Source organism: Bifidobacterium sp. WK012_4_13 (genome assembly GCF_041080835.1).
Lineage (GTDB): Bacteria > Actinomycetota > Actinomycetes > Actinomycetales > Bifidobacteriaceae > Bombiscardovia > Bombiscardovia fermentum.
On sequence record NZ_CP129683.1, the window covers coordinates 1,038,086 to 1,095,756 of the forward strand.

47 protein-coding genes and 3 tRNA genes (2 of these 50 running past the window's edge) are annotated in these 57,671 nt (G+C 57.0%); 9 read left to right on the forward strand and 41 right to left on the reverse strand.

Annotated features, from left to right (window positions below):
• The 4 genes from QN062_RS04220 to QN062_RS04235 all read right to left on the reverse strand — a co-directional run.
• Window positions 1–3,221 carry the start of a fatty acid synthase subunit beta domain-containing protein gene (locus tag QN062_RS04220; protein WP_369342346.1) on the reverse strand. It extends 6,148 nt beyond the left edge of the window, so 3,221 of the gene's 9,369 nt are visible here — the first part of the coding sequence; its start codon is at window positions 3,219–3,221; the stop codon falls past the left edge of the window.
• Window positions 3,222–3,328: 107 nt separating this feature from the next.
• On the reverse strand, window positions 3,329–5,023 hold the full coding sequence (locus QN062_RS04225) for an acyl-CoA carboxylase subunit beta (RefSeq protein WP_394854738.1): 1,695 nt from the start codon (window positions 5,021–5,023) through the stop codon (window positions 3,329–3,331).
• A gap of 65 nt (window positions 5,024–5,088) precedes the next feature.
• A complete protein-coding gene (locus QN062_RS04230) occupies window positions 5,089–7,020 on the reverse strand; it encodes a biotin carboxylase N-terminal domain-containing protein (RefSeq protein WP_369342347.1) in 1,932 nt (643 codons plus the stop codon).
• A 120-nt stretch (window positions 7,021–7,140) separates the two neighbouring features.
• On the reverse strand, window positions 7,141–8,175 hold the full coding sequence (locus QN062_RS04235) for a biotin--[acetyl-CoA-carboxylase] ligase (protein ID WP_369342348.1): 1,035 nt from the start codon (window positions 8,173–8,175) through the stop codon (window positions 7,141–7,143).
• Window positions 8,176–8,417: 242 nt separating this feature from the next.
• On the opposite strand from QN062_RS04235, the gene QN062_RS04240 reads away from it, so the two are divergent.
• The 5 genes from QN062_RS04240 to QN062_RS04260 are packed head-to-tail and all read left to right on the forward strand — an operon-like array spanning window position 8,418 to window position 14,088.
• The gene (locus QN062_RS04240; RefSeq protein ID WP_369342349.1) at window positions 8,418–8,996 is read left to right on the forward strand and encodes a biotin transporter BioY; all 579 of its coding nucleotides are present in this window, start codon (window positions 8,418–8,420) and stop codon (window positions 8,994–8,996) included.
• 47 nt (window positions 8,997–9,043) lie between these two features.
• Window positions 9,044–9,907, forward strand: a complete 864-nt coding sequence (locus QN062_RS04245) for an energy-coupling factor ABC transporter ATP-binding protein (RefSeq protein ID WP_369342350.1) — start codon at window positions 9,044–9,046, stop codon at window positions 9,905–9,907.
• A complete protein-coding gene (locus QN062_RS04250) occupies window positions 9,904–10,509 on the forward strand; it encodes an energy-coupling factor transporter transmembrane protein EcfT (protein ID WP_369342351.1) in 606 nt (201 codons plus the stop codon). Before QN062_RS04245 ends, QN062_RS04250 begins: the two co-directional genes overlap by 4 nt.
• 56 nt (window positions 10,510–10,565) lie before the next feature.
• Entirely contained in the window at window positions 10,566–12,584 is a 2,019-nt protein-coding gene (locus QN062_RS04255; protein WP_369342352.1) for a DUF6020 family protein, read from the forward strand.
• A gap of 10 nt (window positions 12,585–12,594) precedes the next feature.
• Window positions 12,595–14,088, forward strand: coding sequence for a PucR family transcriptional regulator (locus QN062_RS04260; protein WP_369342353.1), 1,494 nt, complete (start codon window positions 12,595–12,597; stop codon window positions 14,086–14,088).
• A gap of 241 nt (window positions 14,089–14,329) precedes the next feature.
• Here QN062_RS04260 and rplA read toward each other — a convergent pair whose 3' ends face one another.
• The 12 genes from rplA to dapE form a co-directional block, all read right to left on the reverse strand.
• Window positions 14,330–15,022 (reverse strand): 50S ribosomal protein L1, encoded by a 693-nt coding sequence (gene rplA, locus QN062_RS04265; RefSeq protein WP_369342354.1) that lies wholly within the window; start codon window positions 15,020–15,022, stop codon window positions 14,330–14,332.
• A 63-nt stretch (window positions 15,023–15,085) separates the two neighbouring features.
• Window positions 15,086–15,517 (reverse strand): 50S ribosomal protein L11, encoded by a 432-nt coding sequence (rplK, locus tag QN062_RS04270; RefSeq protein ID WP_369342355.1) that lies wholly within the window; start codon window positions 15,515–15,517, stop codon window positions 15,086–15,088.
• 432 nt (window positions 15,518–15,949) lie between these two features.
• Entirely contained in the window at window positions 15,950–16,969 is a 1,020-nt protein-coding gene (gene nusG, locus QN062_RS04275; protein ID WP_369342356.1) for a transcription termination/antitermination protein NusG, read from the reverse strand.
• A gap of 27 nt (window positions 16,970–16,996) precedes the next feature.
• Complete coding sequence (gene secE, locus QN062_RS04280; RefSeq protein ID WP_369342357.1) at window positions 16,997–17,227, reverse strand: preprotein translocase subunit SecE; 231 nt, start codon at window positions 17,225–17,227, stop codon at window positions 16,997–16,999.
• A gap of 36 nt (window positions 17,228–17,263) precedes the next feature.
• Window positions 17,264–17,336, reverse strand: a tRNA-Trp gene (locus QN062_RS04285).
• 169 nt (window positions 17,337–17,505) lie between these two features.
• Window positions 17,506–18,720 (reverse strand): pyridoxal phosphate-dependent aminotransferase, encoded by a 1,215-nt coding sequence (locus QN062_RS04290; RefSeq protein ID WP_369342358.1) that lies wholly within the window; start codon window positions 18,718–18,720, stop codon window positions 17,506–17,508.
• Between the two features lie 72 nt (window positions 18,721–18,792).
• Window positions 18,793–19,926 (reverse strand): glutamate 5-kinase, encoded by a 1,134-nt coding sequence (gene proB / locus QN062_RS04295; RefSeq protein ID WP_369342359.1) that lies wholly within the window; start codon window positions 19,924–19,926, stop codon window positions 18,793–18,795.
• 254 nt (window positions 19,927–20,180) lie between these two features.
• Window positions 20,181–21,863 carry a GTPase ObgE gene (gene obgE, locus QN062_RS04300; RefSeq protein WP_369342360.1) on the reverse strand — a complete coding sequence of 561 codons (1,683 nt, stop codon included), beginning with the start codon at window positions 21,861–21,863 and terminating at the stop codon, window positions 20,181–20,183.
• Between the two features lie 112 nt (window positions 21,864–21,975).
• Window positions 21,976–22,227, reverse strand: coding sequence for a 50S ribosomal protein L27 (gene rpmA, locus QN062_RS04305; RefSeq protein WP_369342361.1), 252 nt, complete (start codon window positions 22,225–22,227; stop codon window positions 21,976–21,978).
• 37 nt (window positions 22,228–22,264) lie between these two features.
• A complete protein-coding gene (rplU, locus tag QN062_RS04310; RefSeq protein WP_369342362.1) occupies window positions 22,265–22,573 on the reverse strand; it encodes a 50S ribosomal protein L21 in 309 nt (102 codons plus the stop codon).
• 159 nt (window positions 22,574–22,732) lie between these two features.
• Window positions 22,733–25,798 carry an Rne/Rng family ribonuclease gene (locus QN062_RS04315; RefSeq protein ID WP_369342363.1) on the reverse strand — a complete coding sequence of 1,022 codons (3,066 nt, stop codon included), beginning with the start codon at window positions 25,796–25,798 and terminating at the stop codon, window positions 22,733–22,735.
• Between the two features lie 335 nt (window positions 25,799–26,133).
• Window positions 26,134–27,330, reverse strand: a complete 1,197-nt coding sequence (gene dapE, locus QN062_RS04320) for a succinyl-diaminopimelate desuccinylase (protein ID WP_369342541.1) — start codon at window positions 27,328–27,330, stop codon at window positions 26,134–26,136.
• Between the two features lie 165 nt (window positions 27,331–27,495).
• Between dapE and QN062_RS04325 the strand changes: the two genes are divergently transcribed.
• Window positions 27,496–28,440 carry an AEC family transporter gene (locus QN062_RS04325; protein WP_369342364.1) on the forward strand — a complete coding sequence of 315 codons (945 nt, stop codon included), beginning with the start codon at window positions 27,496–27,498 and terminating at the stop codon, window positions 28,438–28,440.
• A 139-nt stretch (window positions 28,441–28,579) separates the two neighbouring features.
• Here QN062_RS04325 and QN062_RS04330 read toward each other — a convergent pair whose 3' ends face one another.
• From QN062_RS04330 to QN062_RS04360, 7 genes are all read right to left on the reverse strand, one after another.
• On the reverse strand, window positions 28,580–29,911 hold the full coding sequence (locus QN062_RS04330) for a Maf family nucleotide pyrophosphatase (protein WP_369342365.1): 1,332 nt from the start codon (window positions 29,909–29,911) through the stop codon (window positions 28,580–28,582).
• A 177-nt stretch (window positions 29,912–30,088) separates the two neighbouring features.
• Window positions 30,089–31,168, reverse strand: a complete 1,080-nt coding sequence (gene thrB, locus QN062_RS04335; RefSeq protein WP_369342366.1) for a homoserine kinase — start codon at window positions 31,166–31,168, stop codon at window positions 30,089–30,091.
• Window positions 31,169–31,263: 95 nt separating this feature from the next.
• On the reverse strand, window positions 31,264–32,559 hold the full coding sequence (locus tag QN062_RS04340) for a homoserine dehydrogenase (protein ID WP_394854739.1): 1,296 nt from the start codon (window positions 32,557–32,559) through the stop codon (window positions 31,264–31,266).
• A gap of 98 nt (window positions 32,560–32,657) precedes the next feature.
• Window positions 32,658–34,196 carry a diaminopimelate decarboxylase gene (locus QN062_RS04345; RefSeq protein ID WP_369342368.1) on the reverse strand — a complete coding sequence of 513 codons (1,539 nt, stop codon included), beginning with the start codon at window positions 34,194–34,196 and terminating at the stop codon, window positions 32,658–32,660.
• Between the two features lie 3 nt (window positions 34,197–34,199).
• Window positions 34,200–35,978 carry an arginine--tRNA ligase gene (argS, locus tag QN062_RS04350; RefSeq protein WP_369342369.1) on the reverse strand — a complete coding sequence of 593 codons (1,779 nt, stop codon included), beginning with the start codon at window positions 35,976–35,978 and terminating at the stop codon, window positions 34,200–34,202.
• 56 nt (window positions 35,979–36,034) lie between these two features.
• The gene (locus QN062_RS04355) at window positions 36,035–36,424 is read right to left on the reverse strand and encodes a Rid family detoxifying hydrolase (protein ID WP_369342370.1); all 390 of its coding nucleotides are present in this window, start codon (window positions 36,422–36,424) and stop codon (window positions 36,035–36,037) included.
• 87 nt (window positions 36,425–36,511) lie between these two features.
• A tRNA-Arg gene (locus QN062_RS04360) sits at window positions 36,512–36,584 on the reverse strand.
• Window positions 36,585–36,751: 167 nt separating this feature from the next.
• Here QN062_RS04360 and QN062_RS04365 point away from each other — a divergent pair.
• On the forward strand, window positions 36,752–37,372 hold the full coding sequence (locus tag QN062_RS04365; RefSeq protein WP_369342371.1) for a hypothetical protein: 621 nt from the start codon (window positions 36,752–36,754) through the stop codon (window positions 37,370–37,372).
• 192 nt (window positions 37,373–37,564) lie between these two features.
• Here the strand turns inward: QN062_RS04365 and QN062_RS04370 are convergent, their stop codons facing one another.
• The 3 genes from QN062_RS04370 to QN062_RS04380 all read right to left on the reverse strand — a co-directional run bounded on the left by QN062_RS04370 (window position 37,565) and on the right by QN062_RS04380 (window position 41,118).
• Window positions 37,565–38,536 (reverse strand): co-chaperone YbbN, encoded by a 972-nt coding sequence (locus QN062_RS04370; protein ID WP_369342372.1) that lies wholly within the window; start codon window positions 38,534–38,536, stop codon window positions 37,565–37,567.
• 157 nt (window positions 38,537–38,693) lie between these two features.
• Complete coding sequence (locus tag QN062_RS04375; RefSeq protein ID WP_369342542.1) at window positions 38,694–39,698, reverse strand: hypothetical protein; 1,005 nt, start codon at window positions 39,696–39,698, stop codon at window positions 38,694–38,696.
• 7 nt (window positions 39,699–39,705) lie between these two features.
• Window positions 39,706–41,118, reverse strand: coding sequence for a hypothetical protein (locus QN062_RS04380; RefSeq protein WP_369342373.1), 1,413 nt, complete (start codon window positions 41,116–41,118; stop codon window positions 39,706–39,708).
• Between the two features lie 99 nt (window positions 41,119–41,217).
• Here QN062_RS04380 and QN062_RS04385 point away from each other — a divergent pair, with 99 nt between their 5' ends.
• Window positions 41,218–42,210 (forward strand): FKBP-type peptidyl-prolyl cis-trans isomerase, encoded by a 993-nt coding sequence (locus QN062_RS04385; RefSeq protein ID WP_369342374.1) that lies wholly within the window; start codon window positions 41,218–41,220, stop codon window positions 42,208–42,210.
• A 127-nt stretch (window positions 42,211–42,337) separates the two neighbouring features.
• On the opposite strand, the gene QN062_RS04390 is transcribed toward QN062_RS04385, so the two are convergent.
• The 13 genes from QN062_RS04390 to metA form a co-directional block, all read right to left on the reverse strand.
• Complete coding sequence (locus QN062_RS04390) at window positions 42,338–42,574, reverse strand: glutaredoxin domain-containing protein (protein ID WP_369342375.1); 237 nt, start codon at window positions 42,572–42,574, stop codon at window positions 42,338–42,340.
• A gap of 246 nt (window positions 42,575–42,820) precedes the next feature.
• Entirely contained in the window at window positions 42,821–43,660 is an 840-nt protein-coding gene (gene nucS, locus QN062_RS04395; protein ID WP_369342376.1) for an endonuclease NucS, read from the reverse strand.
• A gap of 164 nt (window positions 43,661–43,824) precedes the next feature.
• Window positions 43,825–45,201 (reverse strand): FAD-dependent oxidoreductase, encoded by a 1,377-nt coding sequence (locus tag QN062_RS04400; RefSeq protein WP_369342377.1) that lies wholly within the window; start codon window positions 45,199–45,201, stop codon window positions 43,825–43,827.
• A gap of 119 nt (window positions 45,202–45,320) precedes the next feature.
• Window positions 45,321–45,863, reverse strand: a complete 543-nt coding sequence (locus QN062_RS04405; RefSeq protein ID WP_369342378.1) for a Fur family transcriptional regulator — start codon at window positions 45,861–45,863, stop codon at window positions 45,321–45,323.
• A gap of 485 nt (window positions 45,864–46,348) precedes the next feature.
• Window positions 46,349–46,660, reverse strand: coding sequence for a F0F1 ATP synthase subunit epsilon (locus QN062_RS04410; protein WP_369342379.1), 312 nt, complete (start codon window positions 46,658–46,660; stop codon window positions 46,349–46,351).
• A gap of 2 nt (window positions 46,661–46,662) precedes the next feature.
• On the reverse strand, window positions 46,663–48,150 hold the full coding sequence (gene atpD, locus QN062_RS04415) for a F0F1 ATP synthase subunit beta (protein WP_394854683.1): 1,488 nt from the start codon (window positions 48,148–48,150) through the stop codon (window positions 46,663–46,665).
• Window positions 48,151–48,158: 8 nt separating this feature from the next.
• Window positions 48,159–49,118: a F0F1 ATP synthase subunit gamma gene (locus tag QN062_RS04420; RefSeq protein WP_369342380.1), complete on the reverse strand. Its 960-nt coding sequence runs from the start codon at window positions 49,116–49,118 to the stop codon at window positions 48,159–48,161.
• A gap of 3 nt (window positions 49,119–49,121) precedes the next feature.
• Window positions 49,122–50,750, reverse strand: a complete 1,629-nt coding sequence (gene atpA, locus QN062_RS04425) for a F0F1 ATP synthase subunit alpha (protein WP_369342381.1) — start codon at window positions 50,748–50,750, stop codon at window positions 49,122–49,124.
• Window positions 50,751–50,809: 59 nt separating this feature from the next.
• A complete protein-coding gene (locus QN062_RS04430) occupies window positions 50,810–51,637 on the reverse strand; it encodes a F0F1 ATP synthase subunit delta (RefSeq protein WP_369342382.1) in 828 nt (275 codons plus the stop codon).
• Window positions 51,638–51,673: 36 nt separating this feature from the next.
• Window positions 51,674–52,210 carry a F0F1 ATP synthase subunit B gene (locus QN062_RS04435; RefSeq protein ID WP_394854684.1) on the reverse strand — a complete coding sequence of 179 codons (537 nt, stop codon included), beginning with the start codon at window positions 52,208–52,210 and terminating at the stop codon, window positions 51,674–51,676.
• A gap of 61 nt (window positions 52,211–52,271) precedes the next feature.
• Entirely contained in the window at window positions 52,272–52,502 is a 231-nt protein-coding gene (atpE, locus tag QN062_RS04440) for an ATP synthase F0 subunit C (RefSeq protein ID WP_369342383.1), read from the reverse strand.
• Window positions 52,503–52,567: 65 nt separating this feature from the next.
• The gene (gene atpB, locus QN062_RS04445) at window positions 52,568–53,374 is read right to left on the reverse strand and encodes a F0F1 ATP synthase subunit A (RefSeq protein ID WP_369342384.1); all 807 of its coding nucleotides are present in this window, start codon (window positions 53,372–53,374) and stop codon (window positions 52,568–52,570) included.
• Between the two features lie 789 nt (window positions 53,375–54,163).
• Window positions 54,164–55,171 (reverse strand): homoserine O-succinyltransferase, encoded by a 1,008-nt coding sequence (metA, locus tag QN062_RS04450; protein ID WP_369342385.1) that lies wholly within the window; start codon window positions 55,169–55,171, stop codon window positions 54,164–54,166.
• A 182-nt stretch (window positions 55,172–55,353) separates the two neighbouring features.
• On the opposite strand from metA, the gene QN062_RS04455 reads away from it, so the two are divergent.
• Window positions 55,354–55,427, forward strand: a tRNA-Met gene (locus tag QN062_RS04455).
• A 579-nt stretch (window positions 55,428–56,006) separates the two neighbouring features.
• On the opposite strand, the gene QN062_RS04460 is transcribed toward QN062_RS04455, so the two are convergent.
• Both QN062_RS04460 and QN062_RS04465 read right to left on the reverse strand, forming a co-directional pair.
• Window positions 56,007–56,573, reverse strand: coding sequence for a DUF624 domain-containing protein (locus tag QN062_RS04460; protein ID WP_369342386.1), 567 nt, complete (start codon window positions 56,571–56,573; stop codon window positions 56,007–56,009).
• A gap of 93 nt (window positions 56,574–56,666) precedes the next feature.
• Window positions 56,667–57,671, reverse strand: partial view of a glycogen debranching N-terminal domain-containing protein gene (locus tag QN062_RS04465; protein ID WP_369342387.1) — the 3' portion only. The gene runs 906 nt beyond the window's last position; only the last 1,005 of its 1,911 coding nucleotides appear in the window; its start codon lies off the right edge, out of view; it ends in the stop codon at window positions 56,667–56,669.

Consider the following 57,671-nt stretch of genomic DNA (forward strand, 5'->3'; position numbering starts at 1 on the left):
GTGGCGGATTCGTGGTCGAAGCCGAGGTTTTCGGCGAAGGTATAGCTCGTGTGAGCGATGCCGAATGGATATGCCGACTTATCGCTCTGCTGCTCGATTTCGGGCATGGCGGTGAGCCTGTCACCGGTGATGCTGGTGTTGCCGATGCCAGCGGTCGCCGCAAGCATCTGATAGACGTGCTTCGGCAGACGGTCACGATCGACCACTGGGAATAGCCCTGACTGGGCGCCATCGACGACCAATGGAATCACGATGTGGCGAACCGCGTGCTTGCTGACTCCGCGGTCAGGATCGTTGTCCCAGAAGGTATCGAGATGAATGTCAAGGTCGAAGAGCTGACGGGTCGAATCAGCGGTCGCCTTGGTGTCTTCGACCGGCACGATCTCGTAATATGGATCGCCGATCTCTGTGCCGAATGCAGGGTTGTCCATCAGATGACCGACCCAGGAGATATGCGGGCTGCGACGGATGAACTCTTCGGGAGTTGCGGAACCTGCAAGTTCGGAGAAGGCCTTGACGGTCTTTTCGCCAGAGATCTGCTTCACTCGTTCAATCGAAGCGTCTTCGAAACGCTCAAGAATGTGCGCGACCGGCTCATCCTTGGTGGTGATGCCACCGACGGAGATCGGCCCAGGAATGATGCGGACCGAATCAGCGCTATAGCGCGAATCTTCGGATTGCCAGAGCTGATCCTGACCCCACCAGCGCAGCAGATCATTGTCTATGACCGGCACGAAGGGCATGGGCTTGGGATATTCACGGACGAGAATCGGGAACCATGCCACATCGGTCGGCGTTACGCGAATGTCGGCAACCTGCGGATATTCCTTCTTCAACCGCTCGATTGCCGCATGAGGGTCGGCAATGCTTGCGCGATCCGGGAAGAGCGAGACGAATTCGCCGCTCTCCTGCTCGCAGACGCGAGCCTCGATGCGCCTGAGCAAATGGAGGAAGCGATCGGCATAGGTGCCGTCCGCCCAAGGATAGGCGAGTTCGACAAAGCGCTGCGCCCACTGTTCATAGGTCATCGAATCGAGGTCACCGAAGTATGGCTTGGCTGTTTCATCCAAGGCCTCGATGATTTCTTCGCGCCGTGATTCCAGCTCTTCTGGATGCTTCATCACGCGAACGAGCAGACGGCCGCATCGTGCCGAGGAATTCTCAAGCTCATAGATGTCCGCATGCAGATGGCTCAGGCCTGAAGTGACGCCGCCCACAGCCTTGCCGCTGGGAACCCACTTCTCGCCGATTGGTGCGAATGGGTCTGCATCAGGCGTATTGTCAGTGATTCCTGGCGTATCCACCAGCATCTGCTTGACCTGTGGGCTGGTGTGTGCCTCTTTGGCAGTCATGGCAGCGGTGCCGACGAGTACGCCATCGACTGGCATGTCGCGCAGACCATAGGCACGTGCCCATTCACCGGAAATGTAATCGGCGGCGCGCTCAGGCGTGCCGATGCCGCCACCGGTGACGATGACGAGGTTGTCGCATGAACGAACCTCGGCATAGGTGTTGATGAGCAGATCATCGAGCGATTCCCATGAATGATGGCCTCCTGCGGCGCCCCCCTCGACCTGAATCAGAATCTTGGTGGGAGCCACGGCCTGGGCTATGCGAACGACCTGATGAATCTGGTCTACGGTGCCTGGCTTGAAACATACGAATGGGAAGCCGTCTGTCTGCAGCGACGCGATCAGATCCTTGGCTTCGTCAAGCTCAGGGATACCTGCGGAAATGACGACACCATCGAATGGCGTACCCGATGCACGCTTCTTGGGAACGATTTTCTGGGTGCCGAAGTGAAGATTCCACAGGTAGCGATCCATGAACATGGCGTTGAACTGAACCGTGCGGCCCTCCTGCAGCTCCTTCTCAAGCTTGGCAACGTGGCCATCGAATACTTCCGATGTGACCTGACCGCCACCGGCGAGCTCCGTCCAGTAGCCTGCATTCGCCGCGGCAGCGACGATTTCCGGCTCGACGGTCGTTGGCGTCATGCCTGCGAGCAACACCGGCGGCTTGCCGGTGAGCTCGCTGAACTTGGTGCGAATCTTGTCGCCCGCAGGAGTGCTGATGATGCTTGGCGCAAAGCGCTTCCAGTCCTGCGTTCGATCCGGCGACGTTTCCAAGGTCGAGAGCTTGGCGCGTCCTGCCGCCGTTGCGGCCTCGACGATTCCAGCTCCGCTGCCCTGCAGCAATGGCGTGGTGAGCTTGCCGAGCGTGGTTCCTGGGCCAAAGTCTACAATCCACAGCTTGCTTGGGTCGGTGTCCTTCAGCAAGGTCTCGATCTTCTCGACCCAGTCGACAGGATTGACGAGGACTTCCCGTGCGAGCGTGCGCGTGCGCGATGCGTCCAGACCGCATTCCTTCGCCCAATCGGCCGTCATGGCAACGGCGTCCTCCATCAATGGGGAATGGAATGGAAGCGTGACTTCAAGATATTCAAGTATGGGGTTGAAGACGGCACCGCCGCGAATCTTGTCTTCGCGAAGCTTCGCCTGATGACGATGCTCCTTGCCGACTTCGACCGCAAAGGCTTCGAGATCGCCAGGGTAGCCCGACAGCACCTGGTGTGTCGGAGCGTTCGACACTGCAATGACGATAGGGCCCCGTGGCTCGGCTACGCGGCCAATCAAGGTCTCAACCTGCTTGCGGGTCGCTCCCTTGATTGAGAGCATCGGCGTCGATTCACCGTGAGAAATCAGCGAGATCTGACGGGTCCTGCGCGTTCCCGCAGCGCCTATGAGCATGGCGATGGCCAGAATCTCGTCGATTCCCGCAGTCGCTGCCTTGATGGATCCCGCAGCGACGATTTGCTGCACCATATGGGCGGCAATCACACCCTGCGAATGGCCGAGAACCGCGGTTGCCTTGGCGGTGGCAATGTCATAGCCAAGGTTCGCCGAATCGAGCATGGTTCCCAGCTGAGTCAATGCGATGCCAGGAACGCTTGCTGAAGCTGCTGCCGCATCTCCAAGCTTCGCCATATTCGGCTTGAAATCGAAGATGTCGAGTGGACGACCGTTGGTTGCCATGAGTTCCGAATAGACGGGGAACAGCAGACGCTCTGCCGCCTTCACATGGTCTTTCAGAACAGCCTCGAGCGTCGGGTCGGTGGTCAATTCCGCCAACGCAGTCGTCCATGGCGTGGATTGGCCGCCGAATATCACAGCGTGCGGTTCGCTGCTCAGACGATTGAGGAAGAATGTACTGCTTGTCATAGTGTTCCTTTGCCTTCTTGCGCAGCGCACATATGCGAAACTAACCGTGTGCTGCCCATTGCGTTGTTCTTGTACGTTTGATTGTCTGGATTCGTTCAGTTCAAGGCCTACAACGGCTGATTCCCGTGATGCTTGTCGTTATGCGAAACGCGGCGCTTCGATGCCAGCATCGCCAGCGACTCCTCGATGACCTCTCTGGTCTGCTCGGGGTCGATCATCGCGTCTATCTCACCCATTTCGAGCGACAGGTTCGCGTTCACGGTGCTTGCCTCGTATTCGTCAGCCAACTTGCTTCGCAAGGCTTCCACATCCTGGCCAGCTTCCTTGGCCTTCTGCAGATCCTTGCGATGAATGATGTTCACGGCTCCGGTTGCTCCCAACACCGCAATCTGCGAGGTCGGCCATGCGAAGTTCATGTCGGCTCCGATGGATTTCGATCCCATGACGATGTACGCGCCGCCGAATGCCTTGCGAAGGATGACCGTGACCATCGGAACCTGAGCGTTCGCATAGGCATAGATGACCTTGGCACCTCTGCGGATGATGCCGGCATGCTCCTGATCGCTGCCGGGCTTATATCCAGGCACGTCAACGAGGGTGACTATCGGCAGATTGAAGGAATCGCACAGTCTCACGAAACGCGCAACCTTCTCCGATGCATCGACATCGAGAATGCCTGCCCGCACATTTGGCTGATTCGCCACGATGCCCACCGGCTTGCCAGAGATGCAGGCGAATCCGACGATTGCCGACTGCGCGAAAAGCTCCTGGACCTGAACGAACTCGCCATAGTCAACGATGGCGCGAACGACTTCGAGCACATCATATGGCTGACGGTCATTTGCAGGAACGATGGTCTTCAACCGTTTCGCCGCCTCGCGCTCGGTATGGCCGGATGCGTAGGCATAGGTCGGAGCCTTCTCGTCGCTGTTCGATGGCAGGTAGGCGAGCACGGTGCGCGTGTAATCGATGGCATCGGCCTCGTCTTCGCCCAGATAATGGGCAACGCCGGACTTGGCATTGTGCACATAGCCGCCGCCAAGCTCATCCATGCTGATTGTCTCGCCGGTCGCAGCCTTGACCACATCCGGCCCGGTGACGAACATGTTCGAGTTTTCCTTCGTCATGATGATCAGGTCGGTCAAGGCCGGGCAATACACAGCACCACCGGCGCATGGACCGAGAATGACGGAAATCTGTGGAATGAAGCCACTCGCCTGGCAGGTCTTGCGGAAGATATGTCCATATTGCGTCAGTGCCGCAACGCCCTCCTGAATGCGTGCGCCACCGGAATCGATGAGCGCGACGACCGGAACCTTCATCTGCATGGCCATGTCCATCAGGTGGCAGATCTTGAGTCCCTCAGCCTGCCCAAGAGTGCCTCCGCGGACCGAAAAGTCCTGCGCGTACACCCCTACCGTACGTCCATGCACCTTGCCAAAACCGGTCACTACGGCCGAGCCGGCCTTGCCCTTGTTGATGTCGCCTCCGGAGAAGCGGCCCATCTCTTCGAAGGTGTCGGCATCGAAGAGCAGATCGAGACGTTCGCGCGCCGTGTGCTTGCCCTTGCCATGCTGACGCTTGCGCGCGCTGGTTTCGGCTTCCCGTGCGAGCTGTGCCGCCTTGATGATGGCATCGCGAACGGGCTGCCTGATCTGGGACTGCGAGTCGCCGTTCGAAATCTGCTCGACGGCCGCCTGCGCGGTTTCGCGCTTGACGGCTTCGGCTTCGGCTGCAGCCGCTGCCTTGTCAGCCTTCTTCGCAGTCGTATCGCTCACTCTATCGCTCGAAACATCGCTCATTTCAGCGATTTTGCTCTTCGGCGTCCTGCGTAGGATGCGCTCTTCGATTGCGCTCACGATATCGGTCATGCCGCACCTCCCTGCTTGGCCACATCTTCATCGTCCGCCGCATGCAGCTTCGCTGCTGCAGCAGATCCGCCATGATCGCCATCCCCATCGCTGTCATTGCCGGACTTGCCCATATCAAGCTTGACAAGAGTCTCGCCTGGATCAACTCCATCGGCGACGCTGACCATAATCTTGGATACCACACCCTTTGCAGGAGCGTAGACATAGTTCTCCATCTTCATGGATTCGAGCACGACCATGAGATCGCCCTTGTCGACTTTCTGCCCCTCCGCCACGTTGATGCGGGTCACCACTGCCTGCATGGTGGCGACGATCACACCCGCCCCTTGCTGATTCTGGCGGGTGGCCTGCTTGGCCACATCGTGCAGACCCTGGCCACGCAATGGCTGAGTCGGTCTGCGAGCGCCCCGTGAGCTGGCCGCCCCGGCGCCCATGCCAGCAAACATATCCTCAGGAAGTGCGAGCTTGACACGCTTGTCGTCAATCTCGATGGTAAAGGTTTCGACGCTGGTCCGGTCTCTGCCTTCTGCCTCGTTCCCCTTCTGCGAGTCGCTCATCGATGCCGGCTGCCCGGTTGTCGTGGTCTTTGGCTCGACGTTGAGATAGTTGCGTTCAAGCCATTTGGTCGTCACATCGAAGCTGTGGTCCTCAGCCGTGAATTCAGGATTGGTGAATATCTTCTGGAACAGCGTGGCGGGCGTGGGAACGCCTTCGATGCTCATTTCACGCAATGCTCGTCGCACGCGTGCAACGGCGCTCAGACGATCCTGGGCCGAAATGATGACCTTGCCCATCATCGAATCGTCCTTCGGCGAAACCGTATCGCCGACCTCGACGCCTGAGTCGATGCGAATTCCAGGACCCGTCGGCCATGTGATCGCTTCGAGCGTTCCAGCGCTTGGCGTCAGGTTGGTGGCGGGATCCTCGCTGGTGATGCGCAGCTCGAAACTGTGGCCTCGCGGCTCAGGTGCGGTGGTAAGGGCGCCGCCGTCGGCGATGTCGAGCTGCTCACGAACCAGATCGAGGCCGCACACCTGTTCGCTTACGGTGTGTTCGACCTGAAGTCGAGGATTCACCTCCATGAAATAGACCTTGCCCTTGCTCACGAGAAACTCGCACGTCCCCAGACCTACATAGCCTGCGGTTGCAAAGAGCCGATGCGAGAAGCCTTCGAGCTGGGCGATCACATCATCGCTGAGGAAGGGCGCGGGAGCCTCCTCTACGAGCTTCTGATTTCGGCGTTGAACCGAGCAGTCACGGGTCGAATAGACAGTGAAGTTGCCATGGGAGTCACGGCCGGACTGAGTCTCGACATGACGGGCCTTGTCGACGAACTTCTCGATGAAGTAATCGCCAAGGTCGCCGCCTTGGAGGGCATCATGGTTCATATAGAATGCGCGGAGTTCATCATCGTTGTTGATGGGCGTTATGCCGCGGCCACCACCGCCATCGGCCTTCTTCATCATGACCGGATACCCATTATGGTTCGCAAAGTCCAGCAGCACCCTCATGTCGCTCACCGGCTCTGCGATGCCTGGGACGACCGGAACCTTGGCGCGCTCCGCAACCTTGCATGCCGTTATCTTGTCTCCGAGTTCCTCAAGCACGTGCGGTGAAGGACCGACCCATGTGATTCCGGCATCGATGACCTTGCGTGCGAATGTCGGGAATTCCGAAAGGAACCCATACCCCGGATGCAAGGCATCGGCGCCTGCACGCCTGGCTACATCAACTATGAGATCCTCGTTCAGATAGGTCTGCAGATTGGTGTCGCCGGGCAGCAGATACGCCTCGTCCGCCATCTGCGTATACGGCGCATTCCTGTCCTGCTCCGCATAGACTGCAACCGTCTCTATCCCCATCTCCTGCGCGGTTCGCACAACCCGAAGGGCAATCTCACCGCGATTCGCGATCAACAGCTTCTTCATGGCATCCTTTCTTCGCTGCTCAAGCAACTTTCACAACTTCACACATCAATAACTCGTCATAATCAATGACTCGTAAGAACCAAATGACTCGCATCGCTCAACGCGCGACGGCGGATCGCATCATTCCACCGCATCGCCGATCTCAGGAAGCACCCCGACATCGGCTACCGTCACCTTCTGCCTGCATCCGTCATGGCGAAGGATCGTAAGCGAGGCATCGTCATTGATCGAAAGCGCCCTGCCGATCAGACTCCGATCATCGGCGAGATGTGCACGAACCTGCTTGCCGAGTGTCCAGCTCAATCGCTCGACCCTGTCGCGCAAGTCAGGAATGACAACGTCGGGATGCTTCATGAATGCGCTCAATTCCCGGCGAAGATGCTGCGTCGTGACGCATACCAGCTCGTCACGAAGCTCCGCATACGGAGGCAGCGGACCGAATTGCAGCTGCAATGACGTAGACATGTCGATTGGCAGATTCTCCTGTGGAACGAAGAGATTCATGCCGATGCCGATTATCAGCACGGCCGAGCTCTCGTCGGTTGGAACCATCTCGCAGAGAATCCCAGCCAGCTTGCGACCCTGGCAGAAGACATCGTTCGGCCATTTGAGCTCTAGCTGCACGTCGGGATTCAAGGCCCGAACATCATGCCTTGTCATCACCTCGCCGATTGCATCTATCAGTGCGATTCCACAGATCGTGGTGAACCATCCTGAATGGCGCGAATCCAGAACGTCGATTCGGACGGGCACGGCCCATGAACTCAGCAAGGACTCGCCGGGGCTGTTGAACCAGGTACGGCCCTGACGACCTCGACATTTCGTCTGCACATCGGATACGGCGATGCTGATCGGCAGTCTCTCCGATCTCTCCGACGAGCTCTCGCTCCCATGATCCGAGGACGCTGGTGTCTGGATGCCCACGACACGGCGATCCGTGTCTGTACCTTCACCTTCACCTTCACCTTCGCCGATGTCTTCGGGTGACTCGAACAGGTGTGCAACGCAGTTCACGGCATCTGAGAATCCGCTTGCCGCAACCGCACGCGCGATCAGGGAATTGGTCGAATCAACGGTATCGAGCATCTTCACGGTTGATGCCACTTCTTCCGTCTCAGGGACCGATGACGACCAGATGCAGTCTTGATAGGGCATGCTTTCCAACGTATCAATAGATTTCAGCTTCCAACAGCCTCGGGCCTACAAATCGAGAGATGGGATTTTGTATGATTCCACAAAAACATCGGACGAGCGGAAATCTAGGATGATGATCACTCAGGTACGGTTTTTGCATTCCAACATCTGACAGGCTGCGCCAGGCCAGAAATAACCGATGTCCGTTGGACCAGGGCTTCAACGGGCTTCCCGTAGCTTCGGGAGCGAGAGAACGAGGAATTTTGAGTAGATCGACAACAGACCATATCCACGGCTTCGATAACCGCAGCCTCGCAAGAATGGCGGTGTTCGCCGCCTTGATCTCCGCGTTCAGCTTCATCAGGGTCGCGGTGGGGCCAGTGCCCATCACGATGGAGAATCTTGCAGTGATGCTTGCCGGCGTGGTGCTTGGACCCTGGCTTGCAGCATGTTCGGTCCTTCTGCTGCTCGCATTGACTGCGCTGGGACTGCCCCTGCTCGGTGGCAATGGCGGTCTGGCAGTGTTCGTTGGACCGACGGCAGGGTATCTGCTTGGCTTCGTGGTCGGCGCATTCCTTATTGGTTTAATATCAAATAGTGGGAATCGTCTCAATATATGGAAAACTGCATGTGCCTGCCTCATCGGCGGCATGCTCGTCCCCTATGGTTTCGGCATTCCAGTGACGGCACTTGTCGTCGGACAGCCAGTCGCAACCGCAGCCTACAGCGCTCTCATATTCATTCCTGGCGATGCCATCAAGATCGTGGTCGCGACCATCATCTCATCTGCCCTTTGGAAGGCATATCCTGCAGCCTTTTCCCGACACATGTGGCAACGATGAGGCAGCTTTCGGAAGCGCATGGAAATCTCCAGGAGGCGAGCGAATCCATGATGCCCAAACCCGACATTGGACGGCAGGCGGCATACTTGCGAGCTCGCGGACTGAGTTATCGCATCGGTGGACGAACGATTCTCAATTCCGTCTCCTGCGAACTCCACTCAGCGAGCATTGCGGTTCTGGGCACGAACGGTTCAGGAAAGTCGACGTTTCTACGCCTGATCGACGGCCTCGAGCGCAGGACATCAGGCGAACTGGCTGTGATGGGACTGGACCCGTCCCGAAATGCGAAGGAACTCCATCGAAGCATCGGCTTTGTGTTCACCAACCCGGACACACAGATAATAATGCCCACCGTGAGGGAAGACGTCGCGTTTTCCTTGCATGGCGCACCGCTTTCGAAAGAGGAGAAAGCCGAAAGAGTCACCGAGCAGCTCGCGCACTGCAACCTGCTGCATTGCGCGGACCAGCCGGCACATTCCCTTTCCGGCGGTCAGAAGCAAATGCTCGCACTGGCGGCGATTCTGATACGGGAACCGCGTCTATTGCTCGCCGATGAGCCGACCACAATGCTTGACCTTCCCAACGCGGCACGCATCTCACAGGCCCTTCTCGCCGATCCCAATCGTCCGGCGATAATCGCCACGCACGACCTCGCGCTGGCCGCCCGTTGCGAGACTGCCATGCTTTTCCACGATGGGCAGGTTGTCGAGATTGGAGAGAGCGGCATGGTCATCGAACGCTATCGGGCACACTGTTCGACAATCTGTCAGGAGAGCCAGCAGCATCAGCATCAGCATCAGCATCAGCATCAATCCGATCCGGACCTTCCGCACGGCATCGCCAGTTCGCGCGGGGCAGAACGCAGTGCATCAGTCGATCAGTTGCCGGAAGGCATGGGTGACGCCCGATGATGGCCATGTATGTTCCCGGTCACAGCCTTGTCCATCGCTGCCCTGGAAGCTGGAAGCTGCTGGCGCTGTTCATCGTCGGCGCCCTGCTGGCCTGCCCGACGCTGCCAGTATGGGCATTGTGCATGCTCACCGGACTGTGCCTGATTCTGTACGGCATAAGCGGACTCGGCCTGGCCAGGTTCATCAGGCAGGTGTGGGATGCAAGATGGGTGATCGCATTCACCGTCCTGGCTCAGATATGGTTCAGGCCAATCACAACAACGGCTCTGACTACAATGCGGATAACGGTGATGGTGCTCCTTGCCTCGCTGGTGACGCTGACTACGCAGCTGTCGGAGATATTCGCCGTGGTCGCACGCCTATTGATGCCATTCGAAGGTTTTGGGCTCAATACATATCGCGTTGGAGTGGCCGTTTCCCTGGGAATCAGCGTTATTCCCATCATCAGCGCATCGATGAGAACCGTGCGTGAAGCCAGTCAGGCACGTGGGATACGAAGCGGGCCTTTGCTGAGAATTCGGACATGGGCCGTTCCACTGATGGTTGTGGTGCTCAAGCAGGCCGACGAGCTGGCTGACTCGTTGGATGCCAGAGGAATGTAGCCAACGCAGCCGGAGGGCATCGATGCAGTTAGCCGCTGGGACTACAATCGTGCACGATGAGTAGCTCACAGCATGATATGAATCCACGTTCTCAATCCATTCTTGCAGGTCTTCGCTGGGCTTGCGTGGCCTTGGCGTGCCTATGGATCGCCTTCTGCACCTCTGTGGGGCCGATTTATCGTGCAGACGCTTCAATTGCATCGTATTCGTGGGGCAACGCCCTGATTCTGATCGTCACGTTCACCATTGACATGGTCATCGTCCTGGCAGTGGTTCGATGGGCAAAAGGTCGAAGGAATGGGCTCGTCCCGAATGACGGGGCTGCAACGACGAACCCCTCCGACGCCTTCCATGGATCTTCGAAGAAGCAGTCAAGACTCCGGTCTCGCCTGCACTCCGCCTTGCTCAGCCATCGTTCGACCCGCTCGATCGCACGATTCACGACACGGCGATGGTCCGCAATCTCACCATGGATAATGCGTCTCACCGCCACCCGCAGCAGTCTGTTCCTCGTATTCGCAATCGGCTGGCTATGGGCATTCGCAACACTTCTCGCGGCATACGGCGCAGACATCCATTCACAGATCAACGAGTTCAATCTGTGGTGGGCCAATCTGCAGGGCGTGAGGCTGCCATACCTGCATGGCTTCACACAGATGGACATCTACCCGACCGGTCACTATCTCTGGCCGCACAAGCCCACCTATCTCACGGACCAGCACAACTACCTGCTGACTCTCTTCTATGGTGGGGTCGTTGCCGTGTTCCGCAAGCTGAGCGGCTCCGACGATGCCGGCATCGTCGTCCTGACAGGCCTGCAGATGCTGTTCGCGGCATTCTGCTGTGCCTCCACGGCTGACCGCTTCTTCAATGCAGGCAAGCCCCGAATCAACGGGAAACCTGCTTCGGCAGGCGCCCGCCTTGCGATCCTTGCACTCTTTCTCCTGACTCCGCTCAGCGCCTTCAGCACGATCTCACTGACGAAGTCCCCTGCATTCGCATACTCGTTCGTCTGGTGGATCGGCATCCTCTATGTGCTCTATCGCACGGCAGGGCGTGGCGAAGTCTCGACGTCAGCCACCAGGTGGCCACCCAAGCGCCTCTGCGCCGAGCTTGCCATCAGTTCATTGCTGATGATAGGCACCGCAAAGTATGGCATCTATGTCGTGGCGGTGCAGATCATCCTCTCGGTGCTTGCCGACCGGAGACGCTGGAAGACATATGCGCTGTGCCTGCTCGTGCCGACGGTCGCATTCGAGGCGCTGCTCATGAGCCTGATTTCAGCCGGAGCCGTGATACAGGGCGATCCGATCGAGGCCAAGGGCATACAGCTGCAGCAGATCGCAAGGGTCGCCGAGCGCGATCCGGAAAACATACCGGCCTCTGCACGAAGGCAGCTCGAACCCATTCTCGATCTGCAGGCCATGGCCTTGAAATATAACCCCAATGATGCGGATCCCGTAAAATCATCCGGCGGCGAAACCAAGGTCACCGTCTACAAGTGGCGAACCGTGACCGCCGATGACATGAAGCACTTCAACAGCGCCTGGCTTTCCATCGGCCTGAGAAATCCTGTATTGTACATCGACGCATTCATGGCGGAATGCTACGGGTATTTCGACGTCACCGACGTCCCCTACGTTTCGATGAACTATTATGTGAACAACGGCTATGTACAGGATTCCAGCGCATGGATCAAGAATTGGATGCACGGCTGGCGTGACAGGGTCGCCGGCTTCGCCTTTGCATGGGGCAGGACTCCCGTTATCGGATGGCTCACCAATGCGAACTTCTGGCTGGTGCTGTCTTTGCTGCTGCTATGCATCGAATTCGCACTCGGCCGCTTCCGTGCACTCTCATATCAAACCACCTTGCTCGTTCTGATGGGTGTGATGATCTTCGCACCGGCAAATAACTATGACCGTCACATCCTGCCCTTGGTGTTCGTCTTTGGATTCCTTACCCTGGCGTTCGTCCGGGACACCGACGAACTGCCAACGACCCGGGCACCAGAACTCGGTGAAGGTGGAGTGGACGCGTCCGAGAAAAGTGCCGACATCACTCAGACTCGCTAAGCTGGATGCCATGAGTAGGTCGAAATCATCACATTCAAGCGCCAACGCCCTTGCCAAGGTCGCTCGGGATGCCGCCGCTCTCTTCAACCCCGAACTACGCAAGGTCGGCCAGCGCAGCGATGAGGAGCATCCATCCAAGCCCGGTAAATTCGAGAAGTCCCCGCAGCCTCAGCCAAAGGGCAAGCATGGCGGCGACAAGACATCGGATGAGCATCTCCCCGACGTGGACCTGGCCACCATTGCAGAGGATGCCCAGAAGGCCGAGGATGCCGCAAGCGACCTTCGGCTCAAGACAAGGCATGATGCGAAGCCCCAGCTGCCCAAGGCAGTTGAGATTGCCTTGGGCAAGGCTCTCGGACATCTCGATCATGACCTGGACTGGTACAAGAATCTCAGTGCCACGGACAGGAACCTTCTCATCCTCATCATTCGCACCGCAGTTGCGGACTTCATTGCATGGATGAAGGAATATCGCAAATCGCCCGATTCGACGACGGGGCCAAGGCCCTCCACCGACCATATCTTCTTCGTGGCGCCGCTTGAATTCACCAAGGCAATCAGCCTGCATCAGGCGTTGGAGGTCACCCGCTTCATCGTTGACATTCTGGAACGCAACGTCGAAGGCTTTGCCGAGAATGGCGACGAGCAGGAGATTCGAAATGGCATGCTCTACTATGCCCGGGAGGTCGCCTTTTCGGCGGCATCAGTCTATGCCACATCTGCAGAGGCGCGTGGCGATTGGGATGCCCGCATCGAGACGCTGACCATTGAGGATCTCATCGATGGGGTGATTGACCACCAGGTCGTCGCACGAATGAGCATGCTGGGGTGGCCCGTTGACTATCACTGCTTCGCTGTGATCGGAAAGCTTGCGGATACCACTGAAATGGGTTCAGGAATCGCACAGCGGCGCATGCGCAGTCTGATACGAGGCCGTGGAGCGGAATGCATGATGTCGAGTCATGACGACATGCTCATCACACTCATCGACCCCCGAGGCCACGGCACCCCTGAGGAACTATGCGAAGCCATTCTGCGTTACTTCAACGACGAGCCGGTCTGTCTGGGCCCGCTCCGCACGCATATCGAAGGTGCCTCACAGACCATACGCGCTGCAATGCGCACCGTCGCAGCCACCCCGGCACTCGTCGGGATGAATATGACCCACGGATTCCCACGACCTCTGCGCGCCGACGACGCCCTTCCGGAACGCGCGCTCTTCGGAGATGACGAGGCGCGCAGTGAACTCTACGAGTCGATCTACATGACATTGCGTGGCGAGGATGGTGACAATCCTCTTCTCACCACACTGCAGACTTTCCTGCTGTCGGGCAGCTCACTCGAAACAACCGCGCGTGAGCTCAACGTACATCCAAACACCGTTCGATACCGTCTCAAGCGCTCGATCGAGGTCACTGGCTGGGATCCCATGAATCCGCGCGAAGCATACGTGCTTCTCACAGCGGTGAAAATCGGTCTGATCATGGATGCACGCAAGTCATAAGCCTGGGTTGGGGTGATTCTCGCCATTTGCAGCATTGCAGTATTGCAGTATTTGCAACATGGAAAGACCGGTCTTGGAACGGCCGTCGAGAATCGGCTACTGCAACCACACCATGACTGCAACTGCACCAATGGTCATACTCATTTCACCTGGTGGAGGCGAATGCGTCTCGGTGCTGGAAAAACGGCCATGCCCAGCGAATTGACGCTGGGCATGGCCGTTGAAAATGAACGCTGACGCGTTACGACAGAATCGCTGGATCCAGAGGAATCCCTGGGCCCATCGTCGAGGTAATCGTGGCCTTGGTGATGTAGCGACCCTTGACGGTGCTCGGCTTCAAACGCTTGACTTCATCGGCGACTGCCTTGAAGTTCTCGTCCAGATCGCCTTCCGCGAAGGAAAGCTTGCCAATCAGGAAGCTCAGGTTACCGTGCTTGTCGACGCGGAACTCAATCTTTCCACCCTTGATGTCGGAAACTGCCTTGGCGACATCCATGGTGACGGTACCGGTCTTGGGGTTTGGCATCAGACCACGAGGTCCGAGCACACGGCCGAGACGACCGACCTTGCCCATCATGTCTGGGGTCGCAACGACGGCATCGAAGTCAAGGTATCCATCAGAAACCTTGGCGATCAGCTCGTCATCGCCAACCTCGTCAGCTCCGGCCTCAGTCGCGGCCGTGGCCTGCGGGCCACGAGCGAAGACGATGACCTTGGCGGTCTTGCCGGTTCCATGAGGAAGGTTGACGGTGCCACGGACCAACTGGTCAGCCTTGCGGGGATCGACGCTGAGACGATACACGGCCTCGACGGTCTCATCGAAGCCACGCTTCGGCAGGCTCTTGAGCAGAGCGATTGCCTCGTTCGCGGTATAGAGATTGTTGCGATCGACCTTTTCGGCCGCCTCGCGATATTTTTTGGAACGCTTTGCCATCTGCTTCTCCTATTCAGCAGTCGCGGTGCGGGCTAGCGCGGCCCTACCGCTTAAACGAATGTTTCAGTCGGTGACCGTGATGCCCATTGAGCGTGCGGAACCTTCGATGATCTTCATTCCGGCTTCTACGTCACGAGCCGAAAGGTCAGCCATCTTGGTCTCCGCGATCTCGCGAACCTGTGCCTTGGTCACTGAGCCGACCTTGGTCGTCAGAGGATTTGCAGCACCCTTGGCGATGCCCGCAGCCTTGCGGAGCAAGTCAGCGGCCGGTGGGGTCTTGAGCACGAAGGTGAAGGTACGATCCTCAAAGACAGTGATCTCGACAGGAACGACCTGACCCATCTTGTCCTTGGTGGCATCGTTGTATGCCTTGCAGAAGTCCATGATGTTCACGCCGTGTGAACCCAAAGCTGGGCCCAGCGGTGGAGCAGGATTGGCCTTGCCGGCTTGAATCTCGAGCTTGATAAGCGCAGAGACTTTCTTCTTAGGAGCCATATTCCGGTTCTTCTTTCTGTAAAGCGGTTCTGACGGAACGGTTGGGTTCCTCCCGCAACTTACCTTTATTTCTTGCTGAGCCGATAGGGCTCAGAGCAACTTTCTTATTATGCATGCAGTCGCGGACAACGCTCGCCCATCCGCACGGATTGGTCGAAAGTGCAAGTTTTTGGCACTTGTCTGAGTATATGAGCCGCAATTCCTTGAAATGGCGAACGCAATGGAGCCCAAAATGGGCATTCATACTCAGACAAGTGCCAAAAACTTGGCATCTGGGACTCTTTCGCGAAAAAATGGGCCCGAGCATGGCGTCGGAGTGTCTCTGAAACCCTCATGCCTTGCCGGTTTGGGTCTTGAATCCGATTGGGGCGCAGACCTGATGGTCTGCGCCCCAATCGGCAGCGTGCAAGCTGAAAGCGTGGATGCTCCGACTCAGGAAATCTTCTCGACCTGTTCGAAGCTGAGCTCGACCGGCGTATCCCTGCCGAAGATGGAAACCAGCACGGTGAGTTTCTGCGTTGCCGGTTCGACCTCGGAAACGACCGCAGGCATCGTTGCGAAAGGACCCTCGGTAACGGTGACCTGATCGCCGGCCTTGAAGGAAACCTCCACCTTGCGCTTCTTGGCAGCGGCAGGCTTGTCGCCAGATTCCTTCAACGCCTCGGACGCGATCATCGGAGCCATCATGTTGACGACTTCCTTCCGAGATAGCGGCGCAGGTTCACGGGACGGACCGACGAAGCCTGTGACGGCTTCGGTCTCACGCACGATGCGACGCGCATCCTCGTCCGGCCACATGCGAATGAGGACATAGCCAGGAATCCGGACTCGGGTGATGATCTTCTTGCCCTTGTCCGTGTGCTTCTCGACCTCTTCCATGGGAATCTCGACCTGGAAGATCCTGTCTTCGAGACCGAATGAGGTCACACGGGACTCTATGTTGGCCTTCACACGCTTCTCGTAGCCCGAATAGGTATGCAGGACGTACCATTTGCCTTCAAGCGTGCGCAGTTGCTTGGAGAATGCCTTTACCGCCCGTTCGCCAGCATCATCTGAACTCTCAGCATCCGCCGAATCTTCAGCAGTTTCGGAAGCATCAGCATTGTCGGAAGCAACGTCATCGTCTGAAACATCGGTGTCGCCAGAAACATCAGCATCTCCGGAAACATCGTCGATCGCAGCATCCGACGATGCATCTGCAACAGCCTCGGCATGTGGGTCCGAAGAAAGCTCTGCAGTCGTTCCCGTCGCGGTCTCGTCAGCCGGTTCTTCACCATCCGCTGCCTTGTCCAGCTCATGTACCTGCTCTTGAGGCTGATCGGTGGAAACCGCCGGATCCCCTTCCAACGGTTCTGTGTCGGCAGCCAGACCATTCTCGAATTGCTGAGCATCGTTCAATGCTTCATCGGCAACCGGAGCCTCGTTATCGATGTTTTCTTGTTCATCAGTCATTCAAATATCACCTTTATGAGATTTATCTCAGCCGAACACCAGAAGGACGAGCTTACCAAGCCCTATATCCATCACTGTCACGAATACCATAAGAATCAGGACGAACACGAACACCGCTACGGACCACAGCAACAAACCCTTGCGCGTCGGCGTGACCACCTTGCGCAACTCATCAATAATCTGCTTGATGAACAAACCTATGCGCATGAAGAAGTTGGGCTTTGGGTCCTTGTCTCCAGACCGCTTTGACTTCGCCATATCCGTCCTTTTGTTCGCGATTATCGATTCTCTTTGCAGGGAAGGCGGGACTCGAACCCACAACCTACGGTTTTGGAGACCGTTGCGCTACCAATTGCGCCACTTCCCTAAGTGAACTTTGCCCATACTACTCACCTCGTTGGAGATTTTCGTCTCACCGGGCAAAACCGCCAAATCGACAGTTTAGCGTTCAAAATGCAATTCGTCCACCTGACAGCGCGCTCAATGCCGAAGAATCTTCTCCTCATCGTCATCGAATCGTTGGAAGAAGCAGAAATTCAGGCTTCTGCCCACTTCCTGAAACGCTGCATTCCCTCTATCAGATCATTGTCTTCAAGTGCATACGAGAAGCGAAGATATCCTTCTGCTCCGAACGCCTCACCGGGCACAGCAGCGATATGGGCCTCCTCCAGCAACGCAGCAGCCAACTCAGCAGACGAATGCGAAACCGTTCCATGAGGACCATGCGGCTGACCGAGCAAGGCGCTGACATCGCAGAACGCATAGAAGGCGCCGGTCGGTTTTGGGCAGAAGACTCCTGGAATCTCGTTCAGCATCCTTTCGATGCGCTGACGACGAATGTCGAAGGCCTCTCGCATCTGCGACACGGCACTCAGGTCTCCTGAAACGGCAGCCAAGGCTGCACGCTGGCTGACGTCAGACACATTCGAGCTCAGATGCCCCTGCAGCTTTGATACCGCCTGCGCGAAGAACCGCGGTGCTATCAGCCAGCCGACCCTCCATCCTGTCATTGCGAATGTCTTGGCGACTCCATTGAGCACGATGAGCTGTTCGCGGCATTCCGGAACTTCGGCTCCTATGTAGCTGGTCTTCTTCCCATCGTATGTCAGATGCTCATAGATCTCGTCAGACAGAATCCAGACATGGTGTTCGAGGGCCCAATGAGCGATTTCGCGGATCGTCTGAGCATCCCAGACAGAACCACACGGATTTGACGGCGAATTCACGACTATCGCCTTAGTCCTGTCGGTCCGAACCGCTTCCAGCTGATCGACGGTCGGCACGAAACCATGCTTCACCGAGGACAGCACCGATATCGGCACGCCTCCGGCAAGCTTCACCATTTCCGGATAGCTGGTCCAATATGGCGCGGGAACGATGACCTCATCACCAGGATCGACCAGAACCTGCAAGGTCTCGTATACGGCCTGCTTGCCTCCATTGGTCACGACGACCTGGGACGCATCAACCGAATACCCCGAATCGCGCTTTGTTTTTTCGGCAATGGCGGCCTTGAGCTCGGGCAGTCCGGCCGTGGGAGTGTAGCGGTGGTTTCTTGGATCCCGGCAAGCCTCAACGGCCGCTTCAACGATGTATCCAGGCGTTGGAAAATTTGGCTCTCCCGCGCCGAAACCGATGATGTCGATCCCCTCGGCCTTCATCGCCTTTGCCTTGGTGTCAACGGCCAGAGTCGCGCTGGGGGCGACGTTCTGAATGCGATTGCTCAAAGTCTGCCATGCTTGTGCGGTCATGCCTCACACTGTAGCCCTTCGACTAGAAATCATGACAAGGATGGAGGTCAGGTCTGCGAGATTGCAAGAAGGTCACACGAGGACCAAATTATCGCGGTGCACGAGTGGATGGGCATATTCGACGCCGAATTCACGTCTGAGTTCCGACGTGTTCTTTCCAAGCATCTGCGCCACCTCTTCAGAATCGAACGAGGACAGCCCCTTCGCAAGATGGTTGCCTTCCTCGTCGCAGATCCATACGGGGTCTCCTGCGGAGAACTCCCTGTCGACGGCAACGACACCTGCAGCCAGCAGGCTTGCGCGTCCTCCTCGTATGGCCTTTGCGGCTCCCTCGTCGACGATGAGCTCTCCACGAGGCGCCGCCGCGTATCCTATCCACAGCCGACGGGAACTGCCACGCTGGCGGATCGGGGCAAAGGCCGTTCCCACAGGGTCTCCAAGCAAGGCAGGACCGGCATTCTCGGCGCGTGTGAGCACCGATGGGATCCCAGAAGCAGCGGCAACATGGACCGCCTCGAGCTTGGTGATCATGCCGCCAGTCCCCACTTCGGAGTCCGATCCGGAGACCTTGACCGTATCCAGGATCTGAGCGACGTTCGGGACGTATCCCAGACGTCTTGCACCTGCCTCTGACGGTGGAGCGGTATAGAGGCCGTCGACGTCGGTGAGCAGGACCAGGGCATCGGCACGAACGAGGTTGGCGACGAGCGCGGAAAGGCGGTCGTTGTCGCCGAATCTGATTTCATTGCTGGCCAGGGCATCGTTTTCGTTCACGATCGGAACCACGCCAAGCTGGAGGAGACGTTTCAGGGTACGCTGGGCATTTCGGTACTGAACCGAACGAATGGTGTCTTCGGCGGTGATCAGAATCTGTCCGACACGAATTCCATATCTGCCGAATGCCGCTTCGTAATGCGCCATAAGCAATCCCTGACCAACCGAGGCCGTCGCCTGCTGCGTGGTGACGTCAGTCGGCCTTGAATCGAATCCCAGAGGTCCGAAGCCAGCGGCGATGGCACCCGATGAGACAAGGACCACGCTCGCATCCATCCGGCGGACCTCGGCAAGAGCTGCCACCAGACCGCTGAGACGTGCGACGTCAAGATGCCCGGTGGAGGACGTCAGTGAACTCGATCCGACCTTCACGACAATCGTCTTGGCCTGAGCCACGCTCGAACGCACCTGCGCCTGGGATGGTGTGGTCATGTCCGAAAGCCTCCTTGGACTCTATCCGAACCCCCGTGCATTCAGGAGGAACCTGCCTCAGACGCATGCATGACGGGCAACAATGCATGGCATCAGTTCGTGCAGTAACCACAGTATGCCCGACCCAGGTCAGCCTTGCCACATTTGGCGGCCCTGCGGCAACCGAATGGCGACCAAGTGGCAGCCCTGCACACACTGCGATCATCGTCTCGAGCCCTCGCGCGCCCGAGTGATCCATCGGGCGCAAGCTCGCATCAGTCGCGTTCGGTGGCGTCGCCGTTGGAACCGGAAACCATGCCATCCTCGTCGTGAGGATCGTCCTGCACCGCAGGATCGGCCCAGTGACCGGCCTTTCGCTCTGCCATCATTGCATCGCGGACTGCCTGCTTTGCATCCATCATCTCGTGATATTGCTCGCGACGCTCGGAGTTCGTTCTTCTACGATTACGACCGGATTGGTCTTCCAGACGCAAATCCTTGCCTCGCGATGCCATTGGTTCGCCATCGAGCATCTCAGCACCGGCCGCAATCGTCGGATCCCAGTCAAACGCAACGGAATTCCTGCCTATCCCGATATGGACTTCATCGCCAGGACGTGCCCCGAGGCGTCGCAACGACTCCTCGACGCCAAGCTTCGCCAGACGATCGGCGAGGTAGCCGACAGCCTCGTCATTGTCAAAGTTGGTCTGCATGACCCATCGTTCGGGCTTCACGCCAGTAACGGTGAACCAGTGATTGCCATCGCGATCATGCTCGCGCTTGATGTCAAAGTCAGTGGAGTATCCGCCTTCGTCCGACCTTCTGCTACGCCGCCCGGTTTCCAGTGGATTGATCAGCACGCGTTCCGCCTGCTCATCCTTCTCCCTGGTCTGAAGCGTCTTTCGCAGATCCTCCACCAGCTCCGCGAGGGCAAACTTCAGCTCCTTCAGGCCCTCATGCGATGCTGTGGAGATAATGAAGGTGCGAAGCCCCATCCCTTCGAATTCTCCGTGCACGAATCCTGCAAGTTCCTTGGCGTCGGGCACATCTGACTTGTTGAGGATGATCACTCGGGGGCGGTCCGCTATGGGAATCGCTCCAAGGGGAAGCTCGAGACTGCGGGCATACTTCGACAGCTCGAGTTCGATCGTCCTATAGTCGCTGACCGGATCGCGATCAGGCTCCATGGTCGCACAATCAATCACGTGAGCGATGATTTCCGTGCGCTCGATGTGGCGGAGGAACTCAAGACCGAGTCCCTTGCCTTCTGAGGCACCGGGTATCAGTCCCGGCACATCCGCGATGGTGAAGCGTTGATCGCCCGCCTCGACGACACCGAGATTCGGCACCAAGGTCGTGAACGGGTAGTCGGCGATCTTAGGCTTCGCAGAGCTCAAAGCCGCTATCAGACTTGATTTGCCCGAACTCGGGTATCCCACCAACGCAACGTCGGCTATGGATTTCAGCTCAAGAACGATGTCACGTTCCTCGCCCGGTTCGCCAAGAAGAGCGAAACCAGGGGCGCGGCGCGTCCTGTTCGCAAGTGCGCGGTTGCCGAGACCGCCATTGCCGCCTCGTGCGGCGACGAAGCTGTCTCCCAGATGGCGAAGGTCTGCCAGTATGCTTCCGGGACGCTTCTGTTCACCCGAACCGCCCTTTGCCGTGAATACGACAGTTCCGACAGGCACCGGCAGGATAACGTCGCCTCCGTCGCTGCCGTCCTTGTCATCGCCGAGTCCCATCGTGCCGGATCCGGCCGTTCGATGAGGCATGAAGCGATAGTCAAGCAAGCTCGTGGCATTCGAATCGGCTTGGAAGACAACCGAACCGCCCTGGCCTCCATTGCCTCCATTCGGGCCCGCGAGTGGCTTGTATTTCTCGCGTCTGATCGATGAGGCGCCATTGCCTCCATCTCCACCTTTGACATGAACCGTCACACGGTCTACGAATGAGCTCATACGTTATTACCTTAATCAAGAGAGCGAACGATGCGGAAATGCGCGCACACGCGCGCGCACATACGCAAAAGGCCGCGCCCTCGCCGGGCGCGGCCTGAAAAATCAACTGTGGTCAGTCTGCAACCACATCGACGGTCTTGCGATCGCGGCGAACGCCGAACTGAACGTTGCCGTCAGCCAATGCGAACAGCGTGTGATCCTTGCCGACACCGACGTTGTGGCCCGGATGGAAGTTGGTGCCGCGCTGACGAACGATGATGTTCCCAGCAACGACGGCTTCTCCACCGAACTTCTTCACGCCGAGGTACTGTGCGTTTGAATCGCGCCCGTTGCGAGAAGCGGAAGCGCCCTTCTTATGTGCCATCGTGTTTCCTTTCTAAGAAAAGACCGAATGCGTCGTATCAGGCGATCGCGGTGATTTTGACGGAAGTAAGCTTCTGACGATGGCCCTGCTTGCGTGCCACGCCCGTCTTGTTCTTGAACTTCTGGATGTGGATCTTGGGGCCCTTGGCCTCATCGTCCACAACCTCGCCCGTTGCGGAAAGCTTGGCGAGATCCTTGGCGGCAACGGTCACCTTGGTTCCGTCGACAACCAAGGCCACGGGAAACTCAACGGTCTCACCGTTTGCCTTGTTAAGACGGTTGACGGTGATGATATCCCCGACCTCAACCTTTTCCTGATGGCCACCGGCCTTCACAATCGCGTACATTACCCTACCTTGCCTGTTCCGAAAGCTGTTATCCTGTCTAGCAATCAACCATCACAGACCAACAGTCAATGACAGGCATGGCTAGACACCGACTACCAAACATACACGCTCCCCCATACTTAAGTCAAGTTGAAGCGGGAGCATTGACGGCATCCGCGTTTATTCCTCCGAATCGTCCGCTTCCTGTGGCTCCGTGGATGCGGCCTGAGCCGCTGCCGCGATTTTCGCAAGCTTCTCCTTGACATCGGGAGACGAGACTCCCGATCCTCCCTGCTCCTGGGCTTCGTGATGCCCATGTTTTGTCTTGACGAAGGGATCGCCGCCCTTCAAGGCATAGGGATCGTCATATGATGCCGAAACGGTTGGCTCATCATGGAGTATGAAGCCACGGCCCTTGCAGGTCGGGCACTCTTCGGAGAATGCCTCGACGAGCCCCTGTCCGACACGCTTTCTCGTCATCTGCACAAGGCCGAGCGAAGTCACCTCGGCGACCTGATGCTTCGTTCTATCCCGTGCGAGGCACTCCAGCAGACGCTTCAGCACCAGATCGCGATTCGCGGGCATGACCATATCCACGAAATCGATCATGACCATGCCACCGATATCGCGCAGTCTGAGCTGACGCGCTATCTCTTCGGCCGCCTCGAGGTTGCAGCGTGTCACCGTCTCCTCGAGTGACTTCCCCTTGCCGATGTAGCGCCCTGTGTTCACATCGATCGTCGTCATGGCCTCGGTGCGGTCTATGACCAGCGAACCGCCCGAAGGCAGGTATACCTGGCGCTCCATGCCCTTGCGGAGCTGACCGTCGATATGCCATGTGTCAAAGACATCCATGCCCTGATGGTCGGCGGGATTCCATTTGCTCAGCCTGTCCCTCAGATCCGGGGCCATGGAATCGAGGTATTCCTCGATCCTCCCGTAGACCTTGTCGCCCTGAACGATCAAGGATTGGAACTCATCGTTGAAAATATCGCGAACGACCCGAATCGCAACGTCAGGCTCGCCCTGAAGCAACTTCGGCTTCTTGAGAATGACCGTCGTGCTGCGCTTGCGTTCGATGGCTTCCCACTGATGGGTAAGGCTCTCGAGGTCTTTGGTGATGGCCTCCTCAGAGGCGTTCTCGGCCGCAGTGCGGATGATGACGCCCATATCCTTCGGTGCGATCTTGGCAACGATGGACTTCAGCCGAGTGCGTTCGCGCTCGGTGAGCTTGCGGCTGACGCCCGTCATTCCCCCTGAGGGGACGAGCACGAGGAAGCGCCCTGCCAGCGTGACCTGGGAGGTCAGACGTGCACCCTTGTGGCCGATGGGATCCTTCGTGACCTGAACGAGCACCGGATCGCCCGACTTGAAGGCGAGTTCGATCCTTCGTGGCTGGCCGTCGAGCCTGGTGGTGTCCCAGTTCACCTCTCCCGCATACAGCACTCCGTTTCTCGCCTGACCGATGTCGACGAACGCGGCTTCCATGCTTGGCAGCACGTTCTGCACACGGCCAAGATAGATGTTGCCTACCGTCGCGACTTCCTGAATGTCGGATACATAATGCTCGACGAGGATGTCATCCTCGATTACCGATATCTGAGTGTGACGTTCCTTCTCGCGAACGACCATCTCTCGCTTGACGTTCTCCCGGCGGGCAAGGAAGTCCTGCTCGACGAGCTGCATCTGGCGCGAACGGTCCCGCCTGTTGTCCCTTCGACGCTGACGCTTGGCCTCAAGCCTTGTGGAGCCTTGTATGTCGGTTATCTCGTCAATGTATTGCTGCTTCCGGGAACGCCTCGACGCAGAGGAGGAATTCTCCTCGGAACGGGAAGACTCGGAGACCTTGGCCGAGCGCCTTCTGCGGCGGCGTCGGGTTCCGGTCGTCTCATATCCCGAGTCTTCGTCAGCATCGTTCTCATGGGTGCGACGACGCCGACGGCGAACGCCGCTGAGCTGCTCATCGTCCCTGCCATCGCTTTCGCTGCCCTCATCGCGATGGTGACGATTCTCGCTGAAGTCCTCATCCTGATCGTAGTCGTTGGAGACCTCATCGCTGCCGCCACTGCGTCCATTGCCGTTGTGGTCTGCCTCGTGACGATTGTCGTCATCCTTGCGCGAACCGCGGCTGCGACGGCGCTTCGTCGCCTTGGACAGTCTGAATTCATCCTCGTCGATAGGCGCATAGCGGATCTCGTCGAATTCGAGATCTCCTTCTATCTGTTCGACCTCAGCCGCGGCTCTGCGTTCCTGTGCATTCAGACGTTGCGCACGCCTTGCACGAGGTTCACGCTGGACCTCCTCCTGAGAACGACGCGACCGGCGGGTCTTGTGCCTGGATTCGGAAGATTCGTCGCCTTGGGAGTCCGTTCGCGCAGCATCCTCGGAATCCTGTTCGGCCCTGGAGCCTTCACCGGCACGCCTGGTACTGGTGGCACTGGCTGAACGTCTCTGATGCCTCGCCTTGCCGTCGGAATCGTCATCATCCTCATCGGCATTCCATGCGTTCGTCCAGGTCTTTTCGGTCGGTATGACCGGTTCCTGGAACAAAAGCGAGGTCATCGGCCGCGCTGCCTTGGTCGCATGATGCTCCAACGTCGTTGGCAGCGACTCCACTGCCTTCTGAGCGCGAGACCTTCTGTCTCCATGCTCCTCTTCGGTGCGAGATGCATCTCTTGCCTCGATGTCCGAGGCTTCCTTGAATTCGATGCTCCTGGACTTTCTCGAGCTTCTGCGGCCCGAACGTCGTCCAGCTGATTCCTTCTTGGAATCATCCTTGGAATCCTCAGGGGAGGCAGTCGTGGATGCCCCTGTCGATTCCTTGCTCTCTTTCACGACAGGCGCTTCAAATTCGACCTTGTCCACTCCAGACGAGCGATTCTGATTCCGCGAAGTCCCCAATGCCGACTCGCCTCTGGCTCCGCGACGGGTCCTGCCTGCCTTGGGTCCTTCATCCGACTTGCCGGTCGCCTTGCTCGGCCTGCCACCAACACTGCGTGAGGAACTGGCGCCGTCTTCCCTGACCTGCTCGCCTTCGGGTGACTGCATGACTTCCGCCCGGCTCTCGACGCGAACCGGCACATCGGCATTGGCGGCTCCGGCGACACGAACGACGCGTCTTCCACCTCTGCGACGATGTGGGCGTTCGGTCTGTTCGGACTGTTCGGTTGTATTCTTCGAGGTCTTGTTCTCGACAAGACCCTCTTCTTGCGAATTGGGCACGATACTCCTCGCGGCACGCTGCATCGCGCCGCTCTCCATGTCTTCAGGGTGCTCACTCTACGCTCTCACCGTAGCTGCGTAATCTACGCTCCCTGAAAACTCCATTACAAAGTCTTCCTAAACAAAGGCGGACACCGTCGCCTGCTTCATGCTCCACAATCTGCGTTTCACAGAGATTGCAGGGGGATCAACGCCTTGCTAGTTTGGTGATGTGCAGAATCACCATCTTTAAGTATTGCACACAGTTGCATTCTGCGAGTCATAAAGGCGCAAGTTCCATGCATCAATGCCAAAAAACGCGACTTTCGCCGTGCCCTTGACCGCTGTTCCGAATTGGAATCACTGAGGGAAACGACATATCAGGAAAGCCATTCCTTGAGAATGTCAGCCATGACATAGAGATCATCGACCGGCACCTGCTCATCATGCTTATGCGCCAACAGCGGATTTCCAGCGCCGAGATTCACTGCAGGAGTCCCGATCTGGGAGAATCTCGCCACATCGGTCCATCCCATCTTCGCCCGTGGCTCCTGGCCGGTCCGCCGTTCCACCAACTCAGACAGGGACTGACTGAGCGGAGAGTCCATTCCAGGTCTGGCGGCAGGCGATTCGTCACACATCAGGATACCATAGCCAGCAAAGATGCCGCCCGGAGCCCTTGTCTCGTCCGACCCCAGCACTATGCCGCTCTCTTCGCCGAACATCAGGCTTTTGGCTTCCTCCACGGTTTTATCAGGGGCAAATCGATAATTGACATGCACCCTGCACTCCTCCGGAATCACATTGGTGCCGCTGCCTCCGGAAATCATCGTCGCGTTGAGCCCCTCCTGATATTCGAGCCCGTCTACAATGAACTTCCTCGCTTCGAAGGCATTGAGCCTGTTCAGGATATCGCCAGCCTCATGAATTGCGTTTCTCCCCATCCAGGCACGGGCGGAGTGCGCCGCAATGCCATGCGTGATCACATCGAAACGCATGGTGCCGTTGCAGCCACCCTCTATGGCGCATGATGTCGGCTCGCCGATTATCGCGAAATCGGCCCGGATCCAATCCGGATGCTTTTCGGCGACCTTGCGCAGGCCATTGTGCTCGGCCGCCACCTCCTCATGGTCGTAGAAGACAAAGGTCAAGTCATGCCTGGTATCCGTAAGGCTTGCGGCAAGATACAGCATGACGGCGTCCGACGCCTTCATGTCTGCGGATCCTCTCCCCCACATCACCGCAGAGGCAGGGTGTGCCTCTGCGATTTCCTTGCGGATAAGAGGATCACCCGGATGAAGCCATCGAGGAGGGAAATTGTCGATGACCGGAACCGTGTCAAGATGGCCGGCAAGAACAACGCGAGACGCACGATTCAGATGCGTCGAGGCAACGAGCGTGTCGCCAAGCCGATGTACCTCGAGGTGGGCCAATCCTCGTAGAAAGCGCTCAACGGCGTCTGCAAGCGCATGTTCGCTGCCACTGACCGAATACATGCCCATGATGCTCTCGAACAATTCATCGAGCTGTTCATGTTCGGATGCATGCATATGGCATTCGATGCTGTCCGTCGGCATCTCTGATGGAGTGTTCATGTACACATACTAACGCGTCGCCAGGGTGGCGTATCTCTGCAACCTGGTCACCTGCGAGAAGACTTCCGCCATTCTTTGAGACGAGGCAGAACTGATGCGGCGTTTGCAGCTATAGTTGGTCATGTTCGCAATCCGGGAGATTCATCAATGCTAGGTCTGTTAAGCGCAATGCAGGGCTTTTGCATAATCGGAATCGTTATATTCGTGGGCTATGTCGCTTCTCGCTACCGCATTGGCGGACCGACGGCGCAGATGGTGCTCAACCGATACAGCTTCTTCGTCACCAGCCCCTGCCTGATGTTCGCGGTGATGGCAAAGCAGCCGCTCAAGGACATCTTCCACCCGAGCATCATCATCGCATTCTTCTCGGCACTCGTCGTGGGCGGACTGTTCATTGTCCTCAACCGTATGTTCTTCCACATGAATGCGGCCGATACGACCATCGGCGCGTTGAACTCACTCTATCTGAACTCAAACAACATCGGGCTTCCGGTGGCCACCTACATTCTTGGGAATCCTGCCCTGGTCGCACCAATCCTGGTGATGCAGCAAGCCTTGTTCACGCCGATAGGTCTGACCGCACTCGACGTCACCACCAAGGGCAAGTTCTCGATGAGAGGGGTTCTTCGGCAGCCTTTGCATCAGCCGCTGCTGATAGGTTCGCTCAGCGGCATACTGATTTCTGCGATCAACGCATACAGCGGCCATTTCATCATCCCTGACTTTCTCTTCAAGCCAATCGACATGATCGGCGACTCGGCGGTGCCGATGATCCTGATGGCATTCGGCATGTCGCTGCGAGGCAGTCAGCCAATGAGGAAGGGCACCAACAGAAGGGCGACCGTCACGGTCGTTCTTCTCAAGAACGTAGTCATGCCCATCATCGCCTTCGTCATCGCGTATTTCTGCATGGGCTTCAGAGGTATGGAGCTCTATGGCTGCGTCGTGCTCGCCGCATTGCCGACAGGACAGAATGTCTATAACTATGCCGCCAGATACAACGTCGGGCTGACCTTCGCCCGCGACGGCATTCTCGTCAGCACGATTACCTCACCGCTCATCATCGCGGTCATCGCCGCCGTGCTGAGCTGAGCTGAGCTGATGCCATCGTCGTTCTCGCATGCAGCAATCGGACCTTATCCTGGCCAGTTGGCGCATGGATCGCCTGGAATCCGATCCGATCTGATCTCTGAATGCGCAGGCGGACGAAACTGCCGCCACCCCCCTACGATTAGAGCTGATCGTTGAGCTTTCTGCGAGAGATCTCCTGCAGACGCTTGACGAATTCATCCCAGTCCTGCTGCAGCGGCGAAATCAGCGTGCGATTCTTCACCTCTGACAGCGGAACCCATTCCACCTCAAGGCTCTCGTCATCATTAGCCTTCGGAACGACCGTATGTCCGGGCTTTTCAAAGGCGAACACCGTCGTGTAGCCCCATGGTCCGTGATCTTCAAGATATGAGCCCTCGACCTCGATGTCATCGGGATGGATGTTCGCCTCTTCGAAGCTTTCCCGCAGTGCTCCCTCCAAGGGGCTCTCACCGTCCGAGGTCGCTCCACCCGGCGCTCCCCAAGTGCCGCCTTCGGCGCTCCACAGAGCGCGATGCTGAAGGAGAACATCGGTCACCTCGCCGGTATCGGCGTCACGACGCGCAAGAAGCACGCCCGAGGCGCCATTGAGACCCCAGTGCCTGTGGCCACACAGACATTCGATCCAGCCGTCTCCAGGCTGGTGCACGTTGTCCTTGGGAGCGACGGGGTTGTCAGGATTCGACGGGCTCTTTTCGTCACGTGTAAGGTTCCACAGCTGCGTCCACCGGATTCCAAGGCTCTCGACCATATCTCGCAAGGTCGGCACGCTCAGACCGATGATGCCGCTCGGATCGCCTTGGATCCCAGAGATGAATGCGCTGCCGAAGCCTTCAAGCGTGAACGAACCGGCAACCTCAAGCGGCTCTCCTGTGGCGACGTAGCTCTCGATGTCGTCCGCGCTCAATTCTGAAAATGTGACCTGAGCCGAGCTGACGGCATGGAGTTCCCTTCCGCTGGCAAGGTCTATGAGGCAATGACCGGTCCAGAGCGTTCCCGTGGCACCGCTCATCAGCCGCAGGCGTTCCTTCGCCCGTTCCTCGGTGTGCGGCTTGCCATATGTCACACCGTCAAGAGTGAACATCGAGTCGCATCCGACGATCAGAGGTCCCTCCTGCATCGTTCCCATCGCCCGCTGCGACTTGATGGCCTCCTGCATGGATTCGACTGCACTTATGGTTCCATGACCATCCTTGAGTGGGGTGCTGATCTGACGATATCCACGCGCATTCCTCGCCGCTTCCCTCACTTCCTTGAACGATGACGCGACGGTCTGCGCCTTTGCCCGCGACAGTGCGGCGACGCGCTCCTGCGCTGGAATCTGATCCGGATTGACGTTCTGCCTCTTTGCCATGTCGAGTATCACAGCACGCTCATCAACGTGCGATTCTCGAATCATGGGGCATATGCCTGCGCTATAGAGCAAGTCACGCCTTGGACGCGAATGTGATGCCAAAATCAGCGGTAATGCCATTGTTCTCCTCTTACGCGCATACGTTACTCGGCCTGGCCGCGGCACACAGCCGCCCCATCGTCCATCCATGTCATTCAATGCATGGTGACAGTCGCATCGCGGCATGCAATACGACGCATCCGTAACTTCTGCTTCCCTTAACTTCCGTACTCCGCAAACTTCCCGTTTCCCATTACCCTAGTCTCTGGTAACGCGCACGCCCTGCGAATCAATCGGCAGATTGAGCAAGACCCAGTGCCCAGATTCCAATTGTTCCCCAGCGAGCTGCTTCAACTCCTGACCTATTTCGCCATAATGCAGCACGATCACGCAAGGACCTGCACCAGAAATCATAGCCGCTAAGCCGTGAGCTCGTAGCGAATGCATCAAACCCGAGGACTGAGGCATCAGATCTGCCCTGTATGACTGATGCAAACGATCCTGGGTCGCGTAGAACAGCAGCTCATTCGAATTGTCTCCTCCAGCCGATTCCATTGCGGCTGGCAGCAGGCCGGCGCGTGAGATGTTGAAGACGGCATCCGCATATGGGATGCTGTCGGGCAGACTCTTTCTTGCCTTGCTGGTGGAAAGCGAAAAGTCCGGGACGAAGACATATGCAGATATCTCCGGGGACACGAGATAGTTGACCGTGTGGAATCCCTCGACAATCCTGGACATGCCTGCGCCCGATCCAGATGCACGCAAATCCGCGACGGCGGGGTCGATACGCCTCCCATCCGAAGCCGCGGCATCGGATATGCGCCCATCCTGACGATACTGCCATGAGACAGTCAATCCTCCATAGACCGCAGGTGCAACGTTATCCGGATGTCCCTCAATCCGAGCCGCACGCGCAAACACGAACTCACGGTCAAGGCTGCTGGCACGATCCTGGGCGAATGCCTTCGCTGCGGCTGTCGCCGTGACGATTGCCTCCGCGCTCGATCCCATGCCGCGAGCCTGCGGAATCCTATTATTGGCAACCATCTTCAAAGACCTGCGTGGAAGTCCCAACTCCTCGGATATGTCAAGGAATGTCCGAACGATAAGATTGCGTTCGTCCCGCGGCAGGCTTCGATCGCCCTCGCCGCTAATCTCAACCTCGATGCTGCTGTCTCCGACATCGCCAAGCGTGAAGGTCACATGATCGCGTCTGTCCAGGGCCAGGCCGAAGGAGTCGAAGCCAGAGCCAAGATTGGCGCTTGTCGCTGGAACGGACACATGAATCGTGTCTGTATCGCCATCAACCGTCGTCGGCATATTTGATTCGCTCATCATCAGGTCTCCAGTCTGCGGATCGCCGCCGTGCGGCGGCACCCGCGCGAAACGTCGCAGGGCTTCGAAATAAAGTGTCGAAAGTGAATTTGCCGGTTTCAATCCAAGACGCGGATTATCGATGCATCTCCTGTCACTGCATCAAGGCGGGATACCGCATCGACGGCCTGCCTCAAGGTGATCTCGTCGCACAGATGGGTCACTATCCGCAGCTGCTGGACCTCTCCGCTATAGCCTGGATCATGCTGAGTCGGCTTGATGTCTTGGTTCACGCCGTTGATCGAAATCTCACGGTCCGAGAACTCCTTGGCAATCGCAGTGAGCACACCCGGCCTGTCATGAATCAGAAAGCGTACGGCGAAAGCCGCCTTCGAAGCGTCAAGAGGTGCCTTGGGAAGGTTGGCATAGATCGGGATCACGGGTCCAAGCGATTTCTGTGCGATATGACGCGCCTCGGTGACCACGTCGCCGACCACAGCCGAGGCCGTCGGCGCTCCACCGGCACCGCGTCCATAGAACATCAGGTCGTCCGCCGCCTCAGCCTTGACGAACACGGCATTGAAACTGCCATGAACGGTTGCCAACGGGTGCTGTTCGTCCAGCAACGCCGGATACACACGAGCCGAAATGCCGGCATCGGTCTGTTGGACGACCGCCAGAAGCTTGATTATCTTATGTTCGGCAGTTGCAGCGGCAATGTCACCGGCCGTGACATGCGTGATGCCCTCGACTGGCACATCGTCTATCCGCACGTCGGTGTGGAATGCCAGCAGGGCGATGATCGCGGCCTTCGCCGCAGCGTCCTGCCCCTCTATGTCGGCGGTCGGGTCAGCCTCGGCAAACCCCTTGGCCTGGGCATCCTTCAGAGCCTCGTCGAAATCGATGCCCTTGGTCGTCATCTCGTCAAGAATGTAATTCGTCGTGCCGTTGACGATGCCCATGACGCTCAAGACCTTGTCTCCCACCAGAGATTCACGCAGCGGGCGAACGATCGGAATGGCCCCTCCGACGGCTGCCTCGAAATAGATGTCAACGCCATGCCTGGCAGCGGCCTCATAGAGCTCAGGACCATGCTTGGCAAGCAACGCCTTGTTGGCAGTGACGACGCTTGCTCCCGATTCAATCGCCTTCAGCAGGAATGAGCGTGCAGGCTCTATTCCGCCTATCAGTTCGATGACGATGTCCGCGCGGGTGACGAGTTCGGCGGCATCTGTCGTCAGCAGCGACTTGTCTATCCATGGGTCAGTGACCGCACCCGGATCGAGCACTGCGATGCCGACCAACTCCATCGGCCTTCCGATGCGGCTTGCCAATTCCTTGCTCTGCTCGACCAGGAGCCTTGCCGTCTGAGAGCCAACGGTTCCCGCTCCTAGCAGCGCGACACGGATTGGCATGTTGTTGTTTTCTGACACTGGTATGTCCTCCCACAAGAGAAAAGCATGATGGATCTGGTTTCATCCTACGAAATCAGCCTGACTAGAGCATGAAAGCGTCAATCCTGATCCAGCGCGAGAAGATCCTCGATGGTCATCGCCTTGATAAGCACATGTGCCTTTCCTTCGCTGATGCCAATGACCGCAGGCGTGGGAAGCTGATTGTAGTTGCTTGCCATGGTACGGCAATAGGCTCCCGTGACGGGCACGGCCAAAATGTCGCCACGCTGAACGTCTTCCGGCAGCTGGGCATCATGCACGACCACATCACCCGATTCGCAATGCTTGCCAACCACACGGACGAGCATCGTGCTGTCGCTTCCGCACCGGTTCGCCAAGCGAACCGCGTAATCGGCACCATAGAGCGCGGGTCGTATGTTGTCGCTCATGCCGCCATCGACCGACACATAGGTCCTGACCGTACCGTCCGAAAGCCGAACAGGCTTGACGGTGCCCACCCGATAGAGCGTGACGCCTGAAGGTCCCGCGATCCAACGCCCCGGTTCGAAGGAAAGCACGGGGGCCGGCAATCCAAGGCGCTGCGTCGTGGCCGAGATGGCATCGGACAGCACTGCCATCGTGGACTCAATGTCCATCGAAGTATCGGAATCGGTATACGCGATCGAGAATCCACCACCCAGATCGACCTCAGGCAGCATGAACCCATCGGTCGCCCAGAAGGTGCGTCTCAGCAGCATCAGACGCTTCGCAGACTCGGCGTATGCCGCCGCATCATGTATCTGTGAACCGATATGGGCATGAATGCCGACGAGTTCCAGATCCTCGCTCCGACTGTGAATGTCCTTCAGCACTCCAAGCGCAGGTCCATCGGCAATCGCATCCATGGCCCTTGCAAGTTCGTCGTCGCTGTTCTCCCTTGCCTCTTGCGGCGTATGCGCATAGAGCGACGAAAGCCGCCGCGATGCGGTGCTCCCATCAGCAGAACGGCTGCCTGTCGACCGAGATGGCCCGCCTGCCCCAGCGGAGAAGTCAATCTCCAACATCGTCGGATCGCTGCCGCCTTTCAGCAGCGGAACGCCAAATTTCTGATCCTCATGCGCCGTTGAGATATATTCATGCCCGCCGGCATGTATGCCGACGGTGACTCGCAGCATCACTCGAGCCACCTTGCCGAGACGGTGGGCAATGGCGGCGATCCGTGCAGGCTCGTCCGGTTCGTCGACAACGATCTTCGCGAAACCCTGCTCGATCGCGAGCGCTATCTCATCGTCCGACTTGTTGTTGCCATGAAGCACCATTCGACGGCCAGGAGCGCCGGCAGCTAGGGCTATCCGCATCTCACCCATGCTGCAGGTATCTATGAACAGTCCCTGCCTCAGCAGCAGACGTACGACTTCCTTGCTGATGAAAGCCTTCGTGGAATAGCTGACATGCGTCGTCACGTTGGGGAAGGCGGTGACGGCAACATCGCGGAACCACTGCGCCCTGCCGACCATGGTGTCCAAGTCCATCAGATACACCGGAGTCCCGAAGCGCTCGACGAGCTCGGCGACCCCGATTCCGCCAAAGCGCATCTGCCCCTTGCACACGTTGGTGCCTGATGGCCAAATTGGTGTGATGCCTGGTGCTGCATTCATGGTTCACATCTTTTCCGGCGCCTCGACGCCCAATAATTCCAATCCATTTTCAAGAACTCGCTGCACCGCATCGTTGAGTTTGAGACGCGCTGCGGCGCGGGCCGGTTCAGGATTCTTCGCAGTGGCCAATTCCTGGCGCCGCTGAGAATCAAGTCGTTCCTCGGAGTCCGTCAGGGGCATGGGAACCACACGCTCGCTGTTATACCAACGATGGTACGCTCCTGCCAGCTGCTCGAGATAGTGAGCCACACGATGCGGGGCACGCTGTTCACCAGCGGTGAGCACCACGGAGGGGTACAAGGCAAGAACCGCCAGGACATCCTCGTCGGCCGATGTATCGAGCAGACCCAGATCCGCCTGCGACGCATCGACGCCTGCGGCCTGGGCGTTGCGATCCACGTTCCATGAGCGAGCATGGGCGTATTGCACGTAGTACACAGGATTGTCGTTCGAATGCGATGCGAGAAGGTTCAGGTCAATGTCGACGCTCTGATTGTAATCGGTACGCGCGAGCGAATATCGGGATGCGTCGACGCCTATGGCTCCGACCAGGTCATCTATCGTCACTACGTTTCCGGCACGCTTGCTCATACGCACCGCCTTGCCATCCTTGATGACATTCACCATCTGACCGATGAGTATCTGCATGTTCTTCCCTGGCTCGTCGCCGAAGGCGGCGCATACGGCCATCATGCGGCCGATATAGCCATGATGGTCCGCGCCGAGCATATAGATCGCAACATCGCAAGGGTGTTCAGGTCGTCTGCGCTTATCGAGGTAATACGCGATATCGCCGGCAATATAGGCAGCGTTGCCGTCCGACTTGATGATCACGCGATCCTTGTCGTCACCATATCTGGTCGACGCGAACCATGTGGCGCCATCCTTCTCATAGATGTCGCCCTGGTCGCGAAGCTCATCGATCGCCTTGCGCACTGCACCGGACTGATAGAGGCTGTTTTCGTGGAACCACACGTCGAAATGAACCCTGAAGTTCTTCATCGAATCTTGAATCTCCGCGAACATCATGGGCACGGCACGGCTACGGAATTCCTCGCGCTGCTCGCTGTCTCCCTCATTGCCCTCGTCGTCCCTGACTCGCGGCAAGGCGAGCGCGTCGACGCCATCTGACTTCGCCTCTGCTATGACCCGTTCGGCAATCTCATTGATGTAGGTGCCCTTGTAGCCATCGGATGGCGTCGGCTCGCCATGCGCAGCCGCCACAAGCGACTTGGCGAAGCGATCTATCTGCTCGCCGTGGTCATTGAAGTAGTATTCGCTGACGACCTTCGCTCCGTTTGCAGCGAGTATCCTCGCCATCGAGTCTCCGATCGCCGCCCATCGAGTGCCTCCGATGTGGATCGGGCCGGTCGGGTTGGCCGAGACGAACTCGAGATTAAGCGTCTGCCCAGCGAATTCCTTGCTGGTGCCGAAACCATCCTTCTCTTCAAGCACCGTCTCTATGACCTGAGCGGCCGAGGATGCTTCGAGCACTATATTGATGAATCCCGGTCCAGCAACCTCGACGGACGCGATCCCATCCGAAGCCATAAGCGATTCAGCCAGCGGCTGAGCGAAATCACGAGGCTTCAAACCGGCTTTCCTCGCAAGCTGAAGAGCGATGTTCGTCGCCCAATCGCCATGGGCACGGTCCTTTGGCCGCATGACGGATATCTTGCTCGCAGCTGGAATGTCCGACTCTGTCAGACTTCCAGTCTTGCGTGCAGCGAACAGTTGTTCAATAAGGGAGGCGATCAATGCGCCAAGTGCTTCAGGACTCATTTAACCCAGTCTAGCCAAGACTGAGACACACTGACTTCCCAGCGAACGCCACTCGGTCACTCTGCGGCGATGGCATCGATTTCGACGAGGGCGCCCTTGGGAATGAAGTTGTTTCCGAAGGCGACCCGTGCAGGCTTCACGGATCCGATGAAGGCGGCGGCGTATTGCTCGTCGACCTCCTTGAAATCCTCGACGTTCTTGAGATAGATCGTTGCCTTGACGATTCCCTCAATGCCCGTTCCAGCCGTGTCAAGTATGTTCTTGATGTTCTTCAAGGCCTGCAGTGCCTGCTCGCCTGCCGAATCGCCGACAAGCTCGCCGGTTGTGGGATCGATGCCAAGCTGGCCCGAGACGAACACGAAGCCATTGGCCTTCACGGCCTGGCTGTATGCTCCCAGGGCAGCTGGAGCATATGCTGTTGAAACCTCTTTGATGTTGTCTGGCATGTCGTCTCCTCAATAGTCGGGTGAATGTCGCGAAACTGTCTGCATGCCCCAGATTTGGAAACGATCGTGATGGGGCACAGATAGACGTGGGCTCGAAGGGATTCGAACCCTCGACCTTCTGTTCCGGAGACAGACGCTCTATCCACTGAGCTACGAACCCGTGTGCGACGACGCGCAACCCACCATACTATTACACCTGCCCAACGGTGTCATCCCGAATTTCGCGCATGCGAGGCGTCTCCCCATTCTTTCGCGTCCGAAAGCGAAAATCACCTTTCCGTGTGGCTTTTTCGGCAATCCCCATACAATTGTCATATGCGCGAAGATATGAATGATTTCGAATATGAGCGGAGATTCTTCTGCCGGGAGTTCCCCGACTACCTCAACGATGGGGACGCCCCTATCCTGATCATTCAAAGCTATTACGTGCATGCGGATAATTTTGCGCTCAGGGTTCGGCTCCAGGCTCACGGTCTGCATGTCGAGATGAATGAGGCCACCGATCCGCTGGCAGTGATGGCAAGATACCGGGATGCCTTCACTGAGGCCTTCGTGACAGTCAAGGGCCCAGCGGTCGGTGGAACGCGATACGAGGCAGAGCGCGACATCGATGCCGGAATCGCGGCCGAGCTCGTTGCGAGAGGTGGAATTCCCATCATCAAGAATCGATACAGTGCATGGATCGCCGAGGATGGCTGGGATGTCGACATCTTTGGAGCGAAGAACCACCCATTGGTCGTTGCGGAGGCCGAGCGCAGCGGACCTGTGACGAATCTCGTCATTCCACGCTTCTGCATTTCCGAAATCACGGATGATGCGAGATTCTCCAATGATGGTCTCGCCGGACATCCATATACACAGTGGAAAGACGAATTTGAAATGGAATTGGCCACAGAGGGACCGAAATTCATGCAGAATTTCGGGAAGAACACTTCTTTTGAACACTGAACCAGGCATGAACATCGTGCCACCTGCGGAAATCGGCGTAGATCCCTGGCATCCAGCCATTCATTCGCTTGTCTGACGCACCATGCCAGGCATTCGGTTGCCTGGCGGCCAAGGGACCGTCAGGCAACCGAATAAGGTCTTTGAAGCTCTCAGACGCAGGCAGGAATGTCGACGCGCCACTTGCAGATCATGTCAGTAGATCAATGTGGCAAGACGGCGACGTGCATGGGCCAATCTGGGATCCGAGGGATCGGGAATCGCGAAGTATTCAAGCAATCGCTCACGTATCTCCTGCGAATCGGCACGATGCGCCTGCAGAAAGTCCAGAAGTCGCTCGAAGGCATCCTGTATCTGGCCGCCTATCATGTCAATGTCGGCGACCGCAAGCTGAGCAGCCAGATCATCCGGGGTGTCGGCGGCAGTCCTGCGGACATCGTTGACGTCGGCATTGCCGGAGCGTGCAAGGAGCAGCGACTTGGCGCGTTCTCGTTGTGCGACTTTGTCGGAGGGATCTGACTGCAGGACCTTCCCGTATTCTTCCGCAGCGCCCGAGTAATCTCCCTGCTGTGCCAGGGCATATGCGTGCTCATGCTCGGGTGGAATGGCATGCTCCTCGGAATCGGATCCTTCACTATTCTGATTGGCGGCGTCCTCGTCGTCTCCTTGATATGGTGCCGTCCCCGTGATTCCCGACTGCTGAGCGAGCTGAATCACCTGAGGAATCAATTCCTCGGTGACCTGGCCAAGCTCTTCATCCGAAGGCATTCCCTGCATGATGGGCATCGGTCTTCCACCGACCAGCGCAAAGAGGGCAGGCGCCTCCTGAACGCGGAACGCCTGTGCGATCTGAGTCTGCGTCGAGATATCGACCCTGGCGAGCTGCACCTTGCCCCCCTGCCCATTCACGGCATCGGAAAGCGTCTTGACCATCGGGAACAGGCGGCTGTCCGAGGGGACCCAGAGCAGCATGAGAATCGGGAAGGTTCCCGATGTCTGCATAACCGCCTGAAAACTCGAAGTCGTCACATCGATGACATATCCACCCGCAGAGGGCGCACCTCCCTGCTCTCCTGGCTTGGCCTTGACCTGGTGGGCCAAAGCCTCCAGATCGACCGCCCCCGCCAACGAAACTCCAGGTTGGAACTGCTTGTTGCTATCGGCCATATCTACTTCCCTTCACACACTCTTGTGACAATAACGCTTGATGTCCACGACCCACTGCCAACAGTCGAATCACCTTGCCATGCTCATACCCCATGCTCATACCCCCGTCCCCAAGCCCCATGCCACTGAGCCTGCTGCGAAGCCTGCGACATGGGAACTACAGCGCCTCTACCTTGATTGCCTGCCGCTCCGCGCCAACGGCGCTTATCTTCGCATCCGCCCCTGCAGGTGGCACATACATCGCAATGACGTTGACATACGTCACCCTGATGGTGCTCGTCGCCGTCGTCTTGCCGAAAAGCGCCTTCTCATCGTCCGAGGCGGGCAACGATTCACGACCCTGGCCGGCGGTTCGAGTCCAGATGGAATCAATCTGTGCAACCACCAGGTCGCCGCCATCCGACGATCTCATGATCTTGATCGCGCCAGGGACCGCGCTGAAAGTCTGCTTCTGTGTGCCGTTGTTGGCTTCAATGCCTTCCTGCACGGTCTGCTGAAGCTTGCTGAGGTCCTGCTGGAAGTAATCCGATGTGAAGTCGCTGGCATATTTGCTTGAGGTACCATTCTGCAGGACATCGGCATAGCGGCTGACCGCATTCGATGGTGTGAGCACCAGGCCGGTATCGTCTGCGTCTCCCATCTGGGAGCCGATTGTCGGCACCGCGAACTTTGGCAACTGCGCACCTTGGAATAGACGGGCGACGCCCCAGAGCTTGTAGTTCGAACCAGCCGAGTCCTGTGACATTACCAGCAGACGCTTGGATTGCTGGTCGGCGGTCGTGGTGGTGATCGTAAAGATGGAGCGTGGCCATCCCGAATCGGTCGGAATCACGGTCTGGGTGATTTGCTTCGGAATCGTCGTCTTGTTGTCCAAATCACCCGAAGCCTTGGCGATGTTGAGCTCACTGGTCCGAATCTGGAGCTGGGGACCACCGACATATTCGCTGATTCCCTTCGGATTCTTTGCCTCGTTCGCCTTCTCCAGAGCATCGAGGATTCGCAGCCTGATGCGCTTTTCCTGATCCTGTGTCAAATCTGGCGATGCGGATGCGGATGTTGACGGCGCGCTCACCACAGGAACCTGACCCTCGCAGGCAGCCAAGGAAATGCAGAGTCCAGCTGCCAGAATGCAGGCACCTATCTTCCCTATATGCTTTCTCATGCGAATCTCACTCACCTCCATGCTCTGCCGCATCGCGGCCGTCGTCGTGACTGTCTTCTTCATCCCTGTTTTCTGTATCCTTGTCGTCGGCATTGGCCGTTTCATCGTCACCATTGCCTTGTGCACCGTGGCCAACATCCTTCACGGCCGGATCGTGGTCGGACTTCGCCCCATCCTTCAGTGCTGCAATCTCGCCTGTGGTCTCCGCGGTGAAACGCGCAAAGTACGATTGCAGTTCCTCAGGGCTGATCACTGCGGTTTCCTCTGAGCTTGAGGAAGATTGGCCAGAACCCTTCAGCAGCGAAGAAAGCCTGTCATGGTTCTTGGAAGCGACCGATGGAACTGGCGCCTCATTCCTCTGTGCATGTCCCTGTGCCTGAGTCTCCGTCTGCTGTGCGGCGACCATGTTCTTGGAGCCGACATCGATGACTCGCGGCGTCGCTGGAAGCTGCGAGTCGTCACTTGGCCGCACGGCATGCGCACGGCCCTTATGATTCAATGAACGTTTCTGAACACGTTTCCTCGTGCGTTTCGAAGAGCTGCCATGGGCATGGCGCTTGTGGCTCTCAGGGGTCTTCCTGAACGTCGAACGGATTTCACCGGCCAGAGGGCGCATTGCGCCAGCGACCGCTTCCATGACGCTCATTTCCGTCTCTTCGATCTTCTTGAGCTCAGACTCATTCTGCTGCTTGCGCCGTCTGCTCGGATCAATGGCAAAGACGCTCGCTGCCAGGATCGCAGCGGCAATCAGCAGTCCTGCGACGAAATAGAACGGCATCGCATAGTCAGGAAGATTCTGACGCGTCCAGTCCATCGAGATGGTGGCTCGGTTTGTCTGCTGACCGGCAGTCTCACCGCTTGATGACGAGGAAGCATCCGACGAGGCCGTGTCTGCGTTGATGAGCAGAACCTGTCCTGCCGTTCCCTCCGATGTCGTGATCTCGGCCTCACCATCGCCGCAGACGACCCTTGACCAGAGATCCGAATCACTGAAGCTGACCGCATCGCTTGTCGAGTCGGCGCTGGAAGCGACGTTGCGATGGCTCAGAGCGGTCCAGCTGGAAAGGCCGGTGAGGCGCGTATACGACTCATCGCCGAGCCATCCGGTGACATCCTGTGGTGAACCGAGTGCAAGACATACGCGTGCATCGTCGTTCCTTGCGACGACCTTGACCTTGACCTTCGAATCGACGACCTGCAGGACACCGGGGTCAGTGACCACATATTGCGAATTCGTCGAGGCCTTGGCAACAACCCGCCGTGTGGGCTGCCATATCGTTGCGTTCAGAACCCCCAGAATAATGAATGCAACTGCGATTATTCCAAGGGCAGGCGTGACCACGCCACGCATGACCTTGCTATGGCGGGATGGTTGCTCACCTGCCGAGTTTCGGCGCTTTGTCTGTTCATCTACATTCATAACACCGCCATTCTACAGTCTCCCCCTATCAATGCTTGCAGTCGGCGGCATAATCGGTGGCACGAGGGAAAATCAGTGTCGAGCATTAGAGTGACTCATATGCATCAACATATCAAGATCACTCCTCTGCTGAGACTGTTCGCGACGGTCTGCTCGCTCACACTCGCCGTTTCGCTCGCCGCGTGCGGCAGCAGCTCCAGCTCCTCCCCCGAATCCTCCTCCAGCTCAAGCGCCTCACCGACCACCACCAGCACGGCCACGGGCAGCACGTCCACGGCAAAGTTGACGGGAGTGACCGCAAAGGGCACTCTTGGCAAGAAGCCGACCATCTCCTTCAAGACTCCCCTGAAGGCAACCGACGGAGCCTCTGCGATCCTTCAAGAGGGAAATGGAGCCACCATCAAGAAGGGAGATCGCGTCTGCTATCAAGGCATCGCGTTGAGCGCCGAAACGGGAAAGCAGGTTCAATCGACTTGGGAAGCCAACACGCCGCAATGCGACGTCGTCGTGAATTCAGCCTCGCTTGGCTCAACACGGTACGACCTGTTCGCGGGGCAGAAAATCAATACGACGATTGCAATCGCCTCGACTGACACTTCGCAGACGACATCTTCATCCGGCTCATACATCATGGCCCTCACCTTCGTTTCAAGGTCCAAGGCAATCACACGTGCCGAAGGCACAAAGGTAACGGACATTCCTTCGAATCTTCCCAAGGTCACTCTCGCTTCCAATGGCAAGCCGTCCATCGATCTGAATGGATATAAGCCCGGCAAGTCATTGGTCGTGCAAACCCTCATCAAGGGCAACGGCGCCAAGGTCAAGAGCACGAACACCATCAGCGCGAATTACACGGGCTGGCTCGCAAGCAATGCCAAGCAATTCGATTCCTCATGGGATAACGGCACGGCAAGCGACTTCAGCCTGAGCGAAGTCGTCACAGGCTGGAAGAAAGGTCTCGCCGGACAGACCGTCGGATCTCAGGTCCTGCTGATAGTTCCCCCCGACGAAGGCTACGGGTCGACGGCTCAGGGCAGCATTCCGGCGAATTCAACGCTTATCTTCGTCGTGGACATTCTCGCAGCGTACTGATCGACTGCGAATCAATATTGGGGCAACGTGCAATGGACGCTGCCCCATACGAATGCGACTCACATATGGGAATGCCGCACGGAAAACAATTCCGTGCGGCATTCCCATATGAAAGAGGAAGAACGGTTCAGGCGTTGATCAATTCGGAAACCTTGCTCAGCAAGTCTGGGCGATAGCCACTCCAGGTATCGTCACCAGCAACGACTATAGGCGCCTGCTGGAATCCCTGAGATACGAATCGTGAGAGATCGTCAGGGCTCTGGGTAAGGTCAACAACGGAATAGTCAGCACCCATTCTGTCCAGCTGCCTCTTCGTGGCGTTGCATTGTGGGCAATGTGGCTTGGCATAGACGGTGATTGACATGTTCTCCCCCAAAAAACTTGATCCGGAACTTCGCTTTCGTCCCCATGCACGTCCTTGAAGCCAAGAACATCCTGGACGAAACTTCATCCGTGTAATTTCATCAGTGATATTGAAGACTACACGCATGTCATTAGAAAGAAAAGCACTACCCATAGTGGCGTGTCGCGATGGCAATCACTAGATGTAGTGTTTTCAACGATTGGCGCAGACCCGGAATTCCCCCGGAATATCGCCAGAACTGGCTGTTCAGAACAATGTCAGGGCATCGCTTTCGGTCTGCTTCATCGATTCATAGTCAAGAATCAGACAGTTGAATCCCCTGTCCTCCGCCAGAACCTTTGCTTGGGGCGTAATGGTCTGCGCAGCAAAGATGCCTCGCACAGGAGCAAGCAGAGGATCTCGATTGAGCAGCGTGCAATACCTGGTAAGCTGCTCAACTCCATCGATGCCACCATGCCGCTTGATCTCGATCGCCACATGTCTGCCATTGCCATCTATGGCCATGATGTCAACTGGACCGATCGCAGTCGGATACTCTCTGCGAACCAGCCGGGCACCCTCACCGATCCTCTCGATCTGCTCGGATAGATAGCGTTGCAGGTGATCCTCCACGCCATCCTTGACGAGGCCGGGATCGACTCCCAATTCATACGCCTGGTCGCTGTACACATGCCACAGATCAATGGTGAGGACATCATCCGACTTATCGGCGCAGACCCGAATGGTTCTCTCCGGGGCATCTGCCTGCCCATCTCCCTCTGCGTCCGCGCAGATATTCCGGCAGTCACTCTCTTGGTCGCCGTCACTAGTGCTGCGAGGGTCGGCATCCGTTTCGCCAGGCATGCAAGCTGGTGCAGTCGAGGCGTTGACCAGGGAATCGGCAGTCTTCTCGCGCACTGTCTCGTGGACCGTCTCGTGCATTGTGCACGGGGCCGTCATCCAATTCACTGGCTTGTATGAACCGAGTTCTGAGAAAATGAGGCAGCTCGAATCCGCCTTGATGAGCAGCACCCGCCTTGCACGTGCGAGGGACGCATGCAAGCGCCCGGCATAGCGAGCGGAACAGTCAGCTACGATAATGCGCATAGTGAATCAGCCTAGCCGATGGGCGGAACACCCCGTCAAACAAAGAAATGCGCCCATGCCGCATTACGACATGGGCGCCAACCAATCACTCAGGAGAAGCGTTGCAAACGACCGTCAGACCAGGCGATCCGAAGATGCGTGGCCTGCTGTGCCGATACGTCGTGTCACTTCGCAGCCTTCATCGCTGCGACGGCCTTCTGAGCCGCGACATTGATGACGTTCCATGGACGATCGAATCCTGGCTGGAAGAAGAAGTCAGCATATGCGAGGTCTTCGACCGTCGCATGAAGCTGCACAGCGAGCGAAATCGCATTGATGTTCGCGGTGGCGTTCTCGGTGCTCATTATCTGAGCTCCCAGCACACGGCCATCCGAAGGATCATAGCTGAGCTTGAAGCGTACGGGGGCATTGCCTGCCTCACTGGGAACGAACGGAGGACGGTATGTGTCCTCGACGAACACGGAGTCCATCGTGACGCCGTACTTCTCTGCAGTTCCCTCCTTCATGCCCGTGGATGCGAACTTGTAGTCGAAGACGGAAAGCGCCGACGATCCGGAGACCGGAGTGACGGCAATGCTCTCTCCGAGCGCATTGCGCGCAGCTACTCGTCCCTGACGGCGAGCATTCGTCGCAAGGGCGATGCGTGCCTCGCCACCGGTCGGTGCGAACTTGATCTGCGTCGCGTCGCCTACGGCATAGATATCCTCCGCGCTGGTGGCCTGATGCTCATCGATCTTGATGAGACCATGCGCATCGATGTCAACGACATCCTTGAGCCATGCGGTGTTTGCCTTGATTCCAGCGGTCTCGATGACCAGATCGGCATCGAAGCTGCCTTTGTCGGTGTGCACCTTCGTGACCTTGCCATCCTTGCCTTCGAAGCTCTGCACCGTGTAGCCCATCGCGGGTGTTATGCCATGCTTGCTCACCACATCCTCGAGAGTCTCGGTAAATTCGGAATCAAGATAGAGTTGGAGCATGCGCGGCAGGATGTCGATCAGGGTAACCTTCTTGCCGGCCTTTGCGAAGACCTCCGCAGCCTCGACGCCAATGTAGCCGGCCCCGATCACGACGATGTTCCTGAGGTCCGGATCGACCGTCGCAGCCTTGAGCCGAATCGCCCAGTTACGACCACGCATGGCATAGATGTTGTCAAGGTCTCTGCCTTCGACAGGAAGCGCCGCAGGAACTGCACCGGGGCTAAGAATGAGCTTGTCATATGACTCATCGCGTTCCTCGCCAGACTTCAGATCCTTGACATGAACGCTGTGAGCCGCGGAATCGACCGAAGTCACTTCCTGCTCGGTGAAGACATGTGCCCCCTTCGCGGTCTCACCTTCCGGAGTCGCATATCTTACGGAATTCACATCCTTCACGACACCCTCCAGATACAGCTGCATGCCGCAGGAAAGGAAGGACAGGAAGTCACCCTTCTCATACCACTGGATATTGGTGTCAGGGGCATCCATCAACAGCTGCTGAACCGCCTCATACCCACCATGCGAGGAACCTACGACTATTACCTTCTTAGCTGCACTCATATGCAACCCAACCTTTCCGACCCTATTCGGGCTCAATCTTGTTCGTTTTTCGTGTGGACAAGTCTTCTAGTCGCGCAACCGCAACGCCTGATTCGCAACTATCGGCATCGAGCGAGGATTCACGTTGCGATGTCGCTCAGCTCCTCTTGCAACAGATATGGCAAATCGTCCTTTCGGATTTCTCCGCTGCCGATTCTGGCCTTGCAGGACTTGCACAGACCCCTGAAAACAACCTGCGCCTCGAAGATCTCCATGTCGTGCGTATCCGATGGCGTCAGGCATGGAGCATGGCCAACGACGCAGTCGACGTCTTCGACACGGCCGCACACAACGCACTGCACATGGTGGTGGTTATCGGCAACCCTGGTCTCCCAACGCACGCTCGAAGAATCCGGAAGGCTCACGCGTCGGACCAGACCATATTGCTCCAACTGCTGCAGAATCACATAGGCGCCCTGTGTCGTGAGGTTTTCTCGGTCCCCGGCATTGACTGAGGCGATGATCTCTCCGGCAGAACTATGCGGGTGTGACTCTAGGATCGAGAGCACCGCGAGACGTTGCGAGGTTACTCGGATATGGGCTGCACGAAGATGCGAACGCCAATCCGTTGAAGGTTTCGCCACCGTTGAAACCTGTGGAGCATGGTCTGATGTGACCTTCATGACCGTTTGCACGCCCGGCAGAGAGCGTTTCCGCGCCAGTGACCCGTGCCCTGAGTTGTTCTCGCCTATGTTGCTCACATAATCAGACTATATCATTGTTTTGGATAATTCAAATCTAAGAATACTTCGTCTCTTCAGACGCTCAAGGTGCTGAAAAACTCATGTTGAGGCGGTTCCCTCCGCATATGACACCGAGATTCCGAGTTTTGCGGCAATCTCGAAGTATCAGGAGACAAAATCGGCTATATCGCGCACGCATATCAACGAAAAAATGCGTATGTATTTCGGAATTGCCGCAAAACTCGGAATCTCAATTCAGAATCAATGATATTGGGCGCACACAGTCAAGCATCCAGCCAAACAGGCAAGAGTGGGATGCAGAAAAACATGCTGTTGCCACACGACAGCAAAAACAAGTGGGGTGGGTCACGAACGAAAGTTCGTGACCCACCCCACTGTCAAGGCGAATCGCTGCTCACCAGCGCTCAGCCGGCAAGAACATCCGAATCCTCGGAACCTTCGGCAACGACCGATCCACGATCGACCGCAACGGTCAGTCTGTTGGAGTCGAAAGCTATGAAGCCATTGTCGACCTTGAAGGATTGACGGGCGCCCTCCGGATCGACGACCGTGACCGTGCCGCTTTTAATGACGGTAAGCACAGGCTCGTGATTCGGAAGGATGCCCATGCCGCCCTCGGAGGCCGGTATGGTGACGGATCGTGCCTTCCCCGACCACACCGGACGATCGGCTGCAACGATGTTGACTGCCATCGTCGATTTTTCAACGCCTGCCATGATCAGTCGTTGCCCTTCTCCATGTCGTGCCACTTCTTCTCCAGGTCATCGATGCCACCTACACCGGTGAATGCCTGGACTGGCACGTCATCGTAGATGCCATCGCAGATTCTGGTGAATGCCTCGATGGTTTCGTCGGCTGGCACGTATGAACCCGGGCGACCGGTGAACTTTTCGGCGACATAGAAGTTCTGGCCGAGGTACTGCTCGATGCGACGTGCACGATTGACCGTGGTCTTGTCTTCCTCGGAGAGTTCGTCGATGCCGATCAGGGCGATGATGTCCTGCAGCTCCTTGTTCCTCTGCAGGATGGCCTTCACGCGGTTGGCGCAGTCATAGTGTGACTGGCCGACGTAGCGAGGATCCAAGATACGCGAACTGGAACCGAGCGGGTCGACAGCGGGATAGATGCCCTTGGAAGCGATGTCACGAGAAAGCTCGGTGGTCGCATCCAAGTGGGCGAATGTCGTTGCCGGGGCCGGGTCAGTGTAATCATCCGCAGGCACGTATATGGCCTGAAGCGAGGTGATCGAATGACCACGGGTAGAGGTGATGCGCTCCTGAAGCGCGCCCATCTCGTCAGCCAGATTTGGCTGATATCCCACGGCAGAAGGCATGCGGCCAAGCAGCGTGGAAACTTCCATGCCAGCCTGGGTGAACCGGAAGATGTTGTCGATGAAGAGCAGCACATCCTGGTTCTGAACGTCACGGAAGTATTCTGCCATCGTCAGTGCGGTGAGCGGAACACGGAGACGGGTCCCCGGTGGTTCGTCCATCTGTCCGAAGACGAGCGCGGTCTTCTCGAGCACGCCAGCCTCGGCCATCTCGCCGATCAGATCGTTACCCTCACGGGTACGCTCACCGACTCCGGCGAACACCGAAACACCGCCGTGGTTCTGAGCCACGCGCTGAATCATTTCCTGGATCAGCACGGTCTTGCCGACACCGGCACCACCGAACAGACCGATCTTGCCGCCCTGCACATATGGGGTCAGCAGATCGATGACCTTGATGCCCGTCTCGAACATCTCGGTCTTTGGCTCGAGCTGGTCGAATGGCGGCGGATCGCGGTGTATCGGCCAACGCTCCTTGATGCTTATCGTCTCGTCATCGGTCTTGTTCAGGATATGACCGGCAACGTCGAACACGTGCCCCTTGGTCACGTCTCCGACAGGGACCTCGATGGGGCCGCCGGTGTCCGTGACCTTCGAGCCACGCACGATGCCATCAGTCGGCTTGAGGGCCACCGCACGAACGATCGAATCCCCGAGATGCTGTTCGACTTCCAGCGTGATCTCGTGAACGCTTTCGCCCTCTGTTTCTCCCGTCGAGGCAATCTCTACGGTTAAGGCGTTGTATATATCCGGCAGATGTCCCACCGGAAATTCGATGTCGATAACCGAGCCTTGGACGCGAGTCACGCGACCCTTCGACAAGTAATCCATGTCGTCGGGAGCCGTTTTGGTCTGAGTATTTTGCTCCGTAACCATTGGCGTTCCTACTCTTCCTCTGTGTTCAGCGCATCAGCGCTGCCAATTATTTCAGTAAGTTCCTGCGTAATAGAAGCCTGCCTGGACTGATTGAGCTGCCTGGTCAGGTCGTCGATGAGATTGCGCGCATTGTCGGTCGCCGTATGCATGGCATTCTGACGGCTGGCAGTCTCCGAAGCCGCAGACGTAAGCAAGCATTCATGGATTCTGGACTGAATGTATTTTGGAAGAATCGCATCCAGCACCTCGTCCACGCTTGGCTCAAATGAATACAGAGGCGACGCACCCTTCCCGTCTTCCCTGCCTTCAGCCTTCTGCGCATCACCATGCTCGTCGGAAAGCACGCTCTCGTCGTCGGGACTGTCCGAAGCCGCAATGAGCTCTACCGGAAGCATCCTCAGGACACGCACCTTCTGCACGACCATGTTGACGAATTCGGTGAACACGACATACAGCTCACTGACGCCGCCCTCATCGGCCGGTGCCATGTAGGCCTTCATCAATTCATCCGAAATCCTCTCAGCGATCTCCACACCTGGCTGATCGCTGTCACCTTCCCAGGTATTGGCAATCTCGCGATTGCGATACTTGTAATAGGTGACGCCGCGACGGCCATAGACGAACAGCTCTGGCTTCTTGCCCTGACCGTCGAGATTCGACAGCAGCGCCTCAGTCTCACGAATGATTGATGACGTGAATGCACCAGCCATGCCACGATCCGAAGTCAGAGCGAGAACGGCGACCCTAGGGTTGTCCTCCCGCTTCTGAACTATCGGATGCTTGATGTGCGTGTGCGCAGCAAGTGCCTGAACGGCATCGAAAATCGCATCAGTGTATGGCTTCGCGTCCAAGGCTACCTTGCGTGCCTTGGCAATGTGCGAAGACGCAATCATCTCCTGGGCGTTGAAAATCTTCTCCAACGAACCAGTCGAAGCAATCCTTGACTTGAATGCGAGTTGCGATCCCATAGATTACTTCGCCCCCGCAACGAGCTTTTCCTGCTCAACATTGGCTGGCTTCACACCGTCGTCCTTGTTTCCGTCAAGCGTCTTGCCGGCCTTCGTGACGAAGCTCCCACGGAAGTCCTCGACGGCCTTGTCCAAGGCCTTCTCGGTATCCCCGGTGAAGTCCTCGGTGTCGTGAATCGTCTTGAGAATCTCAGTGTTGTGAGCCAGATAATCCAACAGGCCGTGCTCGAATGGAAGCACGTCGGCGAGATCGAGGTCATCGAGCTTGCCGTGTGTTCCGATCCATACCGAAACAACCTCCTGCTCCATGGAATATGGAGAGAATTGCGGCTGCTTGAGCAGTTCGGTCAGGCGCGCACCACGTGTGAGCTGAGCCTTCGATGCCGCATCCAGATCCGACGCGAACATGGCGAAGGACTCGAGCGAACGGTACTGAGCCAACGAGATCTTCAGTGTTCCTGAGACCTTCTTCAGGGCCTTCGTCTGCGCCGCGCCACCGACACGGGAGACGGAAATGCCTACATCGACCGCAGGTCGCTGGTTGGCGTTGAACAGATCGGACTGCAGGAAGATCTGACCATCGGTGATGGAAATCACGTTGGTCGGAATGTATGCAGAGACGTCATTCGCCTTCGTCTCGATGATCGGAAGCCCTGTCATCGAGCCACCGCCAAGATTGTCCGAAAGCTTCGCGCAGCGTTCGAGCAGACGAGAGTGCAGATAGAACACATCGCCTGGATACGCCTCGCGCCCCGGCGGACGACGCAGCAGCAGCGAAATCGAACGATAGGCTTCGGCCTGCTTGCTCAGGTCGTCGAAGACGATCAGAACATGCTTGCCGCTATACATCCAGTGCTGGCCGATTGCTGAACCGGTATATGGTGCGATGTACTTGAAACCTGCGGAATCGGAGGCGGGCGACGCGACGATGGTCGTGTATTCCATGGCACCGGCATCTTCGAGTGAAGAGCGCACGGATGCGATGGTCGAACCCTTCTGTCCGATGGCGACGTAGATGCAGCGGACCTGCTTCTTCGGATCGCCGGTCTTCCAATTGGCCTTCTGATTGATGATCGTGTCGATGGCCAGAGCCGTCTTTCCGGTCTGACGATCGCCGATGATGAGCTGACGCTGACCACGGCCAACCGGAGTCATCGCGTCGATGGCCTTGATGCCTGTCGACAGCGGCTCATCGACCGGGTGACGATGCATTACATCCGGGGCCTGTGCCTCAAGAATTCGACGACCCTCGCTCTTGATCTCCCCAAGACCGTCTATCGGCTTGCCCAAGGGATCCACCGTACGACCGAGATATCCGTCTCCAACTGGGACGGAGAGCACATCTCCCGTGCGATGAACTTCCTGGCCCTCTTCGATACCTGCGAAATCACCGAGGATAACCACACCGATTTCGCGAGCGTCGAGGTTGAATGCCAGACCGAGCGTGCCGTTTTCAAAGGTCAGCAGCTCGTTGGCCATACAACCAGGCAGACCCTCCACGTGCGCAATGCCATCGCCAGCCGTCTTGACGTATCCGACTTCCTGAGCCGGATTGTCCGATGGCTTGTACGACTCGACGAAATCATCGAGCGCCTTGCGTATCGTGGCGGGATCAATGGTAAGTTCTGCCATGATCACTCCTTACATTATTTTCTGGTTGATAAGTATGTTCCGTGTCTGCGTCTACGTATCTAGGCGGGGACTGAGACCATCTGTTTCAGACGCTGCAATTGAGCGACGACCGTGCTGTCATGCACCTCTGCGCCATATTGGATTCGCATCCCACCAAGAACCCTTGGATCCACCACCGAATTGACATGGACGGGATGTCCGAGCTTCGAGGAATAAGCGGCAATTATCTTGCTGAATTGTTCCTTTCTCAGGGGTATCGCCGAAGTAACGGTGACGACGGACTCGCCCATATGATGGGAAATCTCATCGATGAGCCATTGCAGGGTCGAAAGGAAGCGACGATTGCGCAAATCACGCGTGGCGTGCTGGGCCAGCCGCACCGTCAATGGATTCAGACGCTGATTCGTCAACAGTTCATTGAGGAATGCAACGCGGCTGTCCGCTGACATGCGGGTGTCGGAAAGTCTTGCACGCACCGCAGCGATGTTGATGAATGCGGAATGTATCTTCGCAAGTTCAATCGCCACCGTCGACGTCACACCTTTCACGTCCGCGTAGTATAAGGTCGCATCGACCGCCAAATCCTCGACGGCGTTTGCGATATGGTCGACGCGACTCCATTTTCTTGACACGAGATCTTCAAGAATCTCACGAGTCAGTGCAGTGGCCTGATCCCCGATCAGGGTATCGGTCAATGCGATCTTGTCCTGAGCGGGACGTGAAGGATCGGTCAATGCACGTTCCACCGCCGCATTGTCGTCGAGCATATTGGCAAAGTCAAAGAGCTCTGTCGCGACCACGCCGGACTGAACGCCGGAATCGCGCAGCTTGGAAGCGAATTTCTGTCGGGCTACCTTGTCGGAAGCCAGTGAAGTTTCACCGCGCATGGCACATCCCCTTCCCGATGCCTGTCGTATTCAAGCTCAAGCCGCCTTGTCCTTGTCCTGGCCAAGCTCGTCGATCATGGAATCCAGCATCGAGGACTGAACCGAATCATCCTGAAGTCTGGTTCCCAGAATCTTGCCCGCGAGCGAAGTCGCCAATGCGCCGACCTCACCTTTGAGACTCACAAGAGCCTGCTGCTGCTGGGATTCAATGGAACGCTGGGCATTGGCAGTGATCTGCGAGGCTTCCGTCTCAGCGCGGCTGCGAGCATCGGCGATGATATGCGATGCCTCTGCACGAGCGTCATCGCGAATCTTCGAAGCGTCTATCCGAGCTGAACTCAGCTGGTCCTCGAACTTCTTCTTCGCCGCGTCCGCCTCTTCCTGAGCGATCTGTGCCTTGTTGATTCCGCCTTCGATCTTGCTTGCGCGTTCATCGAAGATCGTTTGGAATCTGGGCAAGAAGAACCTATAGAAGAACAAGGCTATGACCACGAGAATAATCAGTGACCAAACGATGTCATATATCTTAGGCAGAAAGAGCTGAATACCGCTTGTCTGAGCTAACGTCACCATGCCATCCTCCTTTCCTTAACTCTTGCAACTACTTGTTTCGAAGCTTCGAAATTCAAGGTAATCAGCTGAACAAGAAGCCGCAGACGATGCCGAGCAGTGCGAGGAACTCGATCAGACCGAAACCGATCCACATGATGGTCTGAATGCGACCGCCGAGTTCAGGCTGACGGGCGATGGCCTCGATTGCCTTTCCAAAAACGATACCCACGCCAATGCCAGGTCCAATGGCTGCCAGGCCGTAGCCAATAGCGCTCAGGTTGCCGGACACTTCTGCAAGTGTGATGAGATCCATTGTTGTTTCCTTTCTATGGGCTCTTTATGCCAAGCCGTGATTATTGGAAAAAATAAGTTGTTGCATCATGCTTCCTCGGGATAGCTCAGATTGATGTAGACCGTCGTGAGGGTTGCAAAAATGAATGCCTGAAGTGCGGCGACGAATGATTCGAAGAGTGTCATGACGAATGCCGCGATGAGCATGAATCCACCCATCGGAGTCATGAGCTTGTTCGTCACATCCACCAGGAAATACTGGGTCGCTGCCAGGCACAGTTCCAGGATGAAGTATCCGGCCAGCATGTTGGCGAAGAGTCGAACCATCAGGGACACCGGGCGAACTATCAGCACATCGAGGAGCTGCATGGGCAGGACGATGATGAGCACGGGAATCGGCACGCCCTGTGGTATCAGTTCGTGGTGAAGGTACTTCAGGAGACCCTGCTCGCGTGCCGCAGCGATCCAATACTGGAAGAAGGTCCACACGGCGAACACCAGAGGCATGGCAATCGTCGCCGTTGCAGCGATGTTTGCCCCTGGAATGACCTCGCACACATTGAACAGGAAAATGGTGAGGAACATCGTGGTGATCATCGGCACGTAGCGCCTTCCACGGCGTTCACCCATGACCTCGTATACGATCTTGTTCCGGATGAAGTCAAGCATCCACTCGACTGCACCCTGCCATCTGCCGGGAATCAGCTTCGATCGCAGCGCAGTGATGCCAAGCACAAGAAGAATGACCAGGGTCATCACGATACGGACCAGCATGATCCTATTGATTGCGAATGGCGTGCCCTGGAACAGTATCTCTGGAGGAAGGAAGTCATTAATCGTCGGAAAGTCTGGACCTGATGCCAAAACCATCTGTGCACTTACCAATCCCGCCATCAAGCGCCTCCTAAATCTCTCAAACAAGCATTCAATATAACACCATTTATTGATTCTGTTGTGACAATCATGTTTCTGAGAACAAGCCAAGGAATGCAGCCGTCCCATCCGACTGCAAGCTCTTCAGTCTTTTGATGGGATGCGGCATCCGGCTCCTTTTCAGGGGAACAGTAATCGGTCTACTTGCAAGCTTGGATAAACGATGGCACTGTGCATCGATTGCCGTCCATGAGTTTCTGATTCCTTGACGTGAGTGAGGGTCCTGATCACTGGCTGTCACCATCGTAGAATCACGCTAATCCTTGGAATCACAGTGGTGGAAGCGACCCTGCATCGATGGGCATTCCGGTGTGTGAAGGAACGGTGAATTTTATGAATATTTCGGTCATCTCAACGTCATTCCGTCGGCCGTGACACACTTCACCGGCCCATCTTCCTCCACCAAGGATCTGCCGCATCTTTCCACGCCGTGACGAATGCCTCAGTCTGATGCCCCATGCCGAGTCCAGAGGAGCAATGGTTGGCCTGTCACGGATCTGTCATTGGCCCGTCCCTGCATCCGGGCGACGAATTCCATGCACCCAGAGTCGCGTGAGGACGCACGGTCCACCAAGTCGGACATCGCCTGGGCGACATCATCCGGACATCCGAATCGCAACTCTCAGCTGCGCAGAGGATGAAATCCTTGACGCTGAGCTGCTCGGCAGGTCGATGACTGTGGCATGAATCGCCGTGAAACATTGCCACGAAGATCCTGCAGCATGTGCCGACAGCTATGTGTGCCTGCAGCTATGTGAATGGCAGATAGCCATCTTTTCTTGGGCTCTCCGGACTATGACGAATCGAGCGGTCGGTGCCCAGTCTCTTCTCTGCACGCAGCTGCGGAATCTCGCTCAGATCGTAAGGCGTTGTCTGATACACCCAGTTAAGCCAGTTGCGCCAGAGCAGGTTGGCGTGCGCGCGCCATGAAAAGAGGGGTTCCAGCGTGGGATCGTCATGAGGGAAGTAGTTATGTGGAAATGGCACATTGCTCATGCCCCGCCGCATGTCCCGTTCATATTCTTCCTTGAGGGTGTATTTGCCATATTCCCAGTGCCCGATTGCGAATACCTCCGAAAAATCCTTGGTCGCAAGCAGACCCGGACCTGAGTCAGGCCCCCAGGTAAGCACCTGAAGATCGGGGTGCTTGGCTATGTCGCCTTCGTCCATCGATGCCAGTCTCGAGTGCGGCTGCAACGCGATCTCATCGAATCCATTGGTGATGAAGCAGTACTCATCCTGCAAGAATTGCGGAAAGACTCCAAAGATTTTCTTGTCCAGCACATGCTTGCGAATGCCATATCTATAGCTCAGCGCACCCATGGCACCCCAGCAAAGATACATGGTTGAAAATACGTGCGAACTGGCCCAATCGAGGATGGTCTTGAATTCGTCCCAGTAATCGACATCCTCGAAAGGAAGGTGCTCGACCGGAGCGCCGGTTACGACGAGACCGTCATAGCAATTGTCTTCAAGCACATCGAGCGTTTCATAGAACTTCACGAGATGGTCATGGCTCGTGTGAGTCGCCTCGTGAGTCGAGGTCTTCATGAAGTCAACGTCCACCTGAAGCGGCGACTTTGAGATCAGGCGAAGAAGCTGGGTTTCCGTTTCGATCTTCTTGGGCATCAGATTCAGGACGACAAGACGTAGAGGACGGACGTTCTGTGCTTCCGCCTCTGGTTTTTCAAGCGCAAAGATGCGCTCTGAATCTAAGATCGCCCTTGCAGGAAGACCACTCGGAATATTAATCGGCATATCCCCTATTATTGCAACCCTTTTGCGATGTGGAAAGCGCTGAGAGCCGAAGTGGCGCGTCGCCCTTGAACGGCCGCTCCTCGACACCCTCATTTTCCTTATTGCCATGAAAGGACAACCCACCCATTTGACAAAAATCAATTAATGAATAAGATTGATAAACGCTGCTGTAAGGCAGCCGTCGCGGGGTGGAGCAGTTCGGTAGCTCGCTGGGCTCATAACCCAGAGGTCTCAGGTTCAAATCCTGACCCCGCTACTGATAAGCCCGGAATCTCAATGGTTCCGGGCTTTTGTTTTCTCTTTGATTCGAGCAGAGTAACCTAGAAGTCCACTATAGAATAAACCTCGGCTGCCACTGGCGCTATTTTGGGATACCAATTTCGTGGGTCATCTGCCAAAGTGCGCCCGACTGTTAGTTGGTGCGCGATCTGGACCTGGGGTGTTGGTGTGGAAATTCGTGGATTATTAGGCACGGAAGATGCTTCGGACTGTTTTCTGGTTGGTATGTCGTGTCAGTCGCCTGTTAGGGGAATGGCTCGTTGTGGACGATATGGCCCTGTTGTCACAGCAGTCAATTATCGGGCTCAGATACACTTTCCCGTTGCCAGTCGCGGGCCCGCACGCGCGTCCGGGCGAGCCAGCGATGCCTTCGCATGCGATCCATGCCGACGATACGTGGCAATCGCCACCCTCTTCCTCTCGGCCGCATAAATGACCTTCGTCTGATTCTCCAAAATAGACCAGAAGACGGTCCGAAGCATCTTCTGCCCATCAGCTCATTCCTCGTTCAAGGCGTGTATTCCTTGACCACCATCGAGCAGGCAATTGATTGCTGTCAGCGTGCCTGTGGACCAGATTCCGATAGGCCTCTCAAAACATGAACCGCTGGTTTGACTTGGAGGTATACGATCAGTCCCACACCGCATAATGCAAGAAGAAACAATCCACTGGTGAACCAGCGCAAGCTGAGATACACGACGAGGCAGAAGACGATCGGCATGGCAATGAGCATCAGTGTATATTGCAATTTGCCAAAGCCGACGATAAGGGCGTTCCACAGGGTTTTCGAGACCGTATTGTCATAGCACGACAGTAGCGGCCACACCCAAATGAAAGCCGTCAACCAGACAACGACGAAGACAATCTGAAATGGGATCAATGCAGAGATTCGAAGCAGTATGGAGAAAGGGAATACGAACGCTCCGATAAGTGCAAGCACAAGCCATGCGACAGTGGATTTTCGAAAGTTAGAGCGGAAGGCGGCAAGAAAATTCCTGGTCAGATGCCCTTGCTGCATGATGTCCTTGCGTGCCGCGTAGAAGCCTGCGGTCAGTGACGCTCCCAAGGTAACTAGGGGAATGCTGCAGACAACAATCAGAACATTGAGGATGACGATATTCACAAAATATGTCATTGCCTGCGAGAACAACGAGTCTTGTGAGAAGAGATTTTTCACTGTTGATTCCTGAACCTTCTATGCCTTCCACTTCTTCGGTCACGCTTGCAGAACCGAGCCTACCGCAATTGCAGTCGCTGCCGACCACCCCTGCGGATGGCATGACTCCGGATAAGGAATCGGGGTTCCTCTCTTCGGCTCGCCTGAATACAGTTCGGGAACTCTTCCGTGAAATGCCGTTGCAGCCGAAAGCAGCTGACGGGCGATGACCTTTGCCTCGTGCAAGTATCCCTCCTGGACCATTCCAAGCATGATAATTGCACTATCGTGAGGCCACACAGATCCGCAATGGTAGCTCAGAGGCCAATACCCCCCATTCCCGGCACTCAACGTTCGAACGCCATATCCAGAGAGAAGATCATCAGACATGATTCTGTCTACGATGAGCTTCACACCTTGCCCATCGACTATGCCAGTCCCCAACAGATGACCTATGTTACTCGTCAGCGAATCCACCTGGCGCTTGTCCTTATCCAACGCGACAGCCGGATAATCACCATTGGGGTCTGAAATCCAGAATTTCTCGTTGAATGCAGCCTTGAGATTGCCCGCCCAGTGTCTGATTGCCTCCGAACCCTGCAGACCGTACTCATCAAGCAGCTCCGCCCCGAGCGTTGCAGCCTGGTAGGCATATCCTTGAACCTCGCACAACGCCAAAGGTCCGGATGCCAGACGACCATCCTTCCATCGTATGGATTCCCGAGAGTCCTTCCATCCTTGGTTGTTCAGACCCTTTCCCGAATAATCGAAGTATTCGACGAATCCATCGCCATCCGCATCGCCGTAATCAGTGAGCCACCGCAACGCTCGTTTCAACGATCCAAGCAATGGACGTACGGCATCATCCGAAAGACCGCTTTCTTTTGCCTTTGCAAGCAGAATTATCCACAGCGAGGTGGAATCGATGCTTCCGTAATAGATGGGTGGCAACTGCACAGCATGGGACGGCTTTTCATTGTCGATCAACGAGGGCGTTCTGAGTTCGTGAAGAATCTTCCCTGGTTGACAGTTCGTGAGAACGTCAGTGCTCTCACCTTGATACTC

Coding starts and splice junctions, on each gene's coding strand:
- QN062_RS04225 (WP_394854738.1), bottom strand. CDS start 5,023: ATGAGCGATGTTTCGAGCGATAGAGTGAGCGATACGACTGCGAAGAAG.
- QN062_RS04230 (WP_369342347.1), bottom strand. CDS start 7,020: ATGAAGAAGCTGTTGATCGCGAATCGCGGTGAGATTGCCCTTCGGGTT.
- QN062_RS04235 (WP_369342348.1), bottom strand. CDS start 8,175: ATGCCCTATCAAGACTGCATCTGGTCGTCATCGGTCCCTGAGACGGAA.
- QN062_RS04245 (WP_369342350.1), top strand. CDS start 9,044: ATGATGCCCAAACCCGACATTGGACGGCAGGCGGCATACTTGCGAGCT.
- QN062_RS04250 (WP_369342351.1), top strand. CDS start 9,904: ATGATGGCCATGTATGTTCCCGGTCACAGCCTTGTCCATCGCTGCCCT.
- QN062_RS04255 (WP_369342352.1), top strand. CDS start 10,566: ATGAGTAGCTCACAGCATGATATGAATCCACGTTCTCAATCCATTCTT.
- QN062_RS04260 (WP_369342353.1), top strand. CDS start 12,595: ATGAGTAGGTCGAAATCATCACATTCAAGCGCCAACGCCCTTGCCAAG.
- rplA (WP_369342354.1), bottom strand. CDS start 15,022: ATGGCAAAGCGTTCCAAAAAATATCGCGAGGCGGCCGAAAAGGTCGAT.
- rplK (WP_369342355.1), bottom strand. CDS start 15,517: ATGGCTCCTAAGAAGAAAGTCTCTGCGCTTATCAAGCTCGAGATTCAA.
- nusG (WP_369342356.1), bottom strand. CDS start 16,969: ATGACTGATGAACAAGAAAACATCGATAACGAGGCTCCGGTTGCCGAT.
- secE (WP_369342357.1), bottom strand. CDS start 17,227: ATGGCGAAGTCAAAGCGGTCTGGAGACAAGGACCCAAAGCCCAACTTC.
- QN062_RS04290 (WP_369342358.1), bottom strand. CDS start 18,720: ATGACCGCACAAGCATGGCAGACTTTGAGCAATCGCATTCAGAACGTC.
- proB (WP_369342359.1), bottom strand. CDS start 19,926: ATGACCACACCATCCCAGGCGCAGGTGCGTTCGAGCGTGGCTCAGGCC.
- obgE (WP_369342360.1), bottom strand. CDS start 21,863: ATGAGCTCATTCGTAGACCGTGTGACGGTTCATGTCAAAGGTGGAGAT.
- rpmA (WP_369342361.1), bottom strand. CDS start 22,227: ATGGCACATAAGAAGGGCGCTTCCGCTTCTCGCAACGGGCGCGATTCA.
- rplU (WP_369342362.1), bottom strand. CDS start 22,573: ATGTACGCGATTGTGAAGGCCGGTGGCCATCAGGAAAAGGTTGAGGTC.
- QN062_RS04315 (WP_369342363.1), bottom strand. CDS start 25,798: ATGCAGCGTGCCGCGAGGAGTATCGTGCCCAATTCGCAAGAAGAGGGT.
- dapE (WP_369342541.1), bottom strand. CDS start 27,330: ATGCCGACGGACAGCATCGAATGCCATATGCATGCATCCGAACATGAA.
- QN062_RS04325 (WP_369342364.1), top strand. CDS start 27,496: ATGCTAGGTCTGTTAAGCGCAATGCAGGGCTTTTGCATAATCGGAATC.
- QN062_RS04330 (WP_369342365.1), bottom strand. CDS start 29,911: ATGGCATTACCGCTGATTTTGGCATCACATTCGCGTCCAAGGCGTGAC.
- thrB (WP_369342366.1), bottom strand. CDS start 31,168: ATGATGAGCGAATCAAATATGCCGACGACGGTTGATGGCGATACAGAC.
- QN062_RS04340 (WP_394854739.1), bottom strand. CDS start 32,559: ATGCCAATCCGTGTCGCGCTGCTAGGAGCGGGAACCGTTGGCTCTCAG.
- QN062_RS04345 (WP_369342368.1), bottom strand. CDS start 34,196: ATGAATGCAGCACCAGGCATCACACCAATTTGGCCATCAGGCACCAAC.
- argS (WP_369342369.1), bottom strand. CDS start 35,978: ATGAGTCCTGAAGCACTTGGCGCATTGATCGCCTCCCTTATTGAACAA.
- QN062_RS04355 (WP_369342370.1), bottom strand. CDS start 36,424: ATGCCAGACAACATCAAAGAGGTTTCAACAGCATATGCTCCAGCTGCC.
- QN062_RS04365 (WP_369342371.1), top strand. CDS start 36,752: ATGAATGATTTCGAATATGAGCGGAGATTCTTCTGCCGGGAGTTCCCC.
- QN062_RS04370 (WP_369342372.1), bottom strand. CDS start 38,536: ATGGCCGATAGCAACAAGCAGTTCCAACCTGGAGTTTCGTTGGCGGGG.
- QN062_RS04375 (WP_369342542.1), bottom strand. CDS start 39,698: ATGAGAAAGCATATAGGGAAGATAGGTGCCTGCATTCTGGCAGCTGGA.
- QN062_RS04380 (WP_369342373.1), bottom strand. CDS start 41,118: ATGAATGTAGATGAACAGACAAAGCGCCGAAACTCGGCAGGTGAGCAA.
- QN062_RS04385 (WP_369342374.1), top strand. CDS start 41,218: ATGCATCAACATATCAAGATCACTCCTCTGCTGAGACTGTTCGCGACG.
- QN062_RS04390 (WP_369342375.1), bottom strand. CDS start 42,574: ATGTCAATCACCGTCTATGCCAAGCCACATTGCCCACAATGCAACGCC.
- nucS (WP_369342376.1), bottom strand. CDS start 43,660: ATGCGCATTATCGTAGCTGACTGTTCCGCTCGCTATGCCGGGCGCTTG.
- QN062_RS04400 (WP_369342377.1), bottom strand. CDS start 45,201: ATGAGTGCAGCTAAGAAGGTAATAGTCGTAGGTTCCTCGCATGGTGGG.
- QN062_RS04405 (WP_369342378.1), bottom strand. CDS start 45,863: ATGAAGGTCACATCAGACCATGCTCCACAGGTTTCAACGGTGGCGAAA.
- QN062_RS04410 (WP_369342379.1), bottom strand. CDS start 46,660: ATGGCAGGCGTTGAAAAATCGACGATGGCAGTCAACATCGTTGCAGCC.
- atpD (WP_394854683.1), bottom strand. CDS start 48,150: ATGGTTACGGAGCAAAATACTCAGACCAAAACGGCTCCCGACGACATG.
- QN062_RS04420 (WP_369342380.1), bottom strand. CDS start 49,118: ATGGGATCGCAACTCGCATTCAAGTCAAGGATTGCTTCGACTGGTTCG.
- atpA (WP_369342381.1), bottom strand. CDS start 50,750: ATGGCAGAACTTACCATTGATCCCGCCACGATACGCAAGGCGCTCGAT.
- QN062_RS04430 (WP_369342382.1), bottom strand. CDS start 51,637: ATGCGCGGTGAAACTTCACTGGCTTCCGACAAGGTAGCCCGACAGAAA.
- QN062_RS04435 (WP_394854684.1), bottom strand. CDS start 52,210: ATGGTGACGTTAGCTCAGACAAGCGGTATTCAGCTCTTTCTGCCTAAG.
- atpE (WP_369342383.1), bottom strand. CDS start 52,502: ATGGATCTCATCACACTTGCAGAAGTGTCCGGCAACCTGAGCGCTATT.
- atpB (WP_369342384.1), bottom strand. CDS start 53,374: ATGGCGGGATTGGTAAGTGCACAGATGGTTTTGGCATCAGGTCCAGAC.
- metA (WP_369342385.1), bottom strand. CDS start 55,171: ATGCCGATTAATATTCCGAGTGGTCTTCCTGCAAGGGCGATCTTAGAT.